Origin of the sequence: Sphingobacterium athyrii (assembly GCF_003071065.1) — a bacterium.
Lineage (GTDB): Bacteria > Bacteroidota > Bacteroidia > Sphingobacteriales > Sphingobacteriaceae > Sphingobacterium > Sphingobacterium athyrii.
Map to the genome: position 1 here is coordinate 173,015 of NZ_QCXX01000003.1, position 57,671 is coordinate 230,685.

The 57,671-nt window shown below is 40.7% G+C and carries 43 protein-coding genes and 1 pseudogene (2 of these 44 running past the window's edge); 24 read left to right on the forward strand and 20 right to left on the reverse strand.

What is annotated here, in order from left to right; genetic code table 11:
* The 6 genes from DCO56_RS11285 to DCO56_RS29745 form a co-directional block, all read left to right on the forward strand.
* A protein-coding gene (locus DCO56_RS11285; RefSeq protein WP_245935825.1) for a glycoside hydrolase family 43 protein crosses the window boundary here: on the forward strand, nt 1–668 show its end. 925 nt of this gene lie to the left of the window's left edge; only the last 668 of its 1,593 coding nucleotides appear in the window; its start codon lies beyond the left edge, outside the window; its stop codon occupies nt 666–668.
* A gap of 6 nt (nt 669–674) precedes the next feature.
* Nucleotides 675–2,051 carry a glycoside hydrolase family 43 protein gene (locus DCO56_RS11290; protein WP_245935826.1) on the forward strand — a complete coding sequence of 459 codons (1,377 nt, stop codon included), beginning with the start codon at nt 675–677 and terminating at the stop codon, nt 2,049–2,051.
* A 15-nt stretch (nt 2,052–2,066) separates the two neighbouring features.
* Entirely contained in the window at nt 2,067–2,249 is a 183-nt protein-coding gene (locus tag DCO56_RS29255; protein ID WP_181390563.1) for a hypothetical protein, read from the forward strand.
* Between the two features lie 204 nt (nt 2,250–2,453).
* Nucleotides 2,454–4,517, forward strand: coding sequence for a hypothetical protein (locus tag DCO56_RS11295; protein WP_219929371.1), 2,064 nt, complete (start codon nt 2,454–2,456; stop codon nt 4,515–4,517).
* A gap of 285 nt (nt 4,518–4,802) precedes the next feature.
* Nucleotides 4,803–6,161 carry an MFS transporter gene (locus DCO56_RS11300; protein ID WP_241254746.1) on the forward strand — a complete coding sequence of 453 codons (1,359 nt, stop codon included), beginning with the start codon at nt 4,803–4,805 and terminating at the stop codon, nt 6,159–6,161.
* Nucleotides 6,162–6,174: 13 nt separating this feature from the next.
* Nucleotides 6,175–8,304 (forward strand): endo-1,4-beta-xylanase, encoded by a 2,130-nt coding sequence (locus tag DCO56_RS29745; protein ID WP_108633889.1) that lies wholly within the window; start codon nt 6,175–6,177, stop codon nt 8,302–8,304.
* 210 nt (nt 8,305–8,514) lie between these two features.
* On the opposite strand, the gene DCO56_RS11310 is transcribed toward DCO56_RS29745, so the two are convergent.
* The 10 genes from DCO56_RS11310 to DCO56_RS11355 form a co-directional block, all read right to left on the reverse strand.
* Nucleotides 8,515–10,287, reverse strand: a complete 1,773-nt coding sequence (locus tag DCO56_RS11310) for a glycoside hydrolase family 2 protein (RefSeq protein WP_206531745.1) — start codon at nt 10,285–10,287, stop codon at nt 8,515–8,517.
* A gap of 84 nt (nt 10,288–10,371) precedes the next feature.
* Nucleotides 10,372–12,009, reverse strand: a complete 1,638-nt coding sequence (locus tag DCO56_RS11315) for an alpha-L-fucosidase (RefSeq protein ID WP_108633890.1) — start codon at nt 12,007–12,009, stop codon at nt 10,372–10,374.
* A gap of 46 nt (nt 12,010–12,055) precedes the next feature.
* The gene (locus DCO56_RS11320) at nt 12,056–14,005 is read right to left on the reverse strand and encodes a glycoside hydrolase family 97 protein (protein WP_108633891.1); all 1,950 of its coding nucleotides are present in this window, start codon (nt 14,003–14,005) and stop codon (nt 12,056–12,058) included.
* A gap of 35 nt (nt 14,006–14,040) precedes the next feature.
* Nucleotides 14,041–16,101: a beta-galactosidase gene (locus DCO56_RS11325; RefSeq protein ID WP_108633892.1), complete on the reverse strand. Its 2,061-nt coding sequence runs from the start codon at nt 16,099–16,101 to the stop codon at nt 14,041–14,043.
* Nucleotides 16,102–16,214: 113 nt separating this feature from the next.
* A complete protein-coding gene (locus DCO56_RS11330; protein ID WP_108633893.1) occupies nt 16,215–17,426 on the reverse strand; it encodes a glycoside hydrolase family 5 protein in 1,212 nt (403 codons plus the stop codon).
* Between the two features lie 60 nt (nt 17,427–17,486).
* Nucleotides 17,487–19,400, reverse strand: a complete 1,914-nt coding sequence (locus DCO56_RS11335) for a sialate O-acetylesterase (RefSeq protein ID WP_108633894.1) — start codon at nt 19,398–19,400, stop codon at nt 17,487–17,489.
* Nucleotides 19,401–19,403: 3 nt separating this feature from the next.
* Entirely contained in the window at nt 19,404–20,996 is a 1,593-nt protein-coding gene (locus DCO56_RS11340; RefSeq protein ID WP_245935827.1) for a glycoside hydrolase family 43 protein, read from the reverse strand.
* Nucleotides 20,997–21,095: 99 nt separating this feature from the next.
* The gene (locus DCO56_RS11345) at nt 21,096–22,550 is read right to left on the reverse strand and encodes a glycan-binding surface protein (RefSeq protein ID WP_108633895.1); all 1,455 of its coding nucleotides are present in this window, start codon (nt 22,548–22,550) and stop codon (nt 21,096–21,098) included.
* A gap of 6 nt (nt 22,551–22,556) precedes the next feature.
* Complete coding sequence (locus tag DCO56_RS11350; protein WP_108633896.1) at nt 22,557–24,149, reverse strand: RagB/SusD family nutrient uptake outer membrane protein; 1,593 nt, start codon at nt 24,147–24,149, stop codon at nt 22,557–22,559.
* 16 nt (nt 24,150–24,165) lie between these two features.
* Nucleotides 24,166–27,351, reverse strand: coding sequence for a SusC/RagA family TonB-linked outer membrane protein (locus tag DCO56_RS11355; protein WP_219929372.1), 3,186 nt, complete (start codon nt 27,349–27,351; stop codon nt 24,166–24,168).
* 114 nt (nt 27,352–27,465) lie between these two features.
* Here DCO56_RS11355 and DCO56_RS29540 point away from each other — a divergent pair, with 114 nt between their 5' ends.
* The 11 genes from DCO56_RS29540 (at nt 27,466) to DCO56_RS30085 (ending at nt 38,238) form a co-directional block, all read left to right on the forward strand.
* Complete coding sequence (locus DCO56_RS29540; protein ID WP_219929373.1) at nt 27,466–27,612, forward strand: hypothetical protein; 147 nt, start codon at nt 27,466–27,468, stop codon at nt 27,610–27,612.
* Between the two features lie 42 nt (nt 27,613–27,654).
* Nucleotides 27,655–31,791 (forward strand): hybrid sensor histidine kinase/response regulator transcription factor, encoded by a 4,137-nt coding sequence (locus tag DCO56_RS11360; RefSeq protein WP_108633897.1) that lies wholly within the window; start codon nt 27,655–27,657, stop codon nt 31,789–31,791.
* 4 nt (nt 31,792–31,795) lie between these two features.
* Nucleotides 31,796–31,996 carry a hypothetical protein gene (locus tag DCO56_RS29055; protein ID WP_146191029.1) on the forward strand — a complete coding sequence of 67 codons (201 nt, stop codon included), beginning with the start codon at nt 31,796–31,798 and terminating at the stop codon, nt 31,994–31,996.
* A gap of 383 nt (nt 31,997–32,379) precedes the next feature.
* Nucleotides 32,380–32,967, forward strand: coding sequence for a Crp/Fnr family transcriptional regulator (locus tag DCO56_RS11365; protein WP_108633898.1), 588 nt, complete (start codon nt 32,380–32,382; stop codon nt 32,965–32,967).
* 69 nt (nt 32,968–33,036) lie between these two features.
* Entirely contained in the window at nt 33,037–33,390 is a 354-nt protein-coding gene (locus DCO56_RS11370; RefSeq protein ID WP_241254744.1) for a DUF4406 domain-containing protein, read from the forward strand.
* A gap of 41 nt (nt 33,391–33,431) precedes the next feature.
* Nucleotides 33,432–34,220, forward strand: coding sequence for a PhzF family phenazine biosynthesis protein (locus DCO56_RS11375; protein WP_108633900.1), 789 nt, complete (start codon nt 33,432–33,434; stop codon nt 34,218–34,220).
* Nucleotides 34,221–34,340: 120 nt separating this feature from the next.
* Nucleotides 34,341–34,745, forward strand: a complete 405-nt coding sequence (locus tag DCO56_RS11380) for an NUDIX hydrolase (RefSeq protein WP_108633901.1) — start codon at nt 34,341–34,343, stop codon at nt 34,743–34,745.
* Between the two features lie 1,019 nt (nt 34,746–35,764).
* Nucleotides 35,765–36,565, forward strand: coding sequence for an SDR family oxidoreductase (locus DCO56_RS11385; RefSeq protein WP_108633902.1), 801 nt, complete (start codon nt 35,765–35,767; stop codon nt 36,563–36,565).
* A 34-nt stretch (nt 36,566–36,599) separates the two neighbouring features.
* Nucleotides 36,600–37,511, forward strand: coding sequence for a helix-turn-helix domain-containing protein (locus DCO56_RS11390; RefSeq protein ID WP_108633903.1), 912 nt, complete (start codon nt 36,600–36,602; stop codon nt 37,509–37,511).
* Nucleotides 37,512–37,718: 207 nt separating this feature from the next.
* Nucleotides 37,719–37,997: a hypothetical protein gene (locus DCO56_RS29060; protein WP_146191030.1), complete on the forward strand. Its 279-nt coding sequence runs from the start codon at nt 37,719–37,721 to the stop codon at nt 37,995–37,997.
* Nucleotides 37,939–38,238 (forward strand): OmpA family protein, encoded by a 300-nt coding sequence (locus DCO56_RS30085; RefSeq protein ID WP_181390526.1) that lies wholly within the window; start codon nt 37,939–37,941, stop codon nt 38,236–38,238. Before DCO56_RS29060 ends, DCO56_RS30085 begins: the two co-directional genes overlap by 59 nt.
* 122 nt (nt 38,239–38,360) lie before the next feature.
* On the opposite strand, the gene DCO56_RS11400 is transcribed toward DCO56_RS30085, so the two are convergent.
* The 6 genes and pseudogenes from DCO56_RS11400 to DCO56_RS11425 all read right to left on the reverse strand — a co-directional run bounded on the left by DCO56_RS11400 (nt 38,361) and on the right by DCO56_RS11425 (nt 45,810).
* Nucleotides 38,361–38,918: a TlpA family protein disulfide reductase gene (locus tag DCO56_RS11400; RefSeq protein WP_108634526.1), complete on the reverse strand. Its 558-nt coding sequence runs from the start codon at nt 38,916–38,918 to the stop codon at nt 38,361–38,363.
* 38 nt (nt 38,919–38,956) lie between these two features.
* On the reverse strand, nt 38,957–40,078 hold the full coding sequence (locus tag DCO56_RS11405; RefSeq protein ID WP_108633905.1) for an efflux RND transporter periplasmic adaptor subunit: 1,122 nt from the start codon (nt 40,076–40,078) through the stop codon (nt 38,957–38,959).
* A 1-nt stretch (nt 40,079) separates the two neighbouring features.
* Nucleotides 40,080–43,253: pseudogene (locus DCO56_RS11410) on the reverse strand (efflux RND transporter permease subunit).
* Between the two features lie 12 nt (nt 43,254–43,265).
* On the reverse strand, nt 43,266–44,648 hold the full coding sequence (locus tag DCO56_RS11415) for a TolC family protein (RefSeq protein ID WP_108633906.1): 1,383 nt from the start codon (nt 44,646–44,648) through the stop codon (nt 43,266–43,268).
* A 111-nt stretch (nt 44,649–44,759) separates the two neighbouring features.
* Complete coding sequence (locus tag DCO56_RS11420) at nt 44,760–45,134, reverse strand: hypothetical protein (RefSeq protein WP_146191031.1); 375 nt, start codon at nt 45,132–45,134, stop codon at nt 44,760–44,762.
* A 337-nt stretch (nt 45,135–45,471) separates the two neighbouring features.
* Nucleotides 45,472–45,810 (reverse strand): winged helix-turn-helix transcriptional regulator, encoded by a 339-nt coding sequence (locus DCO56_RS11425; protein ID WP_108633908.1) that lies wholly within the window; start codon nt 45,808–45,810, stop codon nt 45,472–45,474.
* Nucleotides 45,811–45,912: 102 nt separating this feature from the next.
* Here DCO56_RS11425 and DCO56_RS11430 point away from each other — a divergent pair, with 102 nt between their 5' ends.
* Complete coding sequence (locus DCO56_RS11430) at nt 45,913–46,659, forward strand: SDR family oxidoreductase (protein WP_108633909.1); 747 nt, start codon at nt 45,913–45,915, stop codon at nt 46,657–46,659.
* A gap of 188 nt (nt 46,660–46,847) precedes the next feature.
* On the opposite strand, the gene DCO56_RS29270 is transcribed toward DCO56_RS11430, so the two are convergent.
* Nucleotides 46,848–46,988: a hypothetical protein gene (locus DCO56_RS29270; protein ID WP_181390564.1), complete on the reverse strand. Its 141-nt coding sequence runs from the start codon at nt 46,986–46,988 to the stop codon at nt 46,848–46,850.
* 89 nt (nt 46,989–47,077) lie between these two features.
* Here DCO56_RS29270 and DCO56_RS11435 point away from each other — a divergent pair, with 89 nt between their 5' ends.
* Nucleotides 47,078–47,425, forward strand: a complete 348-nt coding sequence (locus DCO56_RS11435; RefSeq protein ID WP_108633910.1) for a winged helix-turn-helix transcriptional regulator — start codon at nt 47,078–47,080, stop codon at nt 47,423–47,425.
* 111 nt (nt 47,426–47,536) lie between these two features.
* Here DCO56_RS11435 and DCO56_RS11440 read toward each other — a convergent pair whose 3' ends face one another.
* Both DCO56_RS11440 and DCO56_RS11445 read right to left on the reverse strand, forming a co-directional pair.
* A complete protein-coding gene (locus tag DCO56_RS11440; RefSeq protein WP_108633911.1) occupies nt 47,537–48,361 on the reverse strand; it encodes an AraC family transcriptional regulator in 825 nt (274 codons plus the stop codon).
* 5 nt (nt 48,362–48,366) lie between these two features.
* Complete coding sequence (locus tag DCO56_RS11445; RefSeq protein WP_108634527.1) at nt 48,367–49,782, reverse strand: aldehyde dehydrogenase family protein; 1,416 nt, start codon at nt 49,780–49,782, stop codon at nt 48,367–48,369.
* Nucleotides 49,783–50,379: 597 nt separating this feature from the next.
* Between DCO56_RS11445 and DCO56_RS11455 the strand changes: the two genes are divergently transcribed.
* Both DCO56_RS11455 and DCO56_RS11465 read left to right on the forward strand, forming a co-directional pair.
* Nucleotides 50,380–50,688, forward strand: coding sequence for a hypothetical protein (locus tag DCO56_RS11455; RefSeq protein ID WP_108633913.1), 309 nt, complete (start codon nt 50,380–50,382; stop codon nt 50,686–50,688).
* A gap of 550 nt (nt 50,689–51,238) precedes the next feature.
* Nucleotides 51,239–52,105 (forward strand): hypothetical protein, encoded by an 867-nt coding sequence (locus DCO56_RS11465; RefSeq protein ID WP_146191032.1) that lies wholly within the window; start codon nt 51,239–51,241, stop codon nt 52,103–52,105.
* A 281-nt stretch (nt 52,106–52,386) separates the two neighbouring features.
* Here DCO56_RS11465 and DCO56_RS11470 read toward each other — a convergent pair whose 3' ends face one another.
* Nucleotides 52,387–53,403 (reverse strand): helix-turn-helix domain-containing protein, encoded by a 1,017-nt coding sequence (locus DCO56_RS11470; RefSeq protein WP_108633916.1) that lies wholly within the window; start codon nt 53,401–53,403, stop codon nt 52,387–52,389.
* Between the two features lie 175 nt (nt 53,404–53,578).
* On the opposite strand from DCO56_RS11470, the gene DCO56_RS11475 reads away from it, so the two are divergent.
* The 3 genes in view from DCO56_RS11475 to DCO56_RS11485 are tightly spaced (at most 34 nt apart) and all read left to right on the forward strand, a layout consistent with a single transcriptional unit that may run on beyond the window.
* Nucleotides 53,579–56,008: a TonB-dependent receptor gene (locus tag DCO56_RS11475; protein ID WP_108633917.1), complete on the forward strand. Its 2,430-nt coding sequence runs from the start codon at nt 53,579–53,581 to the stop codon at nt 56,006–56,008.
* 14 nt (nt 56,009–56,022) lie between these two features.
* Nucleotides 56,023–57,282, forward strand: a complete 1,260-nt coding sequence (locus tag DCO56_RS11480) for a hypothetical protein (RefSeq protein WP_108633918.1) — start codon at nt 56,023–56,025, stop codon at nt 57,280–57,282.
* Between the two features lie 34 nt (nt 57,283–57,316).
* Nucleotides 57,317–57,671, forward strand: the beginning of a protein-coding gene (locus DCO56_RS11485; RefSeq protein ID WP_108633919.1) for a PepSY-associated TM helix domain-containing protein. It continues 833 nt past the right edge of the window; only the first 355 of its 1,188 coding nucleotides appear in the window; its start codon is at nt 57,317–57,319; the stop codon falls past the right edge of the window.

Genomic DNA, 57,671 nt, shown 5'->3' on the forward strand with positions numbered 1-57,671 from the left:
GTGTTCAGGGGAAAGTACCAGTTGAATTAAACCTTTCAGCTAATCAGTCTCTTATACCGGGTATTGTCAATTCAGATGATTTTAACAGAAAAAAAGGCCAGTCAGACTTGCCTTTGGTATGGCAATGGAATCATAATCCGGATCCTAAACTATGGTCGGTAACTGAGCGCAAGGGCTTCTTGCGATTGAAGACCGGGGAACTTACTGATGATTTTTTACGAGCCAAAAACACGTTGACGCAACGAACTATTGGACCTTTATGCAGTGGTTCCATTGCTATGGATATATCACAGATGAAAGATGGTGATTTCGCTGGCTTGTCCCTGTTGCAGAAGAACTATGGTCTTCTAGGGGTCCTTATGGAGGGAAACAACAAATCACTGGTAATGGTCAATGCTACGACAGGAATTCCGGAAGAAGTAGCCAAGATCAGCTTGCAGGAGCAACGTATATTTCTGAAAGCGAGCTGTGATTTTACCAATAAAAGAGACATTGCCGAGTTCTTTTACAGTACGGATGGACAGCATTGGACGGCCATAGGCAGTCCATTGAAAATGAGCTATACGATACCTCATTTTATGGGGTATAGGTTTGGAATTTTTAACTATGCCAGTAAGGCAGCTGGTGGCTATGTTGATATTGATTATTTTCAAATTACGCCAAATTAAAACGATATGAAACGACTTTTTTTTATGCGGGTAATTTTCGGGTTTTCCATCATGCTTTTCGTAACAATTAATGTATTAATGGCTCAGAATCCGATTGTACAAACCGCATATACGGCAGATCCAGCACCTATGGTGTATAATAATCGCCTATATCTCTATACAACACATGATGAAGATGAATCCACCTGGTTTAATATGAACAATTGGCGTGTATATTCTACCAATGATATGGTCAACTGGACCGATCATGGTGCGATCTTGTCCTATACCGATTTTGAGTGGGCCAAAGGTGACGCTTGGGCAGCGCAATGTGTAGAGAAAAATGGTAAGTTTTATTTATATGTTCCCGTGATCTCCAAATTGAATAATCGAGGAGCAATTGGGGTGGCAGTTGCGGACAGTCCATTGGGACCATTTCATGATCCTTTGGGAAAACCGCTTGTGCAAAGTGAATGGGGGGATATTGATCCGACTGTATTTGTTGATGACGACGGACAGGTACATATGTATTGGGGTAATCCACAATTGAAATATGTAAAACTCAATGCAGATATGATCTCCTATCAGGGTGATATTGTGGAAGTTCCCATGACGGCAGCATCATTCGGTAGAAGAGAGGGGGATCCCAAACGCCCCTCCAATTACGAGGAAGGACCCTGGTTGTACAAAAGAAATAGTCTATATTACCTTTTTTGGCCGGGAGGACCTTTACCTGAATTTATTGGCTATTCGACCAGTAAAAAAGCGGAGGGTCCATGGAAATATGGTGGAGTGGTGATGCCTGCGGAAGGGAGGGCTTTTACCAATCACCCAGGTGTGATCGATTTTAAAGGAAAGAGTTACTTCTTCTATCACAATGGCGCCTTACCGGGAGGGGGAGGTTTCACGCGCTCAGTCGCTGTTCAGGAATTGAAGTTTAATCCTGATGGTAGCATCCTGCCCATGAAAATGACTGCTGGGATTGCCGAAGCTCTTACCCATGTGGACCCTTATAGCCTAATACAGGCCGAAACAATTTCCTGGTCTGAACATGTTAAATCGTTCCAAAATAATAAAGTGGGCGTTTTTATTAAAGCGCTTAAAAACGGTGCTTATACTTGTATAAAAAACGTTGATTTTGGCGACAAGGGGGCAACGACTTTCTTCGCACGGGTAGGCACAACACACAATGGCGGTGTCAGTATGGAGGTGAGGTCAAACGCGGTGGATGGTCCTATCCTAACGACGATACAAGTTCCAATAACGGGTGGAGACGACAGATGGACTACGATAGACACTCCGCTTTCCGACAAGGTGTCAGGTGTCCATGACTTGTACTTTGTCTTTAAAGGTAAGGCTCCATCCAATATTCTTTTTTTCGATTGTTGGAAGTTTGGAAAATAAAGGAAAAAGTATAGTATGGCGCTGTTCATTGTTTTGTTACTGTTATTGCTGCCAAGTTTTGGTAAAACACGTGGCCCCTACGATATGGAGATCAACGAACTGGTCATAAGGGATATTATGCTACCAGTTGTCAAGGACGGACGGCATGCCAAGTTGTATCCAAATATTAAACATCCCCAAGCAGTGCGCTATGCTTAGGGCAATTATCCTGTAGACGCAAATCTGATCAATAAAGAGGGACTATTGGCAACACCTTTCCGTACCGATAATTGGTAGGATAAATCTAATTTAATCAGATAAGTCAATTCGAAAGAGTAACGAACAATTTATAATTCAGTAATTTAAATAACTAATTTATTCAATTTTATGAAGGGACTAAATATTGTCTTAAAAAAAAGGGCAATGGTATTTGTATTATCCATCGCAGGAATTTTGTCGACGACAATGGTGGTAGGGCAACAACAAAATGTCGTGAAGGATTTAAGTAAAGGTTTTGTACATCAATCTATCGGTAATCCCTACTTGCCACTTTGGGAGCATCTTCCTGATGGCGAACCCCGAGTTTTTGAAGATCCGGATCGGCCTGGAAAATATCGTGCTTATATCATTGGTTCACACGATCTGCGTTTTACAAGTTATTGCGGACCCGACATTCGGATGTGGTCGGCACCTATTGAGGATTTGACGAGCTGGCGTGATGAGGGGGCGATTTTTACCTATCCGATGGATGGCAAATGGGACGTCATGTATGCGCCGGATCTTGTTGAGGTCAAACGAAAAGATGGAAAGAAAGAATATTATTTGTTTCCACATAGTCGGGGCGAACATCGTGAAGCCATGGTCGTTAAAGGAGAAAGACCCAATGGTCCATTTAAACCGGTAAATCTGACTGCGGACGGTAGGCGTACCTTGCCGGGAAGTATCTTGGGATTTGATCCCGCAGTATACATTGAGTATGTTACCGATCCGAACGATCCCGATTTCGAAATTGGCTTCCGAGCTTATGGTTTTTGGGGATTTCAACGATCCATGGCAGCGCAGCTGGATCAGAAAACAATGTATTCGCTGCGACCGGGAACTGAGATTATTAATTATCTATTGCCGGCAAGTGCGCGATATGGTGAGTTACGTGATCCCAAAGGAACTTCTTATCCCAATATTTTTTCCGGAGAAGATTTGGGTACTTTTAATTTCTTTGAAGCCTCATCGATTCGTAAGGTCGGAAATAAATTTGTCACAGTATACAGTGGCTATTCTGGGCCAGAATATGGTGTCGGTAGTTCCAACTCGACTTTACGCTATGCCGTCGCGGATTCACCACTAGGGCCCTGGAAGAGCGGTGGCGTATTGGTTGACTCCCGAGCTCCAGTATTGAATCGAGATGGCTCGGGGATTGAAACCAGTAATGCAGGTCACAATACGCATGGCAGTATTGAATTAATCAATGGACAATGGTATGTCTTTTATCATAGACCGCCGCGGGGATTTGGTTTTGCCAGACAGGCTGTGGTAGAGCCTATTAAAGTGCAATGGGATGAAAAGTCTGTAAAAGAAGGTGGAATGGTTTCCATTCGCGCCTTTGACCCTTACCATGCAAACCTGACCATTAAGGATAAGCAGGGAAAGGAATATAAAGGCGCGGAGGTTACATCCGAAGGCTTCCATTTTTATGGGTTAGATCCTTACAGGTACTATTCTGCCGGATATGCCTGTTATCTTTCAGATATCAGCCTACAGCGGGATTCATGGGATGTCTGGGACAATCATATGCCGGTTACTAATATGAAAAATGGAAATATTGTCGGTTTTAAATATTTTGGCTTCGGTGGTCTTGATCAGGATAAGTTTGGATTGAAAGCTTTTAGTGGTACGAAAGTAGGAAATCGCACCGCTTTCGATCTGTTTATCGCTCCAAAAACACGAAGTGCGTTTAAAGTGAATGTGTGGTTGGATGGTCCTTGGGAGAATGATGTCTGGAAGGGGAAAAAGATTGCCCAAATAGCCATTTCGGCTAATTCCAAACCTGAGGTAACACAAGTAACAGTTGATGTTTCAAAATACGTTGATCACCTGGAGGGCAAGCATGCGCTATATCTGGTGGCCGAAGGAGAGGAAGGAAAACCACTCTTTGATTTTATCGGACTGGGGTTTAGTTCGAAAGATAAGAAAATTGTACGTCCAATATCGCCAACGGTCGATATTATTGTAAATGGCAAAAAACTTGAATTGCCTTCTATACCAATTCGGTCTACGGATGAGAATGGCATCATTGGTTACAATACTTACGAGGTCGCATCTCCTATTGAAGTTAAAGGTAAAAATATCCCTATTGTAAAAGCATCATCAGTTAATCCTGAAGTGAAAATTACGGTCAGACAGGCGAATTCATTGGCAGATCACGCCCAAGTTGACTGTGTTTACAAAGGACAGATGAAAAGCTATCTGATAAAATATGTTACAGAATAAATAGATCAATGGTAATTTGTCGAACTTGAAGTTCAGTGTAAGGAGAGGGGATCTAGATTCCCTCTTTTTTTGTGCCCATAAAACGCTTGGGTAGCTCTTGTCTTTGGTAATTTCTTGTATAATATGTTTTTTAAACATTTTTATTGGTATATAAAACATTTGTATCGGGTGCTGACAACATAGTACTTGTAGTTTTACCCTGACAATTAAACTAATCGAATAACCAATTATATGGATCAATGCATCACAGAGGTAAAGCCCATAAAAGGCTTTTACAAGCTTTCAATGAAACAAAGGATGGGATTTGGTGCTGGTGACCTTGCTCAGAACCTTATCTATCAGACTGTTTCCATGTATCTATTGATTTTCTATACCAATGTGTATGGAATTTCAGCCGCTTCGGCGGGAATTATGTTTCTCATTGTTCGTATAGTCGACGTCATATGGGATCCCGTTGTCGGTGCATTTGTCGATAAGAACAGCCCTCGTATGGGAAAGTATCGGTCATACTTGCTTTTGGGCGGAATTCCGCTTACAGGTTTTGCAATCCTTTGTTTTTGGAATGGGTTTTCGGGATCACTGACATATGCCTATATCACCTATATAGGATTATCCATGTTATATACATTGGTTAATGTCCCTTATGGAGCTTTGAATGCTTCCTTAACCCGAGATACGGATGAGGTAACAAAGTTGACATCTACCCGTATGTTTATGGCCAATATAGGTGGGCTGGCTGTGGGATATGGTGTACCGCTTGTGGTGAAATATTTCTCACCCGATGGAAAGATCAATTCGAAGGATTCGGCTGAGGCATGGTTTGTGACAATGCTGATCTATGCTTTGGTCGGCTTAGTGCTTTTATTCTTTTGTTTTTCGCAAACAAAAGAACGCGTTATTATGGATGAAAAAGATACCGAAAATGTCAAGGTGTCTGATCTTTGGCAGGAATTTAAGCATAACCGACCATTGCGGATACTGGCATTTTTCTTCATTACTGCTTTTTCGATGATGGCGATCGGAAACTCGGCAGGGTCCTACTATATGATCTATAACGTAAATGCACCTGATATGCTTCCTTATTTCATGGCTTTGGGATCAATACCGGCATTTATTTTTATGCCGCTTATACCAGCTATTAAACGTGCGATCGGAAAGAAGCAAATGTTTTATGTTTTTTTGGGAATTGCAATCCTGGGCATGATCATGTTATACGTTATTTCAACGAACGAAGCTCTTAAAGGAAATACCTGGCTGGTGTTGAGTGCGCAATTTATCAAGTCTACGGGTGTTATTGTTGCGACGGGATACATGTGGGCGCTTGTTCCTGAGGTAATATCCTATGGTGAATATAAAACCGGCAAACGCATATCCGGGATTGTCAATGCATTGACAGGGATTTTTTACAAAGCCGGTATGGCACTGGGTGGGATCGTTCCGGGATTGGTACTAGCTTATGTGGCATTTGATAAAGATAATGTAGCGACACAATCGGACATGGCAGAAAAGGGAATTCTATGGCTCGTAGCTGTTATTCCTGCAATACTTTTATTGTTGGCGATGTATGTGATTTCCAAGTATGAGTTGGATGATGCCACTATAGATAAGATCAACAGGGAAATAGAATCCAGAGTTAATTACTAATCAAAAATAAATCATGAATTTGCTAAAAACTATCGTTTTGGCCGTAGTAGTCCTATTGGGCTTTAACCCTATCTCGGCAGCTATGCGAGGGATGAATCGAGAGCCTGATTCACTGACGTTGAAAGAGGCTTTTAAAGATAAATTTTTTATAGGCACAGCCCTTAACCTTGATCAGATATGGGAGCGAGATATTAAAGCTGTAGCTGTCGTCAAAAAACAATTCAATTCCATTGTTGCCGAGAACTGCATGAAAAGTATGTTTTTGCAGCCTCAGGAAGGGCAGTTTTACTTTAAAGACGCAGATCGTTTTGTCGCATTTGGAGAACAGAACAAAATGCAGGTTATTGGTCATACATTAATCTGGCATTCGCAGACACCAGCTTGGTTTTTTGTTGATAAAAAAGGAAAAGATGTACCTCGGGAGGTATTGATTGAACGCATGCGTAAGCACATCCAAACTGTCGTTTCCCGCTATAAAGGTCGCGTTTTTGGCTGGGATGTTGTGAATGAAGCTATATTGGATAATGGCGAATGGCGTAAAAGCAAATTTTATCAGATTATTGGGCCAGAATTTATACAATTGGCTTTTCAATTTGCCCATGAGGCGGACCCCAACGCTGAATTGTATTATAATGACTATTCAACGGCCATTCCCGAAAAGCGAAAAGGAATTATGGCTATGGTACAACAGGTGAAGGCAGCCGGCGGACATATAAGTGGGGTTGGTATGCAGGAGCATAATGCGTTGGACAATCCGTCGCTGGAAGAAGTTGAAAAGACCATTTTGGGGTTTGCAGACCTTGGTGTAAAAGTTATGGTAACCGAGATGGATATTTCGGTGCTTCCACATGTCCGACCCAACATGGGCGCGGAAATTGGAGAACGCTATGCCTACAGTAAAGAAACGAACCCCTATGAAAAAGGTTTGCCTCCGGGCAAGATGGCGGAACTTGGCAAAAGATATGTTGCCTTTTTTAACCTATATCTCAAGCATCAAGATAAAATATCCCGTGTGACGTTGTGGGGCGTTGGTGATGGCGATTCGTGGAAGAATGGCTGGCCTATTCCGGGACGTACAGATTACCCGCTCTTGTTTGATCGTCATTATCAGCCCAAACCATTTGTAAAAGATATTATAGCATTGACTCAAAAAAAAAAAGTAATAAAGAAAATGAACAAAAGTAAATATTTATATCCAAGGGACTACATGGCTGATCCATCGGCCCATGTTTTTGAAAATAAAATCTATATTTATCCATCTCATGACCGGGAGAGTGGCATTCCTGAAAATGACAATGGCGATCATTTCGACATGCAAGATTACCATGTGTTTTCACTGGAAGATGTGCAGGACGAAGTCTTTGACCACGGGAAAGTATTGGATGTAAAAGATATTCCTTGGTCCGGCCGGCAACTTTGGGATTCGGATGTTACTGAGAAAGATAGCAAGTACTATATGTATTTTTCCATGAAAGACAAAAACGACATTTTTAGACTTGGTGTCGCATTAGCGGACAAACCCTACGGTCCATTTATACCGCAGGACGATCCGATCAAGGGAAGTTACAGCATCGATCCCTGTGCGTTTAAAGATGAGGATGGATCCTATTATCTCTATTTCGGTGGCATCTGGGGTGGGCAGCTTCAATTTTATCGAAATAATAAAATTGTTGTACCAAATGAATTGCCTAAGGCAGATGAACCGGCATTAACGCCAAAGGTCGTTAAGATATCTACAGATATGCTTGAATTTTCCGAGCAACCGCGAGATCTTGTCATCTTGGATAAAAATGGTATGGCCTTAAGACAAGGGGATACCGAAAAACGATTTTTTGAGGCGTCCTGGATGCATAAATATAAGGACAAGTATTATTTTTCTTATTCCACGGGTGATAGCCATTTAATTTGTTACGCAATAGGAGATAATCCTTATGGACCATTCACCTATCAGGGTGTTATTCTATCACCAGTTGTAGGCTGGACGACGCACCACAGTATTTTGGAGTTCAAGGGCAAATGGTACCTTTTTTATCATGATTCCGTTCCGTCGGGTGGAAAAACTTGGCTAAGAAGTATGAAAGTTGTTGAAATTGAATATGATGAAGATGGACATATCAAACCTATACATGGTTTATCTTCCTAAATAATCTTGACGGTACCATAGAACGTGGTTATGCCGGTTATTCGCTGTGGAACTAGGGAAAACAGTCGAAACAGCTTTCTCCCCGCTATGAGCAAAATGCACGCGCTAATGTATCCATAGGAATAAATGCCACTGTATTGAACGTCGGTGGAAGTAACAACAGATCTTCCCAATGAATCGGGAAGATCTGTTGTTTATGCTCCGCTTTAACTAATTGAAATTGTTGATGAATTGATCTGCTACAATGTGCCAAGCCTTCTTTTTTTCTCCCCGATCAGATAATAATCCTTTTCTGTTCCATCCCTTTTGATAAATGGGATGGGCTCTCCCCGGAGAACGAAAATCTACTAGGAGCCATGGTGTTGCTCCACGTAGGAACGGTATGTTCTTGAACATTTTAAATTGGCGCATATAAATATCCGCCAGGTAATCTTCGCTCCAGCTGCTTGCCCGATTTGGGTCGATATTGTTTCCGAAAACTGCTTCACCACCAAATTCCGAAAAGATTAGCGGTTTATTGAATTTGGATATCCATTCGACTTCTTTATCTGTTTCGGGCCATGGTTTATACCAGCCGAGGTATTGATTGATCGCCATGATATCCATCAAACTATTGAGTTTATCTTCAATATAGGCCTTGTTGCCCTCAAAGCGCATATTATTAAACGCTGAGGTCACGAGACGGGTATTGTCCAACGATTTTGTCAGGTAATACAATGCTGTGAGCGAACTGTCTCTTGACGGCGAAGAGTAGGTTTCATTCGAGAGGCTCCATATGATGGTTGCCGCCCGGTTTTTATCCCGGGCAATCATCTCTTTGAGCATCAAGTTCATTTTTTCTTTCATGCCCGTATTTGCAAAGTCTATTCCCTGGTAAATGGGCAATTCTTCCCAAACCATCAAGCCCATTTTCTCCGCTATTTTTACCATCTTTTCATGATGCGGATAGTGTACCAGGCGCACATAATTACAACCCAGATCCTTGGCCCAGTTCAAAAGCATTTGATAATCGCTTTCACTATAGGCACGGGAGCGACGCTGCGGAACTTCTTCATGAATATTAATCCCTTTTAGAAAGATTGATTTGCCATTCAATAAAATATTTGTTCCATCAACTTTGATTGTTCGAAACCCAATTTGTTCCTTTATATGATCCGTTTCGGCAGAAACACGCACTTCATATAACTTTGGATTTTCCGGTGTCCACAAAGTCTTCTTCCGAAAAGGAAATTTGAGTATAGCTTTTCCCTCTTTATCTGTTCTGGATTTAAACCTGACATGCAATTCCGGAATGTTTATTTCTATATCTTGTTCTTTTGAAGGGCCATCAAGGGAGACGTATCCGTCAATGATATTTTCATCATGCTGTGCCAGTTGAATAAAGTAATCCTTTATATAGGTTTTTGGAGTTTCTATGAGGTCGACATCACGCGTTATCCCGCCATAATTGAACCAGTCGAAGCCAAGTCCGGGTATCCCATCCTTCATGCGCTGATTATTTACTTTCACGATAAGGCTATTTTCTCCGCCTTTTAGCAGGTCTGTTACTTCAAATTGGAAAGGTGTAAAACCACCTTCATGTTCACCGATTTTGCTGCCATTCAAATAAACTTCAGCCTTATAGTTTACTGCTGCGAAATGGAGAAAAAATCGGCGATCTTCAGTTTTTTGTACGTTAAATGTGCGCTTGTACCAGATGCTACTTTCATAATAGTTGAGCTCAAGAAGTTGGGAGTTGAAATCTCCGGGCACATGGAACTGAGGACCGCCTTCAAATGCGGATTCGACAAAGTCGGAGTTTTTTAAAGGCTTTCGATCTTTATAATAGGCAGCCCAATCTCCAGACCCGGCATCGAAGGGATCTATAATCACATTCCATAAACCATTTAAACTGCTGCTTTGCCGCCCTTCGATATGGATCATTGCGGATTGAGCAAACGATAGGAGCGGAAATAACTGTAATAATGCTAATATAATTTTCATGTTGCACATAGTTTTAATTTTCTAATTTCTCCGCGATGTCCGAAGAAAGCCTTGCTGTATTATTTTCTAGTCCGAAGAAACGGTTTAATTAATCTTCAAAACCAGCGAAATTTGGTTTGGCTTCTCCACTGGTAAATTAACGGAAAGCGCCTCTTCATTTTGATGGAATATCAGTTTTCTCTTATGCCCCAATAGCGATACGGTTTTAACGCGCACTGAAGGAACTGTTTTATTTTTCTTTCCTAAAGACTTTATCAAAATTCTTCCATCGGTTGGCCAAGCCATGATATGAGCATAAATGGCGCCTCCTTTCTGCACAAAACGGATATCTTCTGCGGTATAGGCATTGTCCTTGTCTTCATTGAACCCAGCCGCATTCAAAGGGCTTTTTTCCGTTGTACTGGGACCCTCACCATATATTTCCCAGGGACGGGTATCAAAGATTCCTTCTTTATTGATCTGCATCCAGTCGCCTATTTCATGCAGAATTTTCTCTTCTTTTTCGTCTATGCTACCATCTCCCTTGATCGGAACGTTAAGCAGCAGGTTACCATTTTTACTGACAATATCAATAAGCATATGGACGACCTTTTTACTGGACTTGTACGTGTCGTTTTCGTAGTCAGTTTTATTATAGTGCCAGCTGCCCAGACAGGTACATGTCTGCCAGGCTTTTTCTTGAACTTGATCGGGCACGCCACGCTCGACATCCCATACCAAACACTCTTTTTGTTGTTCGGATAAAATTTTTCCGAACAGCACTGCATCGACCTTTCCCTTGTTTTTCTTGGCGTTACTATTATAAAAATGGGCAGCAATATCGAGTCCAACATTACTGATAGGCCATAAGGGGAGAGTCGTATCATCAAAATAGAGCAGGTCAGGTTGATAGGTGTCGACCATGTCGACTGTCCGTTGATAGAAATTATCGATATACTCCTGCGTCGGTATGGAGGCTCCATTATGCCAATCCCATTGCGCCCATAATGATTTCACATCCTCGCTTCCCTTGCTAAGGGGGTGATTTTGACGGTAGAGCTCTTGGGGGTCATAGCCTTCCCACCATTTACCTTTTCCATCTTCTTTTGTTATGTTGCCATCATAGGGAACGCCTTTGAGCGAACCTGATTGGTCCGCTCGTTGAGCTGTTTCATACCATGTCCATGCATGGGAGGAATGGATGCTTACACCGAAGGGAAGGTTATTTTTTTTTGCGGCCTTTGACCATGCGGCGAGGATATCACGTTTGGGTCCCATATTGACCGAATTCCATTTTTGATATTTGCTATCCCACAGATCGAAGTTGTCGTGATGGTTTCCCATCGCAAAGAAATATTGTGCCCCGACCTTTTTGTACAATGCGACAAGTCTTTCAGGATCCCATTTTTCGGCTTTCCAGGTATTGATAACATCTTTAAATCCAGCCATAGAAGGATGACCATAATTTTTTAGATGCGAATTATATTGCCAGCTGCCTTCATCATACATGCCACGGGCATACCAATCGCCCTGTTCGGGCTGACATTGAGGTCCCCAGTGTGCCCAGATTCCGAACTTGGCATTGCGAAACCATTCAGGCGCTTCATATTGCGCCAGGGATTCCCAGGTAGACTGAAATTTATCCGAAGAGGAGGCTGTTTCTCTTTTTTGTTGGGCGGATGCATTTAAAGCCGTTCCGAGGACTGTAAAAAGTAATAGTATTTTAAAAATATTCTTATTCATCGTATGCTGTGTTTTTATGTTGAATAATATGTTTAATCTGTTGATGCTACTGTGGTTTAATAACCGCGGCATAGCCGCCACCGTTGACCATTGGTATTTTTATTGACTTTCCAGCCTCAAATACCAGTGTTTTTTTATCGATTTTTGTAGGTGTTGTTGCCGCATCCTTTGCATCCTGCCAATATTCCAGCACATATTTGCCTGTAGGCAGAAAATTGGTCGGTATCGCAATGGTGCGGGCCATGTTGTTGGTCATGGCACCGATAAACCAGTTTGTTCCCGAACGTTTGGCCATCACAATAAATTCACCGGGGTAACCGTCTATGAAACGTGTATCATCCCATACTGTGGGTACGATCTGCAAAAAATCACTTCCAGGTTGGCCTAATACATGCTTTGGGTGGTCACAGAACACAGTCAGGGGACTTTCATATAGTACAAATTTGGCGAGTTCGGCACAGCGGGTATTCATCATCATGGTCGGTGATTGCTTCTTAAACCGGGCTGGGCTCACATTGAGAAAACCACCTGGCGTATAATCCATAGGCCCTGCTAGCATGCGCGTAAAAGGTAAAGTAACGTTATGCGTCGGGATGATGCGGTCAGAAAATTTGGCGTACTCTTCACCCAGTACACCTTCACGCGTGATCATATTGGGGTAGGTACGTTCGATGCCATCAGGTTTGTAGGCACCATGGAAGTTGACCATCAGTCGGTGATCGGCTGCTTTTTTGATCACTTTATGGTACCAGTTTACCATCTCCTGATCGTCGCGGTCCATAAAGTCTATTTTTACGCCAGCGATCCCCCAGCGCTCATACAGGGCAAAGGCTTCTTCGAAAGCATTGTTGCGGTTGGCATCGGTGCTGTACAGCCAAAGCCAAATCCGTACATTTTTCTTTTGGGCATAGTCAAGTATTTCGGGCATATTGATTTGGGGGGCGGGTTTGGTAATATCGGCCTGAGCTTGGTTAAACGGTCCATACCACTGCCAGTCGATTAGCATATAAGGCCATCCCTGAGCAGCGGCGAAGTCAATATATTCTTTGGCAACAGCAGTCTCCATTTTTACTTCGCCGCTCCACCAGTGGTCCCATGCGCAAAGTCCCGGTTTTATCCATGTGGGGTCTTCGATTGCGCAAGGTGGGTTGAGCGATTGAACAATTTCGGATTCGATAAATCGTCCGGGGTTATCGCCTATCGTCACCACACGCCAAGGAGTCTTTATTTTGTCTGCAAAACGCGCTTTGATACCGTCTTCTTTTTCACCCGGCAAAGGGGAAAGTTTGGTTGTGAGCAGTGCCTGCCCCTTAGTATCAGTGGAACTGCTTCCGATATAAAATCCGGGATAATTGTCTAAGTTCGCTTCGGTGATGGCCAGATAGTTTTCCTTGTCTACTTCGATCAATAAAGGAAGTCCGGTCAAGGTCTGATCGCTGAATCCGGCCAAGGGAACTTTATTGAATTCGCTTTCTTGGCTAGAGGTGTAACGAGGCTTATATGTTGCTGCCCAAGCGTGAGCCTGACCGGCGACTGAAAACCCGGTCATCTCGCGGCTGATGGCTCTGTTGCCTATTTTCGGACTGCTATACAATTGATAGCGAAAGGCTATCCCATTGTTATAGGCCCGAAAGAAGAGGTCCATCCGCCGTTTCTCACCTTTCTTTTCAATCAGGGCAAGATGAGTTTCGTTCCACTGCATGTCGATACGGGCGTGTTTATTCTTCACGACCGGTGTCCAAGAATCGCGTTGACTGCTGGTTTGAGGAGTGCTTAGCAAGGTAAAGCCTTTATGCATGGCAGGTTCATCTTGTAGTTCAAAGCCCATTGGCGAAGGGTGTATGACTTGTTTGTCCCTGTAGGATACAGAGTAGGAGAGGCCATCGGATAGGTCAATGTCCAAACAAATTTTTCCATCGGGCGATTTTAATGTGTAAGTCTGCGCCGAAAGGCTAGATGATATTGCGAGAAATAGAATGATAATAAATGCTCTCATGATAATTAGTGAATATGTTGATAGGGGTATGTGAATTATTTTTCTTCCATGATGTACACGTCCCAAGGGTCCAATACGATCTGTTGACCTGCTCGCACCACATTGCCCGAAATAAGTTCTCTCGCTGGAGCACCTGTATATGTAATCTGTTTTGGTTCGGCACTATAATTAAATAGGTAACGTACCGCCATGCCCCATTTATTCGTTCCCGAACGTTGAATGATTGGGAAAGTATAGCTGTCGACTGCGGTAACCTTAGCTGCCCTAGCAGTTTCTCGGATGATCGCATTGAGTAATTCCTGTGAAGGGTAGGTTCCGATATAGGTTAGCTTTCCTTTGCCGTATGTATTTTCTGTGATCACGGGCCACTTTCCAAAGAAGGGGTTTTCGGCATAGGCTAAGGGTTTGGCTGTCTCGGTTACCAAAAATTCGTACCAGTCGCCTATTTGGTTCTTGTTGGTCAATTGAAAGGGATTATCTTTCAGCTGCATATCGCCGATTGTGGAAAACTCTTGATAGTAGAATCCACAGGCTTTCCGCAATGGTCCAGGCGCAGCCGTGGCCCTAACGGCCGAGTGCTCGTTGCAATAACCGCTTTTGTGCATCATGACGACATGGCCGCCATCTTTTACAAATTTATCAATCGCCTGAAGCAGTCCATCCGTAGCGACATAAAGTGGAGGGATAACCAACATGGCATAGCCGCTAAAATCGGAAATTTTATCGCATGGGATAATATCGGCTTCGATATTTTGAAAATAGAGCGATTTGTGGACCATGTCGATGGGGTAATTGTTTTTATAGGTATACGGCATAAAGTTCAGTGCGTGGTACGAATCGTGGCTATACAAGATTGCTACTTTATTTTTCTTTTTCAAGTTGATAATATGATCCCCGATTCTTGCGAGCTCTTCTGCTGTAGTTTTAAACTCATGGTATATTCGATTCGGCTGCAGATCGTGTCCCAATACACCGCGCCAATAGGTTTCCTGACCATAATGTAGGGTAGACCAATGCCAATATTCCACCATATTGGCACCTGAAGCATAATGTGCGTACACGTTTTGCCGTAACTGTCTGTCGTAGGGAGGATATTGTGTCCGGGCATTCCAACCTATGCCCTGGGCGTTGGTTTCCATTACGATGTAGTTATTTTTGCCGACAGTACGCACAAAATCACCCGCGTAAGCTATGCGCTGTCCATCTTGTTTATCCTGTACGTCATGGTAAATATTGATGGCTGGATATTGCATCTGACGAAAACTTTCCACCTGATCTATATTATGAAAATCAGGCATGAAGCAATGGGTTACAAATTGGTCCTTGCGTCTATATTCATTGACAATGTCGCATTGCCAGTTGAGAAAGTCAGCGACCTGTTTGCGATTGTACCGTTCCCATTCGTTTTTATAGGAGGGATTGGTGACACCATCGCGGGTATAGAATTCTTCCCAAGTACGAATATTCATTCCCCAATAGTTCATACCCCAAGCTTTGTTGAGTGAATCGAGGTTGTTGTTAAAGCGATCCTTAATGTAATTGCGGAATCCGATAAAATAATCAGGATTGTTTACGCCACGTGCTTCTGTTTCATTGTCTACCTGATAGCCAATGACCCCGGGGTGTTTTGCATATCTTTCCATTAGCTTACGGATGATACGCTCACTGTAATATTTAAAAGTGGGATTGGTAAAATCTATATTCTGCCTGATCCCATAATACGCTTTATTGCCGCCCTGATATTCTGCCAATACCTCGGGATGTGTGTGGGCAAGCCATGCGGGAATGGAATAAGTAGGTGTTCCAAGTATCATTTTTATACCTGCCTGGTGCATTTTGTTGATAATCCGGTCCATCCATTCAAATTCAAATACGCCTTCCCGTGGTTCAAATAGACCCCAGGCAGATTCGCCTATACGGATGACGTTGAGCCCTGCATTTTTCATTAGACGGATATCTTCCTCAAGGCGCTCGCCCGGCATGTACTCGTGATAATAGGCTGCACCGTAAAGGGGGCGATCAAACTTGTGTTGTGCCTCCAAGGACAGGACTGCGAAGAACATCAAACAGAGGAAAAAAATGTTTTTTGGTGTCATTGGTTTTGGTATATCGTTAAGTTAAAGGTTAGAGACGTACATTGTACGTCTCTATGGGTCATTTATTCAAAAGGTTCTTTTACACTGCTTCCCTAAGTTGTGTATGGCAAACTTTACTTTTGACTGCGTGGATATTTAGCCGGTATTGCCATCATTTGCTCCAAAAAGACGGGGTCTTTAAATTGACTGGTCGTTCGGTCGTATTGCCCAGCTCCCTGAACATCCCAGAGCATCGGACACATGCCACGTGAATAAATGGCTTCGGTTACCGAAACATTAAATAACCTGACCACATCCTGCGTTCTATTCTTGGAAGAACAGGCATATTCGCCAATAACGACAGGTATCCCTTTGTCAACACAATTTTTCTTCAGCAGATCCATATTGTCGTTGAGCTCTTTAAATTCTTGTGCTGTACCCCAGGACGGAACGCCAACACCCCATCCGGCATCTTCACCGTTGCCCAATATGGCAAATAGTGGCGGCGTATAATAATGGACGGTCAATGCAAGATGTTTTGCCGGATCAGCCGGAATTTTGGTCAGCGGGTCAAAGGCGTACTCCAGACCAGTATTGTAGATTTCGACCAAAAGATGGCGTTTTGCATTGTTGCCGCCTGATCTCCTGACGATGTCGACAAAAAGCTGATTCAGCTCATTGACATAACCGAATGCTTTTGCTTTTTCGGTCTGTCCGCCGTTCCAGGGCGTCCATATCTCGTCGTAACCGATTTCATTCATGGGTTCGAATAGCAAGTGATCACCATATTTCTCAAAACGGTTACAGAGCTGCTCCCAGATGGAAGTGAACTTTTTCTTCGCTTCATTGTCTGTGGGAACTTTCTTCACCCATTCATTCTCATGGTGTACGTTTATAATGGCAACCATACCACAATCAAGTGTCCAATTTAAGATCGATTCGACTCTATTGAGCAGATCCGGATGGATCCTGTAATTTTCCTCGTTTATCATCATATTACTCCAGGTGACCGGAATGCGCAGTGAAGAATAACCGGCTTTGGCATACCCCTCAATCATTTCTTTTGTAATGATCGGGCTGCCCCATGCTGTTTCGTAATTAGCGATGCTGCTTGGGTTGATCCAGTCGCCCGTGGCGTCTAATGCATTGCCGAGGTTGATCCCTAAACCCATTTCGTCAACCAGCTGGTTGGTGCTGAAGTTGTCCCGTATCAAGAATTTGCTATAGGTAGGTTGTGGCTCTTCATTCGCCTCCGGCGTACTGAGCTCCATGTTAGCTTTAATCTCCTTACTGCTGCATGCTGGTAGCATCAACAGCATGATGATATAACTCAATAATGTTTTCATCGTTCTAATTTTTATCGTTTTTTTTTATTAAATCATGTAAATTATCGTTGTAGCTTTCGATTACTCATTGCTAAAAGGTACGGCAGGTAAGCCTTCTTTATTGAATAAATTGACATCGGGATTATTGCTCCACGCATAACGGACAAATACAGGGTTGATAATCTGATCTGCTTGAACAATAATTTTATTACCTTCAATATGAGCCCGGGCCCAAACAAATTTTTTATCTGCTCCAGCTAGGGCGAATCCTTCGACATAACCATATTTGTTGTTAACCACGAGTCCTCCTCCGGTAGCATCAAAAGAAATAATGAGTTTATTGTCCGCCTTTACCAGCGATTTGAACGTTGGCCCAGAATAAACGCGTTCTTTTTGACCGTAATCTTTGGACAGTGCAATTAAAGCAAGCCGCCGGCCCACTTCTTGTTTGTTACGTGGGTGGATATCATCTGCTTCACCAATGTCCGTGATCACAGCCTGCCCCGTATGTGCAAGACGGAGGGTCCGGGTCTGTGCATCTCTCAATTTTGCCCAGTCGCTGTCTTCCGGTGATTTTTCCTTGGCCATATAATTGGCCAACTGGACCCAGTAAAATGGAAATTCTTGATTCCAATGCGATCGCCAATCTTGTATTAGATTGGGGAAGAGGGTGCGGTAATCGTAAGCCTGGCCGGCATTATGTTCGCCTTGGTACCAGATGACACCCCGAATGGTATAGGGGATCATGGGATTGATCATGGCGTTAAAGAGCAAGGACGGAAACATATTTGGCGAAACTTCTTTATAGCCGTGTTGCTTGGTTGTGACGGCCTCTTTATAATTCCATTCGCCATCAAGGGGGAATTTCTCACCTTCAATTTCGAGATATAGCTGTGCAGGGTTCCCGTAAAATCCGCCGCCGCCTCCAGTATCCATAATTTTTACGGTAATTATATTTTCACCATCTTTTAAAACAGTTTTTGGGATATTGTAGCTCCTAGAAAAGGTATATCCTTTTGTTTCGCCCACTTTTACGCCGTTGATCCAACAGATATCATCGTCATCAATCGTCCCAAGATGGATAGACGCTGATTTGCTGGCACTACCCTTTGGAAGATGGATACTGCGTTTGAACCATACAATACCATCAATATTATCCAATTTGGGTTCCCATAATTGTGGGACATTCATTTTTCCCCATGTTGATAAGTCCGAATTTTTTTCGTACCATTTCTGGGCTATCCCCGGATCGTTCGCTAAAGCTTGTTGATAGGCCTGTTTCTTCAATTCGTTTTCGCTCATAAAACCCTTTAGATCGCCTGTGAGGGCTTGTTTGTAGGGTTTGTTGAAATGTGCGGGCAGTTTATTAAAGCTGTTTCCACTGGTCCAGGTTTCGACACCGGTACCACCCCAGGAAGAATTGATTATTCCGACAGGTATACCTAATTCCTGATAGAGCTTAAGGGCAAAGAAGTATCCTACAGCTGAAAAATCGCCCACGGTGGCAGGTGAGCATATTTCCCATTTCCCGTTAAGATCTTGTTTGGGCACATCACTCATATTCTTTTCTACATTGAATGACCGAATGTTCGGATAATTTGCCCGGCTGATTTCGCTGGCGGCATCATTGGAGTTTTTTACGATCCATTCCATGTTAGATTGACCGGAAGCAAGCCATACCTCACCGACCAAGATATTTTTTAAAAGGATCTGTTCCTTCCGGCCTTTTATTTCCAAACGATAGGGTCCTCCGTGTGAAGTAGGGGCTAAGGTGAGGTTCCATTGACCATTTTTATCTGCCTTTGCCTTGAGGTTTTGCTGCATAAACTGGACATGGACCGTTTCATTTTTTTCGGCCCATCCCCATAGTTTTATGGGACTGTCCCGCTGTAGGATCATGTTGTCACCAAATATAGCGGGAAGCCTAAGCTCGGCTTTTAATAGAAACGCATGTAAGAAAAAAGCAATGAAAATTGGGAGATGTTTTAGATTCATATTTTATTGTGTTTTATAGTTGAACCAGTCAAAAAATACTTTTGCATTACTCGGAACACCATTGGAGGTGCTGTAAAGCCCTATCATTACGCCAGTAAAACCGCCAGCAACTTCGGTTGCCAGATAGCGTGTGTCCAGTTTCCCGATTTCGCTGTAATTTTCACTGTCGGGATTTGCTACCGAAAAGATATACTGTTGTGGAGTTCCTTCTATTTTTAATTTTTGTTGATTGCCCTGCACTATTTTTTCGGCAGCGATGTAGCTCAGTGATCCTACTTTTACGCGTAATTGAATGATATTCTTTCCTTTTTGTTTTTTGATCAATAGATCATAATGATGGTTGTTGTTTTGGATTAATGTTATTCCAGCTTCTTCATTGTCCTTTGAAGATTCAAGTTGCAGGAATGTGCTAGCCGTAAAATTGTGTTCCGTTTGTCTTCTTAGGATAGCTGAGATCGGTTTGGCATCGTTCAGCGTATTTGGAGTAGCCTTTATCCTGAGCCACCCCTTTTTTTCGGATAGGGAATAATTGTCCCGTACCGGATTTCTTAAATATTGCCATTCAAGGCCAAGTTGTTCTGTATCAAAATCGCTTAGGGTAGCGGGTTTGCTGAATGGCTTGAGCGGCAAAGTAGCTGTTTTCATATCCAGGCTGATTGTTCCATTGCCATTGACCTGTGGCCATCCGCCCTGAGGCCAGTCCACAGGTGCAAGAAATGTTTCGCGACCTAGAATATGGTAATAGCTGTAGGGTTGTGTAACTCTGAAACCAAGGCAAACCAACCACCAGCTACCATCTTTGGCTTGTACTAAATCTGCATGTCCCACACCTTGGATAGGATTTGCCTGACCAATTCTATTGGCATGGGTCAGTATGGGATTGAGTGGGCTAGATTCGTATGGACCTAAGATATTTTTGCTTCTGCCAATTGTGGCACTATGCATGTATTCTGTACCACCTTCGCCCAAAAGCAGGTAATAGAATCCATCTTTTTTATAAATATGCGGCGCTTCTGGATATCGGCCACCGATACCGCCCCAGACCAAGTGCTCTGAGCCAATAACCTTTCCGGTTTTGATATCAATCTCCGTCACCCGAATCCCTTCATTTCCCTGCGTGACAAAATATGTTTTACCGTCCTCGTCCCAAAATATATCGGGATCGATACTCTCGATGGCCACATGGATTGGATCACTCCAAGGGCCAGTGGGATCAGTCGCCGTACAATAGAAATTGCCACCTGATGATACATTGGTACAGATGACATAGAACAGGCCATCGTGATAGCGGATTGAAGGAGCAAATAAGCCGCCTGAAGCAGCAGCCTTTTCCAGCGGTAGCTGGGCATCCCGGGTGAGACAGTGACCTATCTGCTCCCAGTTGACAAGATCCTTACTGTGATAAATCGGGAGGCCCGGAAAATATTCAAAGGACGAAGTAACTAGGTAATAGTCATCGTTTACACGACAGATACTTGGATCCGGATTGAACCCCCTGATAATCGGATTTGAAAAGCCAGTTTGTGCAATGACATAATGAAAGGCAATGGAAAATAGGCAGGAGATCATGACGTAAATTGACTTTTTAAATTTCATGTGTGTGTTTGTGAAAGATGATTGGTTACTAAAGGCCGGCATTGACGATCGCTCGTGTATCCGGCCTAGTGTTAAAGTGCTTATTTGTTGTATACGGGTTTAGTTTTTGCTTGTGTCTATAATTCTAAAATTGTCGAAATAGATGTCCACCTTGACATTGGCATTGTCTGCTTTATTTTTCGTAAAAATGCCAAGTTCTGAGCTGGCTATGGCAGCAAAACGTCCGTAGTCGGCAACTGTCGTAAACCTATTGAAGAGGATGTCACAGGTCATCCATTTTCCAAGATTTGTTTTGTTGCTGTTTCGATCGCGTGGCACATAATCTGACACCATTTTATCCCCGTTGCCTTTGAGCTGTAGGTCAAATGTCGCCGTCGCCAGAGGCTCATTAACGAAGCATTCAAAGCGCAGTACAAGATTGCCAATAGGCGTATTGGCAGGTATTGTATTTATGTTAGGATAGCTGCCTTTGTTGGACAGGTTGCCCCACCAATATTGCCATGCGCCCGGTGATCCGAAGATGCGGTAAGCGGTTCCCGTTGTGAAGTAAGGTGGCTTGGTGCCGTCTGCCATTACGGGCATATTGTTGTCTCCCCATTCATAATGGCCTATTTCGTCCCAATTCAGGACAAGATTTTCAATAGGATAAAATAGCTTGGTAGAATTAGATTGCCCGCCAGCCGCATGGACCGTAATTGTACCGGATTTGGTAGGGGTTTTAGGAAGTCGATAATAGATGGTATCTTGACTTTTGGCCACCATAAGATCTTTACCTGGAACATCAAATTCTCCATTGATATTTAGTTTGGTCACATTGATGAAGTTGGCGCCGGTAATAAACGCCTGATCGCCAATAATAGGCATATCGCTGCTCCATGATTTTATTATTGGCGGCGAAACATGTGTTGTGAAGGCTATGCTGACCGAATCTGTTATGCAGTAGACTGCCAGACGACCATCTTGAACACCTGATGGGATCTTTAAATCGATTTTATCATAGTCCTTATCGACTTCATATTCGATAGCTGATACGCTACCGCCTGTTGCGGTTTCGAATGCTATTTTTTTTACTTCATAAAAATTTAAACCGTATATACTGAGCTTTTCGCCAGCTTTGGCTGGATAATTTAATTCGATACGGCTGATCTGGGGTGCGGGAGAGTAGATATGGAAATTGAATCTCGCTTCACCGTGGCTCGTTTCTATCCGAATCTCATTTGGGAGATCTGGATTGGTGCCAGTCAGTAGCAAGTTGGCAGGAATGGAAATAATGGCGCTTGTTGACGTGCAGTAATTTGCATTAAATCCGATCTGTTGGTCATTAATATAAATTTTTTGTATACCATCTAGATTTTTTCCGATAACAGCAACCATTGTGCCCGGAAATGCACCTACAAAGGTACTATCTGCTTTTTCAGGATCTGTCAATCGCACGTGGGTTATCACTGGAGTCATTGTTAGATCATTGTTGCGGCTACAGGATGGCATAGACAGCATAATAATTGCTATGAACACAAATAATAAAAAGCGATTGTTATCGTATATTGCTTTCATAATTCTTTACTGATTATTAAATGGATAAGCCTGTGGCTCTTCTTTTAGTCTTGGATTTTGGATAAGATCATTTTCAGGATAAGGAAAGAAGATGTTGTTTGCTGTCACGACGACGGGTACTGCAGGTGCTGTGGGGTCTTCAAAAATAAGATTCCCGTCTTCATCCTTGGTAATGGAGGCTGTCGACCAGCCCCGTTGCTGATCATTAAAATATTTCAGCATTTTTTCGGGTTTGTAGCAATACCAGCTGACCATATCATACCAATTGGTATACTCCATCGCAAATTCGATGCGTCGTTCTTTGATGATGTCATCCAATGTAATGGAGGTTTTTCTCCCGATTTTGGCCCGATCCCTTACTTTGTTAAAGTAGCTTAATGCTTCACCACCGCTGAGTGTAGTATTATTTCCCAGACTAGCTTCAGCATAGGTTAAGTATACATCTGCCAAGCGTAAAATGTAGGTATTGAGTGGCGAACTCATCGACTGTACAAAGCCATCATTATCGTCATTTGGTCCGCCGATTACCCCTTTTTTTATGGATGCTCCTGCATTAGGATAAGAATAACCACCTTTATCAATGGCGATATAGGGATAGAGGGAGTGCTGGGTAAAATAGGTGGCATTTCTTCGGAGCGTATCCGCGCGTTCGTATTGTTTGAGCATGTCGATCGTTCCGTTCAGTCCGCCGCCCCAAACATTGACACCACCCGTCACATCGGATGAAAATGCCAGATCAGCTAAGAGCGTATTGCAGACGCCCCAGTCGCCAAGTGGTACCCATTGCATGGCGATAAGCGATTCAGGATTATTATTATGTTTGTATTTGAACAGATCTTCATATTTTGGATACAGCTCCAGTCCGCTATTTACACAGACATCCTGTGCGTATTCTTTTGCTTTGGCCAAATCGGCTTCATTTCGAGTGCCACCGGTTTTCCAGCCCGCGCGGGAGAGGTATACCTTGGCGAGCATACCTTTGGCGCCCCAGCTTGTTGCGCGCCCTTTATCCGCTTTATCTGGAAGGTTTTGAACGGCAAAGCTGAGATCATCGATGATAAACCGAAAAATATCTTCTTCCCGATGCCTTGGCTGCATAGGGTCTTTGATCACGGCATCATTGTTTTCGATCAATATAACAGGCCCCCAAGTTCGCAAAAGATAAAAATATGCTATACCACGCATAAGTCGTGCTTCTGCGATAGCTACGTTTTTTTGTATTTCAGTGACATTGATTGCCTTGTTTTTAACAGCGTCGATAATGGCATTCGACATCGTTACGACACCATAGAATGATTTCCAGGAATCCGAAAGCCCATCGTCAAGTGATGTCACCGTGAATAAGGTATAGGAGGGATTCATATAAGGATTATAGCCATCATTTGCCCTTAAGCTTCCAATGGCGACAGCAGGTCGCTTATTATAGTCAAACCATGCCCTGTTGTAGAGTGGGGCTGTGGCTGCTTTCAATGCCTCGGCGGATGTATAGAAGGTTGCGTCCACATAAGCACCTTCAGGCTCCCGTTCAAGAAAGCTTTTGTTGCAGGAATGTAGAACAACGGTAGCCATCAATGAGGCTATCAAGAATAGCTTTTTCATAATTCAGTATTTAATATTAAAACATGAAGTTTAAACCGAAGGTATAGATACGCTGTGAAGGATATCTCGCATAATCTATTCCTTTCAATAAAACATTTTGGTTGTAGGAACCTATTTCCGGATCATAGCCCGAATACTTTGTCCAAGTGAAAAGATTTTGAATATTGACGTATAACCTGAGGTTTTCAATTTGATATTTTTTCAAAAGCTTTTGTGGGAAAGTATAGCCCAGTGAAATATTTTTCAAGCGCAAATAGGAGCCATCTTCGATAAATCTCTTGCTCATACGGCTATTATCATTCGCATCACTGATGGTAATACGCTGAATGCTCGCGTTGGGATTGGAAACCCGTACATTGGCAATATCCTGGTCGGAACCGCTAGGATCAATCGTTTCGATATGGGCAATTCCCGTTGTTTCTTTGAGCATACCCGAATTGTTCATTGGGTTTGTAAAGTCTTTACGCAGTTGATTATAGATCTTATTGCCGTATACAGCGTTTAGAAAGATGTTCAGGTCAAATCCTTTGTAGGCTAGGTAATTGTTCAGTCCGAAGATAAACTTCGGATCCGGATTGCCTATAAAATCGCGGTCTTGCTCATCGATTTTACCATCTTTGTTTTTGTCTTCGAAGATAAAATCGCCAACCCAAATCTCGTTGATACCTATATTTTTGTCTTTGGGAAGAGCCACAGGTATTTTTTTGCCATCTTGATCTAACACCGGGTTATTGTGACTATCCTTGCGGTAAAAATCACTTTCGTTTTGGAACATGCCAATCACATTATAACCATAGAATTGGCCAACAGGATTTCCAACCTTAGTCATTGTAAAGGTTTCGGCTCCTATTTTTCCTTGAATCGCAGCAGCGTCGGTATATAGGTGCGTTACACGGTTTCTGTTCATGGAAAATGTCAATCCCGATTTCCAGAATAACCCATTTTTATTGATATTGACGGTATTTAAGCTGATTTCAACCCCTTTATTGGTCATCGAACCAGCATTAACCCAGGGGGCGGAAATAAGGCCGCTGATATAGTCTGGCAATACAGCCTGCATCAATAGATTGTCGATTTTCTTTAAATAAACCTCGGTCGTCAGTTCAATCCTGTTTTTAAATAGGCTGAGGTCCACACCTAGATTATAGGCGTTGGTCTTTTCCCATTTCAGGTCAGGATTGGGAAAATTGGAAGGATAGAATCCCGTGCCCCAGATGGATGCAGCTGAGGCCATTGTCACGCCATAGGCATATGAGCTTGCCGCCTGATTACCGACAAGTCCCCAACCTAACCGTAGTTTTAGATTATCGATTGTGGAATTTTCCTTTAAGAAAGATTCATTTTTAATCTTCCAAGCTGCCGCAAGAGAGGGAAATGTTCCCCAGCGGTTGTTGATGCCAAATTTATCCGATCCGTCTCTGCGAAAAGTAGCAGTCAGGAGATACCTATCGTCAAATCCATAATTGAAACGTCCGAAATAAGATTCAATGGCGCCCGAACTTCTTGAACTGCTATTTTTGGCTGTCTTTGAATCGCCGGCATCCAGTTCATGGACAGAATTTAAAAAATAATTAGTTCGGCTTCCAGACAATGACTCCCATCTATTTTCCTGTGCCTCATGCCCGACCATAATCGAGAGATTGTGTTTTTCGGAAAAATATTTATTATAGGTCAGATAAGTCTTAAAGTTTGTAAAAGAGCCATTACTTGCGAATCTTGCCCCTGCAGATTGTTGTTTGAAATTGCCATAATCATACGATGGCGTGAATTGGTAGGAATTGGAATAATTATAGTTTCCATTGCCTTCGATCCGAAGTACAAGATCTTTGATGGGAGAGATATCCGTATAGGCGTTGACACTGATTTGTGAACCTTTCGCATAGTTTTCCCGGGTAAGCGCTTCTTCCAAAGGGTTAGCGAAATAGGTACCATACATATTTTCCTGTTGTGTCCCCCAAGTGCCATCTGGATTTTTTGCGGGAACCTCCGGCAATTGTCGAATGGCGAGTGAAATGATTCCACCATTGTCTATGGTGTTCCTGTTTTTTGTTTTCGCCGTATAGGCATTGATGCCAACTGTCAGCCATTTGTTGATTTTCGAATCGAAGTTCATCCGTAAGGAATAGCGCTCAAAACTGGATCCTTGTGCGATGCCCTGTTGATCCAGGTATCCGCCGGTGATCGCAAATCTATTTTGCTCGGTTCCGCCGGAAATGTTCAATTGATGGTTGTGCATCAATGAAGTCCGAAAGATTTCCTTTTGCCAATTCGTTCCTTCACCTAACAAGGATGGATCTTTAAATTCCTCCCGATCGCCAAAACCGATAACTTTGCTGCGCAGATTTTGATACACCGCATATTCGCGTAGGTTGAGGACGTCCAATATATTGGGCAGCTGTTGAAGACCCACATATCCTTCATAGCCCAATTTGGTTTTTCCGGCTAAGCCGCGTTTCGTTGTAATCAGCACAACACCATTTGCTGCTCGGGTACCGTAGATGGCGGCAGCTGAAGCATCTTTCAATATTTCCATGGATTCTATATCTGATGGATTTATGGAGGAGAGCGCACTGGAATTATCTCTGGTATTGCCATCTATGGGAATTCCATCTATAACATATAAGGGCTCATTACCGCTGAACGAATTTGTACCACGGATGCTGACCGATATTCCGCCCCCCGGTGCTCCAGAATTCTGCGTCACAGAAACACCTGCAGCACGTCCCTGTAATGCTTGATCAAGTGAAGTACTGACCGATTTGCTTATATCGTCTGCCGTTACAGAGACGACAGATCCGGTTAGGTCACTTCGCCTCATTTTTCCATATCCCACGACAACGACTTCATCCATTTCGTGTATATTTTCCGTTAGCTGAATATTTTGCTGATTGTCCATTACTTTTATTTCTTGAGTATGGAATCCCAAGTGATTGAAAATGAGTACACTTCCTTTTTCTACTGAAATGGTATACCTGCCGTTTTCATCGGAAGAAGTTACCCAACTTGTTCCCTTTAGCTTAACTGAAACATTTGTTAATGGTACTCCGGTGGCCTTATTCGTAATCAATCCAGAGACATTGATTTTTGTTCCCTGAGCCTGTAAGGAGTTGATAAATAGGAAAAATAAGGCCATTGACATGAGATACTCCCAATGTCGTAATTTGGGCCAAAAAAACTTTTGAGATCCGTTTTTTGATTTCATGGTTAATTTAAGTTTATAATTTGATATTGGTTATTTTCCCGAGAAAGGGATGATTAAAATTAGGAATAGCAAATTGTATTAATAGGGTTCAAATGTTGCAGATAAGAGGGTAAAATGTTTATAAAACTAGGTGTATTAGCGATTGTCGAGAAGGTGCGTCCGGTAATCCCGATGAATCTTTTTCAGGAAAGTAGGTTTGGTAAGGTGTCCAAATGTTTCAGGTTAGGGTATAAAATGATTACTTATGCTGTAAAGGTTTGATAAAATCTGTATTTTAACGCTTAGTTCTTGAGACGATAACCAATGAAACATCTATTCTTTCTGATTTTACTTTTTTTTACCATATCCAGCTTTGGGCAAGCTTATAAATTTGCGCAATTAAATACGCGTAATGGAATTGTTGGAAATGAGGTGGTTGCTATCCATAAAGATAGTAGAGGTTTTGTATGGTTTGCAACCAATACTGGTCTAAATAGATACGACGGTGAGCGAATCAAAGTATTCAATCGGAGCAGCGATGCACTGGCGGATACCCATTATGATGCAATGAAAAAAATTGTTGAAGATGAAAAAGGGAATCTCTGGATGCAGGGCAATAAGTATGTGATGTTTGACTGGCGTAAGGAGGTTTTTGTCAACAATACGGATTCGATTCTTGAACAGATGGGTCTTCCTGCAAATCCCGTTTCGATTCAGATAGATCAACTTAAAAATTTCATTGTTGCCTATGCGGATAAAGGGGTATATAAATTTGAACCAAAAACGAAGAAACTTGTTGCCTATAAACCGTTAAACGATCCAACGACCATCTTATCTACTGAGATCGTCGAGATCGCGGTAAAAGGTCTATTCGTGTGGATACTCCATAAAGATGGGCTACTGGAGCGTTTAAATTGCAGCACCGGAAAAGTCGATTTACGTAAAAATCAGCTGACGCGTACACCGATAAACTCTTTGATTCCCAAACGCATTTTTATCGATTCAGACAATATGGTCTGGATATATCCCGGGCTGAATAATAAGGGGGCAGTTTGCTATAATGAGACAAACGATCAATGGCAGCAGCTCGATATCGACAGTAAACCGGCACTTTCCAATTCATTTGTCCGCGGAATCATATCGGATCATCAGGGATTATTATGGATTGCAACTGATCATGGGGGAATCAATCTATTTGATAAAAAAAAGAATACAGTCAAGGTCATTCAGCACGAAGAATACAACAGCAGTTCACTTGGTCAGAATTCCATCGTCAGCCTGTATTGTGACCCCGAGGGAATCGTTTGGGCGGGTACTTATAAAAACGGGGTTTCTTATTATCATCCGGATATGTTCAAGTTTCCAAGTACGGCAATAGGAAATGGATCCAGTCGTGGAAATACTATTTTTGATTGTAGCAGCATCATCAAAGACAAAGATGATAATCTGTGGTTAGGTACCAATGGTAAAGGGCTTATCAAGTTAAATGAACAAAGTGGAGAAAGCCATTTTTTTAGGAATAAACGTGGCGACGATAGCAGTCTATCTTCGGATATTGTAACTGCTCTTTTTGAAGATCATACAAAAAGAATATGGGTGGGAACATTTATGGGCGGCTTGAATGTGTATGATGGCCAGAGATTTACGCAGTATAAAGTGGAGGGGAAAAATAGAAAAGGCCTTTCTAACCTGAGTATTTATGGTTTAACGGAAGATTCGGGTCATCATCTATGGATTGCGACGCTAGGAGGAGGGATTGACCGATTAGATCCCAGCCGCAGTATATTTAGTAATTTTAATAGAGAAAATAGCAAGTTACGTTCTGATTTCATGTTGTCAGCCGCTCAGGGTGCGGATGGCATGATTAGCTTCAGTTCGGATATCGGCGTGTATAAAATTGGCTCTGATCAGACCATATTACCCTATTTCTCAAATCCTGATTTTCAGGATAAGGCATCAGCCGTGCCTGTGTACCAGCTTATGAAGGATTCTAAAGGACGTATTTGGCTGGCAACAAAAAGGGGAATAAAGATCTTCGATGGTAATCGAGGCGGCTGTACTATACTGACACTGGCAGACGGTTTATCCAGTGATGACGTACGCTCATTGGCCGAGGATCAAGATGGATATATTTGGGCGGGTACAAGCTATGGACTCAACCGCATACAATACATGTCGAGTGAAGGGGGCAAACATAAGAGCATTGTTTTGGCCTTTGATCTGAGCGATGGGCTGACAGGTATGGTTTTTAATCCCAATGCGGTATACACGGATAAAACAGGTAAAATATATATGGGTACCACGGAAGGCTATGTGGGCTTTTATCCAAGAAAGATTCCTGTCAATAAAAGTGTTCCCCGTGCACGCTTCACTGAGTTGTTATTGTCTAATGAACTCATAAATCCCGGTGATAAAAGAAATGATCACTTGGTGCTTCCCCGTTCCATTGTAGACCTCGACCAGATCGTCCTCAAATATAATGAAACAAATTTTACCATTCGTTTTTCGGCATTCAACTTTATACATCCTGAGAAAAATAGATATAGGTATAAATTGGAAGGTATTGATAAAGAATGGATAGAGACATCCCGTAGTACCGGATTTGCATCCTATTCTAATCTTAATCCAGGCCATTATGTGCTTAAGGTCTATGCAGGCAACGAGGACAATGTTTGGTCACCGACGGCCATAGTGATGCATATTATAGTCAAACCGCCTTTTTGGTTTTCCTGGTGGGCGATCGTTTTTTATATCATGGCTTTTATCGGGCTTGTCCGCTTTTTTATTCGGTATCGTTTAAAGCGAAAACAGGATCAACTGGACCAAAATGCACGTATGTTGGAAGCGGATAAACTGCATGAAATTGACCAGTTAAAATTGAAGTTTTTTACTAATATCAGCCACGAATTTAAGACACCCTTGTCACTGATCATCAGCCCGCTCGAGATGTTGCTGAAAGATTCCACTTATCCCGAACAACGCACAGTATTGGGGGTGATGTATAAAAATGCACAAAAACTGCTGACAATGGTCAATGATATATTGGATTTTAGAAAACTCGATCAGGACAAAGCGAGGCTAAATATATCGTCGGGCAATATCGTCGAATTTGTAAGAGAAATCTGCACATCATTTCTATCTATAGCTGCTGAAAAATCTATCAAATTGACATTCACGGCCAATTATCAATATGTTGATATGCGATTTGATAAGGATAAAATGTATATGGTGTTGTCAAATCTAATATCCAATGCTTTTAAGTACACAAAGAACAAGGGACATGTGGATGTCCAGATTGATATATCCGAGATGGTTGTCGATCATCAGATTGACAAACAGTTGATTATCCGTATTTGTGATACTGGTATAGGGATTGCAAAAGAAGATTTGGATCTTATTTTTGACCGTTTTTATCGAATCGAGTCCAATGAGACGCATGGTATAGCGGGGACCGGTGTTGGACTTCATATTGTCAGTGAATTTGTGAAACTGCATTCTGGCACCATCGAAGTTGAAAGCGAACTGGGTAAAGGGACAACCTTTACAGTCTATCTGCCTATGCCAAATGAATCTTATAGCGTAAACAAGCAAGACGTAATCTATTCTGGTGCTGAAGTAGAACAATATGATCAGGAGATCGCCGAAAAAGAGAAGGAAACGTTTATGGACGCAGGCTCTGGCATCTACACGCTGCTGATTATTGATGATAACGAAGATTTTCGTTTGTTTTTAAAGGACCTGTTTAATCGCGATTACAGGATTCTGTCTGCAAAGGATGGACAAGAGGGATATAATCTTGCTGTTGAACATATTCCGGATATTGTTCTTTGTGACGTGATGATGCCAAATGTGGACGGATATGAGTTTTGTCGAACGATTAAGCAGGATATAAGGACTTCGCATATCCCAGTTGTGCTTCTCACTGCAAAGTGTTCGGATGAAAATCAATACCAAGGTATGGAAGCAGGTGCTGACGCCTATATTTCGAAACCTTTTAATATCGATATTCTTCGTGTCACCCTCGCTAACATTGCTAAAATGCAAAAGCAGCTTCAGCAGAAGTTTAGATCGAAAATTGATATTTCGACAACGAAGCCCGAGATCGTTTCAATGGATCAGAAGTTTATACAAAAAGCTGTTTCCATTGTGGAGGCCAATATTGCAAGAACAGATTTCTTGGTTGAAGATCTATGCCAGGAAATGGCGATGAGCAGAGTGAATTTCTATAAAAAGATCCTCGCTTTGACGGATAAAACACCATCGGAATTTATTCGTTTTATTAGGCTAAAAAGAGCGGCGGAATTGCTCGAAAAAAGTCAGATGTACGTGAATGAAGTTGCATTTCTAGTCGGATTTAATGAAACCAAATATTTTAGAAAATATTTCAAGGAAGAATTTGGAATGACGCCGAACGAGTATAAGAAAGTCATAGCAAATAATATACAGGAGTCTGGAAATTGATTTCATGAGCTCGAGGAAGGAGGCCATTTTGTCGCAAAAGACAGACAGACACCACCGACCATTCAGCAATAACAAAAGATGCAGTATTTCGGATCCGGCGATATTATCGCCCTATGATATGGAGCGTTGGTCTGACCATCCGTGGAGATGCGATCACTGGCTGTGCAAACTCAGTGATCTTTATCTCTTCGACCGATGGCGTTAAAGTAACGAAGCGTCGAATCGAGATGTGTAGCAATCGTTCCTGTAGGAGGAATTTGAGTCCTAGCGTTTATCAATGAGACAGAAAATAGAATAGTTTAGATAGGAGCGGTTTACTCCGAATGGATAGGCATCCAAATTAATGTGACATTCATGATGGCAATTAGAAAAATTTGATAAGAAATCTGCTACAAAAGTTTCAAAATTAGCTTCCATTTTATAGTCGCTTTGGCGTTGTTGTTTAATAGATTACGAAATCTACTGTCTTTTTTCGGTATTGTTTTTTCTATAGAATAGTTTAGGCTAAAATAGTTTTCTATTTCCTATTTTAAAGTTTATTACAGTAATTTTAAATACGAAATCGCAAAAAAAATCAGATAAAAGAGTATGAATCATCAAATAATCCAAGAAAACATCAGTAAACATATAACTTTAAATGAGGCGGAATTCTTGGTGTTTTTATCTCGGTTAAAAAAAATACAAATACCCCGAAAAAGTATAATATTGAGTCAAGGACAATTGTGTGAAAATATCTATTTTGTTGAGTCAGGAGCATTACGTGCTTTCTTTCTGGATGAATCCGGTAAAGAAGCCACTATTATGTTTGCTATTAATGACTGGTGGGTAACTGACATGTACTGTTTTATTAATCAAAAACTGGCCATGTTAACTATTGAGGCTATAGAAGATAGTGTAATTTACCAATTAAAAAAGAGTGATTTAGATTATTTGTATATAGCCATACCGCAATTTGAGAAATTTTTTAGGATTCTGATGCAAAACGCATACATAAGAGAACAGCTGCGTGTAATTCAAAACCTTTCGTTATCAGCGGAGGCGCGCTATGAAATATTTGTTGGCAAATATCCGGAGGTCGCAAAAAACGTAAAGCAAAAGCAAATAGCTTCCTATTTGGGAATTACCCCCGAATTTTTGAGTATGATTAAGCATAAAAAGGGAAAAGGCTTAAAGTAGTTTATTTTTTTTTCAACGAAATGGTCGTTAATTTGTGTCTGTAGACTAATAAATAAAACGATGCTTATAATGATTTCAGGTCCATATCGAGGTGGGACCAATGATGACCCAACATTAATAAAGAATAATCTAGATAAATTGGAGGAGTTCGCTTTGGACATTTTTAATAAAGGACATGTTCCTATAGTCGGCGAATGGCTTGCACTTCCGTTAATTAAGTTAGCAGGATCGCAAAAGATTGGAGATGAACAATGGGATAGAATTCAGTATCCTGTTGCCCATCGGATCCTAGAAAAATGTGATGCCGTTTTGCGGATCGAAGGTGAATCAAAAGGTGCAGACCAAGACGTTAGGCTGGCGAAGGAAAGGGGGCTTAAAATCTACTATCATATTAATGAAATTCCTACTTCTGAGCAGGCTTAAGCTTACATTATATATTAAAAAACTAAATAGATAGATAATCAATGAAATTAGAATTATTTCAGATAGATTCTTTTACAGAAGAAATTTTCCACGGAAACCCAGCCTGTGTTGTTCCATTAAAAAGGTGGTTGCCTGATGAGTTACTTTTAAAAATAGCCAAAGAAAATGCTGTGGCTGAAACTGCGTTCTTTATTGACAACGGTAGTACCATCCATTTGAGATGGTTTACACCTGAGATTGAAATGGATCTATGTGGACATGCTACCCTCGCCGCAGCACACTGCCTAATTTCACATTTAAATTATAATAAAAGCCGAATTATATTTGAAACGCAAGTCGGAGAATTAAACGTTGATATAAAAGATGGCATTTATTATATGGATTTCCCATCAAGAATGCCGGAACCCTCAACTCTTCCGGATATTATAATCAAGTCGCTTAATATACAGCCTATGGAAATCTTTAAGTCAAGAGATTATGTTCTATTATATAAATCTGAGGAAGATATAAAAAATATAAAAATTGAAAGATCCGTTTTTGACCTTATCAACCTGGATCCGGGAGGAGTGGTTGTGACAGCGACAGGTACCGATAGTGATTTTGTTTCAAGATATTTTACTCCACAATCAACAATTCTTGAAGATCCGGTAACAGGATCAGCATATTGCTCACTTATTCCGCTTTGGTCATCAAGATTAGGAAAAAATAAGCTTTTCTCCCGCCAGCTTTCAGAAAGAGGAGGCCAGCTCTACTGTGAGGACAAAAACGAAAGAGTAATTGTGGCTGGCAAAGCCAGAACTTATTCAATGGGACACATTTGGATAGAATAGAAGAATGATATCCATGGTTAATAACTTAGCAAACTATTAGGAAGTTTAGGAGTGCATAATCTCTAATTCTGAAATTGACTTAAAACGTTACGTAAAGGGTAATTTTACAAAAAAATAAGAATGGATAATAAGATAATAGATAAAGTTGCTTTAATCAATATTTTAGATAAAAAAGTATTGGTGGCACTTTCCAAATTTAAATTAAAACTTTATTTGCCAGGTGGTAAAAGAGAGTCCGATGAATCCGATATTGAATGTTTGAAGAGAGAAATAAAGGAAGAATTGAATGTAGAGATTAAAGAAGACTCGGTCCGTTATTTTGGTACATTTGAAGCTCCTGCCGACGGAAAGGATGCTGGGATCATGGTTAGGATGAAATGTTATTTTGCTGATTACTCAGGTGTGCCGGAAGCTGCAAACGAAATCCACTCATTTGAATGGATAAATTATACTGAAAAGCATAAAGCTTCTGCCGTAGTAAACTTGATATTGGATAAACTGAAAGAGCAGGATCTGATTGATTAGTTTAAAATCTGTACTGCTTTGCATAGTAATAAAAAAATGTTTTAATTTATTGGGCAAGTGAATATTTAACTATTTATGCCCGTGAAGGCGACTGCTTTTCAATAGATTTCGCATGCTCCTGTAACGACACTTCTTATTTGTATCTTGATATTAAGTTTGAACAACCAACAAATACCAAAAATCAATGCAAAACATCATTGGTATGCTATTATTGTACGGATCGCAGCGATAGTATTGATCGTTAACAAAACAAAGGGCTAAATCCAGACAATGCATAACATCACTCATCCACTGAAATATATCTAAAGATGTAAGAAATAAAGAGGCACAGAAATATACCGTCGATACGCATATATCTCAAATATATCACATAAGTATCTCTATGTTGTTATTTATGGATAAACAGTGCTTAATTTGATTCGTGCCTACTGTATTATGAATATTGTCCGCTTAAATCAAGTTCCTAGTTGCTAAGGAGTGGTAAGTACCGATCAGACCATTTTTTCCAGCGGAGGCTACACGAACTGATAAATTTGATGCCATAGGTAACCTAGTTACATTTAGAGTTGCACATTCTGCATGATGTGGGTCCAATGCAAAAGCTTACCGATTGGGTTTTTAAATTTTGAGGTGGTCCATGACTAATTCTTTTTTTGATTATCCGCCGAACATTTGCGTAGTTCAGGATAGTATATTTGGTTTAGCCCGACATGAACAAACGTGTTCTGTTGGGCTCTTTTTTTTCTAAAAGTAGAGGTTCCGGTTAGATTAAGGGCTAAAATATAGTGCCTTGATAGGATTATTTGGTTGGTTGTTTTGATTTATTTGGGATAAGATTTTTTAAGAGTTATTCCAATGGCCGGTAAATCAAAACCAAGCTTGATTACTGTAAACATGAAAATTAAAGTGTCAGCAAACTACTTATAGGTCCATTTTGGATACAACTGTCCCCAATTTGGACACGTTGAAGTTTTTATTTCCAACGACATTTGTATTATTAAAATATCAACAAGGAAACAATGTCAAAAACAATTTTTATTACAGGAGCTTCAACAGGTTTAGGGAAAGCTACTGCCAAATTATTTCAAGGCAAAGGGTGGAACGTAATAGCAACAATGCGGACCCCTGAAAAGGAAACAGAACTTAGTCAATTAGAAAACGTAACTATTTTACCGCTTGATGTTACTAATCCTGATCAAATCAACGAAACTGTAGCTAAAGCTATCGAACTGTACAATATCGACGTGGTGTTCAACAATGCAGGATATGGACAAAGTGCTGCATTGGAAGGCGTTTCAGATGAGCAGATCGTAAAGATCTTTGATACTAACGTCTTGGGGACAGTACGTGTTACGAAAGCGTTCATTCCCCATTTCAGAGAAAAGAGAAGTGGCTTGTTTATTACCACCACATCTCTAGCCGGAGTGGTCGGTTTTCCTCTGGTGTCTGTCTATAATGGGACTAAATTTGCCTTGGAAGGTTGGAGTGAAGGACTGTCTTATGAATTGTCTATGTTCAATATTGGTGTAAAAACAGTAGCTCCAGGTGCAATTGCCACAAAATTTAACGATAATATAGACAATGTCATCCACCCGGCATATCAGAACTTGGAGAAAAAGATAACTGATGTATTTAGCGGAATGGCAAGTGCTGCTTCAACTGCCGAACAGATTGCTGCAGTAGTTTATCAGGCAGCTACTGATGGCAAGGATAAGGTACATTATGTGGCAGGTGCAGATGTAACTGCAACAGTTGCAAGACGTGATGAAATTGGTTCAGAAGAATTCAGAAAAGAGCTTAGCAAACAGATTTTGGGATAATCTATTTTTGTATATTAGTGTTATATTTTTTGTTATGTATCATATCAATTCTATATCAGAATATCTCAAGCTATTGTCTTTGCCAGAACCATTGCATCCACTTGTAAGCGTCGCTGATGTCTCCAAAACACGGCTTGTTGAAAGTGATGTATGGAAAAAATTTTCCTTAAACTTTTACTGTATTTCGTTAAAAAAAGATATCGCTAAAAAGCTGAAATACGGACAGCGATATTATGATTTTAACAAAGGTACGATGACCTTTCTCGCACCGAATCAGGTCCAGTCGCTTGAATTTGATGAGGTTAAAATGATCAATGAAAATTGTGGTACAGGATATTCTCTGCTGTTCTACTCTGATTTTTTGCAAAAACACCCATTGGCTAATATCATAAAAAACTATGATTTCTTCTCCTATGCAGTAAATGAGGCTCTCCATCTTTCTGAGCGGGAAGAAAAGAATATCATTGAGATTTTTCAAAAGATTGCCACAGAATACCAACATATCGACCAGCATACACAAGATATTATTCTTTCACAAATTGATTTGCTTCTGAATTATTGTAAGCGGTTTTACGACAGACAATTCATTACAAGAAAGGCTGTGAACAACGATTTGTTATCGCAAATGGAACAGATATTAAATGATTACTTTGACAGTCAGGAAGGTTTGCGGAACGGACTTTTAACAGTAGATTCGGTTGCCAGCAAACTCAATCTTTCACCTCATTATTTGAGTGATATGCTTCGCTCTCTTACAGGACAAAATGCACAACATCATATTCACGAAAAGTTGATTGAAAAAGCAAAGCAATATTTGATTTCAAGTAACTTATCTGTCTCTGAGATTGCTTTTCAGTTAGGTTTTGAATACCCGCAATCTTTCAATAAGCTATTTAAAAAGAAAACAGCGATGTCCCCTTTAGAATTTCGTCACACATTTAATTAGTGTTTGGCCGAAGCAAAACCTGAATACAATTTATTGTTGCCACACTTATTTTAAGGGACACACCTCACTGAACTACGGAAAAATTGAAGTTAGCTTATTCATAAGGGGCCCCGGTAAATAGTATTGTAAGCCAGTTAAAGTCTCAGAATTTTCGAAACTGGATTGCCTGGTATATGTTATTATATTTGTCTATATAGTAAAAAAGATATGAAGTTGACAGAGAAGTTAAAAACATATTTGCAAGATAAGGTAGATGAAGTTTTGCCTAAATATCAGGAAGAATATAGAAGTGTTTTGCAGGCTTTAGGGTTCAATTCAGCAATAAACGGAAGCTTTGTTGAATTCATGAGCGTATATAGTGATGAACATTATGGTAAATTAGGACTGATTCATGATATAATGTATGATGATCTGTCAGATATTGAAAATGGAGTGTCAAAACAACTTTGGAATAATAACGTTCCTAAAAAGTACATCTCTTTATAATCTTAATAATAAGAGCCTTAAACTATCCATTGACGGCCATATTGACAATGAAGGACCTACGGCACACAACATGCAGCTTTCACAACAGAGAGCCGAAGCAGTATTAAAAAGTTTATTGGCAAAAAATATTGCTAAAGATCGTTTGAAATCTCAGGGTTTCGCAGCTGAAAAACCTTTGGCTGACAATAATACCGAAAAGAACAAAGCAAAAAATCGCCGAGTTGAATTGATTAAAATGTAAGTACAGATCAAGTCATGTCTAGAATTGTGATAATTTTCGAAGACTCGCATAGCGCGAGACTAATGTAGGCCAAATACAAAATAGAGAAGCCATTTGGCTCCTCTATTTTGTAATAAATCTGATTATTCGCCGATTAAATCATCTAACAAAACTTTGATATCAGGAGCAGCGTAATCTCGCCCTCCTTCTATCCGCTCCTTAATTTTTCCATCCTTACCCAAAATTACGGTTGTAGGAATGGAGTTCCCTAAAAATGTTGGTGGTATAGGTGTTTCTGGCATATAAACAGTCAGGTCATATTTATTGTCTTTCATGAAAGAGACTGATTTTTCCAGGTCAGCATCTACATCGACCATGAGGAAAACAATATTTTTATTTCTTTCGTACTGTTTCTTTAAATCATTGATCGATGGCAATTCTTTGATACAAGGAGGACACCAGGTGGCCCAGAAATTAATGAAGACGACTTTTCCTTTCAGATCCATCGTCGAGATAGACTCTCCATCTTCGTTTTTAAAAGATACAGGATCTGTGTTTTCATTTGTGGTTGTGATCATTTCTTTTTCCGAAATATTCGTATTTTCATTTTTTGTACTTTTTGAATTTCCGTAGGCTGTCAGTGCAAATAAACAGGTCGCAACGACAATCATCGTTAAACTATCTTTTTGATGTACTTTCATTTTTTTATTCATTTTATTTTTTAGCATTTCTATAAAAATTAAATGTTGTTAGCTGTATTTACTTTGCCTTCTTTGGTTTCTTCCGAAGGATTGAGTAAAACCATATCTTCTTGTTTCAGCTGACCGAATACTTCTGTTAAGCTATTTAAACGAATTCCTTCTTTGACAGCGACTTTCTTTATTTTACCCTGGTTTAGTATGAACAAGAATGTTCCAGATTGTGAATTGATAACACTTTTCTCTGGTACCCAAAAGGTAGGGTTTGTCCTTTTCAAGCGAAGTTTTACCTGTGCATAGTCGCCGCCCTGTAATCTATTTTGACTATTGGGTACGTCAAACTCTATTTTAAGCGAACGATCCCGTTGATCCAATAATGATGCAGATCGGGAAAGTTTTGTGCTAAATGTTTCTCCGGGTCTGGAGCTTACAGTAAAAGTCGCAGGCATATCCTGATGTATGGATGCCGCATGTTTTTCAGGGAGTGAGAGTGTTAGCCTAAGACGGTTACTCTGTGCGATCATGAATAGTGGAACATTGGTAGTGCTGCCTACCAATGCACCAACAGAAACGTTTCTGTCCGTAATGACACCATCAAAAGGAGCTCTGATATTTAGGTACTGCCGTAATTGTGATGTGCCAGCAGTGCCAGCTTTCGATGCATTATAAGCGGCTAATGAGCTTTCCATTGCGTTTTTGCTTCTCTCAAGCTCAATGTCGGCAACCGCTCCTTCAGTACGGAAAGCTTCCTTGAGCCGATCAAAAGATTGCTTGGCAAAAAGATAGTCACTGTATAACCTCTGTTCCGAAGAACGATCAGCATTTAAGCGTTGATCCATTTCCGGCGCTTCTAATACCGCGAGTAGCTGTCCTTTCTTTACAAATGAACCTCGGTCTACGAACAATCTTTGCACAAAACCGGTGACTTTGGCATAGAGCGCTACTTGTTCATAAGGACGCAGTTCTGCAGGAACAGAGATCTGATATTCAGGATTATCAATTTTTATCGCAACAGTTTTCGGTAAAGCCTGATCATATTGTATGCTATTTTTAGCATTAGCTGGAGTTTGTTCCCCTTGCCCGCAGTAGGAAAAGAGCACGATTGTTACTAACGATAGTGATAGTTTTATTGTAAGCGAGTTATTTACTTTTTTATTTTTCATTTTAATTAGAGGAGTTTATAGGACTATAATGTTGACTTTCCTCATCATCGGGATCGAGTGATGGACTGTGTATTTTTGTACGCGAAAGAAGTGAGGAGAAAAAATGCGGAATAAGTAGCAAAATGGTTGCCGTAGAGGCTATCAGCCCTCCGATAACGGCTCTCCCGAGGGGTGCAACCTGCTCTGCACCATCTCCAAGACCAATAGCCATTGGTAGCATTCCTGCAAGCATGGCGGCAGCAGTCATCAGGACAGGTCTCAATCTTGAGGAAGCTGCGAGCCTCGCGGCATTTGCCGGCTTGAGGAGGAGCCCTTTACGGTAAAATTCAGCCTGATTTACAAGTAAAACGGCATTGGATACCGATACGCCAATGGACATAATTACCCCCATATACGACTGCAGGTTCAATGTACTATTGGTCATATAAAGAACGATAAGACTTCCGGCGATTACAGCAGGCAATACTGATAAGATAATAAGCGGCACTTTGAACGATTGATAGTAAGCTGAAAGCATCAAAAAAATAACTACGATGGCTACTGCCAGTCCTATTAGAAGACTTCCCCGTGTTTCACTCAGTAGCTGCAGTGTTCCTTCAGTCCATATACTAATCCCACGTGGTGGAGTTCCAGCATCTGTAATGGCTTTGCTGACGGCTTTGGATGCAGTTCCTAGATCTTTACCGTACAAATTAGCTACAACGGTAACATAGCGGTTTGGGCCTTTACGATTGACCTGTGCAGGCACTGTAACTCTTTTTAAGGTTGCAACATCTTCAAGGATCGGTCTTGTATTTCCTTTTTTTAACGGTAAGGATCTTAAAAATTCTTCTGACGATACGACTGCTTCAGGAATTTGCACTTGAGTCTGGAAGACGAGACCAGATTTGGGATCTACCCAAAGATTTTTGTCCGTAAAGCGAGTTGAGGAAGTCGCCACAACAAGACTTCGTGTAATGTCCTGCATAGTTAAACCAAACTGTCCTGCAAGGTCACGATTCACTTCGATTTCCAAAGTTGGGTAAGCTGTTGGTTCGGTAATACGTACATCACGTAGATAGGGGATCTGCTTGAGATTATCTTCAATCTTTGAAGCAAATTGAAAAGCACCTTTAAGCTGTGGAGCGCCTACTTTTACCTCTATTGGTGTCATGGCTCCCTGTCCCATGATTTTCTCAGTCAGCTCCATAGGTTCAAAGTTAAAAGCTACCTCTGGATGTTTTGTCTGGATTCTCTTCCTGATTTTTTCCTTCAACAGTTCGATTGATCCTCCGTATAGTTTCTGATCTATGGAAATCTGTAAAACAGCTTCATGTGAAGAATTGGTAAACAGAAAAATCGGATTGATGGGAGAACCGGCAGGTTGGGGGCCTACAAACGCAGAGGATATGGTAATACCGTTTTCTGGTATTTCTTTACCTATTTCTGCCGTTATCTGTTTGACGATTTTTTCAGTCTTTTCTAAACGGCTACCTTGCGGCGCCTGGATTCGAATCTGGAAATCTCCACTGTTGGAAACAGGCATCACGTCCGTTCCCACCACTTGTAGAAGGATAACAATAATAGCCCCACAAAGGAGCATATACATTGAAAATAGGAAAAGGGAGGGTGGAGCCCATTTGCGCATTCTGTAGGAATAATTGACCCTGAATTTTTCAAAGAAGGCTCTTTTTTTCGGTGTAATGGCCTCTACATTGTGTTTAGTCTTCATCATCCAATTGGCTAAAATAGGCACTAAGGTCTGCGAAGCAATAAATGAAGCAATCATGGCAAAAGCTACCGCCATTGATAATGGCATAAACATGTCTTTGGGTATACCTGTCATGATAAATGCAGGTGTCAGTACGGCAAGGATACACAGTAAGATAAGAAGCTTGGGAATTGATATTTCTAATAAGGCATCCAAGATTGCGCGCGGTTTGTGCTTTCCCATTTCCATGTGTTGATGAATATTCTCTATGGTTATTGTTGCTTCATCAACTAAGATTCCGATGGATAGAGCTAGCCCGCTAAGTGTCATGATGTTAATGGTCTGTCCAAAAAGATACAGTACCATTACGGCAGCGAGAATGGCAATTGGTATAGTCAGCACAACAATGCTTGCTCCACGAGTATCACCTAAAAATAGAAGGATCATCAGTCCTGTAAACACTGCCCCCAATATACCCTCATGGATCAGGTTGGAAAGTGACCGCTTAATGTATTTTGACTGGTCAAATTCATAGTTGATCTTGACATCTTCAGGAAGCAGGTTTTTAAGTTTAGGTAATGATTCTTTCAGGTTTTTAACAGCTTCAAGTGTAGAAGCATCCGCCTTTTTGATAATAGGAAGTTAAACTGACCTTTTTCCATTGACCAGCGCATAGCCTGTTGTTTGATCAGCAGCATCCTCTACTGTCGCAATGTCCCGAATATATAGTGTTCTGCTATCTGTAGAACGGATTGGGGTATTTAGAAATTCTTCCGGCCCCCTGGCGATTGAATTTATCGGAGCCATGAGATTTTCATCGCCGATACGAATATTTCCGGCAGGCGAGGGCAGGCTGTTCTTTGTGATTGCCGCTGTAATGTCCTCTGGACTCAAACCATTTGCCTGCATAAGCTCTGGATTGACATTCACGACAATCGACCTTGCGTTTCCGCCGAACGGCGCTGGCGCAGTGATGCCAGGTATTTCCACAAACACTGGTCTGATTTTGGTGAGGACAAGGGTTTGGATTTCGTTAATTGATCTTTGATCACTCTCAAAGACCAATTGTCCCACGGGTAGGGAACTACCGTCAAACCTGACCACAATTGGCGGTACTGCTCCGGGGGGGAGAAAACCCATTGCTCTGGAAACGGAGGCCGAAACTTCCCCAGCTGCCTGAGACATGTTGGTACCCGGATAGAAAGTCAGTTTCATCATGGTTAACCCTTGAATGCTCTTAAAATCTATATTTTTGACACCACTGACAAACAACAATACCTTTTGAAATTCGTTGGCCATAAACCCGTCCATATAGGACGGCGATAAGCCTCCATAGGGCATGGCGATGTACATTGCCGGAAGTTCAACCTGCGGAAATATATCCACATTTATTTTTTTTATGGTACTATACGAGAAGAAAACAATAGCAAGCACGGCCACCATGACCGAAATCGGCTTTCTCAACGCAAATCTGATGATATTCATTCTTTTAAAGGATTATAAATTATTGAATAGATATTCAAAATCTGTTGTCAATGCAGATTCATAGGCGATCAACAGCCAATACTGTTTAGCAGCTTCAATATGATTGTTTTCGGCGCTTTCAAGTAACTGCCTGATCTGAAGTAATTCACTCAATGCGATTAAACCGCTCCTATATCTGGCAAGATACATTTCATAAGCATCCTCTGCTTGTTCCATGGCTGTGGAAGTCTTTTCAAGCTGTTTGTATTGCTGTGAAATCTTCGTATAAACTGCGCTAAGGTCAGACTGCATGGACAACTCATACTGTTGGTGCTGATAAAGAGTGCTTTGAGCATCTTGCAGATAGGCATGGCTTTTAAGGCTATTGGTTTTGAGATTGGTAACATTCCATACCGCACCGATACCGATGAGATAATTTCCGGTGGTATTAGAAAATCCATCTTTCCAGCGGGCAGATACTTGTCCAGACGGATTGATTCCGCTACCTCGGACAGCATACCCACCTAGTATACGTATGGAAGGGAGCGAAGCCTTTTTCTGTATTTCGCTATTATAGGAATAGTAAGCCGCCTCATTTTTTAGACCTGCTAAGAGCGGATGACTATCAGCAATTGCGTTGGTCGTGTTTCTGCCCAAATTTCTTGGTCGGTTAAAGTGCGAAAGAGATAAGGAATAATCAAGATCTGCATCGCCACTTAACTCCGTCAGCTTGATCAATGATGCATTTTTGAGCCCTACAAAACGTTCGTTATCACCAAGGGACTGGTTATACGATGAAAGTGCCAACAAGCTGTCAGCTGCCGGGCGGATACCAGCTTTGGAAAGACCCGTTGTCAATTGTCGAATTTCATTGAGCCGCCTAACATTTTTACTGTTCCAGTTGAGTTTTGCCTGATCATACAATAAAATAACATAACGTTCAGCGAGTGTTTTTTTTAGTGTCAAAATGTATGCTTCCTGCTCATTGATACGTCTTTCGGTAACTGTTTTTGCAGCTTCATATTCTTTCATCAGTTTTCCAAAAGAAAAAATTTCCCATTCAACTGTCGCTGAGCCAAATGAATTGGCAGCAACGGCAGAACCAGACGTTCCAGTAGTATTTCCTGAAACATTGAAAAATCCAGGTTGTGGAAAAAAGGCACCTGCGGCACCTTCAAATGTTCCGAAAGTATTTTGCGCCTGTGCTTTTATTTGTGGAAGACGGTTTGTTTTTACAGCTTGCGCATTGTACACTGCGGCTTCGATAGCAGAGCTTTTTACTTTAAGCCCTGAATAAGTGCTTTCTACCTTTGGCCAAAGGCTGCCCAAAGTTTGGGGTCTCGGCTGTCCATAACTGGAAAATGCAAGACCAATGGCTGCAACGGTAAATAGCGCAACCAGATGATAATTAATCATGCTAATATAATTGTTGGATTTTGACCGAATGAATCGATCAATCTGAAAAAAATAATAAACGCAATCAGCCCATTGGAAAATCCAATAGGTACTTAAGATTTGTTACGAATTTTAAATGATCAGTTTGCGGTCGCGCAGAAAGATTGGAAGGGGGGCAATAATTTTAATCCTCCTGTACCGAGGACAAATTTCATCTCTTGATCCAAAGGTGCAAAAGATGAATAAGATAAAGGCTGTTAGAATGGCTACAGGAAGCATATTATCGCTGTGTAGACCGGATTTTTCCAAGGTTATAGCATCGGTCAAGATCGAGCTTGAGCAGCTTTCATGATTTGCTCCGATAAAAGAACCTTTTGCACCCGCAACCTGTTCAACTTTTTGAGGAAGGCCCATAAGCGTCTTAATCCCCATTTTGATGGGAAAGGATGACAGAAACAATAGAATAACCGCCCCCAAAGTAAGTAAGTTCCTTACGATGAAATTCATGCTATTTTTTCTTTTTTGATCCATAAGTTACGAACTTATACATCTTCATGGAACAAAACAAACTGACTATTCATTAATTCTGTAACAATACTGCCATTAAAAATGGTGTCGATAGAAGTACAGGTTGAATATGTTTGTCAATATCAATAACAATGCGGTCACCGTTTTTTAATAAACCAATTATCTCCATAATGGTCTGAGTACTCCATTACCCTTAATATATGCTTGGAAAAATTCTAAATTTGAAAAATAAAAAGCACTGCGGCTCAGTTAACCAAAAGTAGGCTCATGATTCAGCTTTTTCCTGCTGCACAATTGTAACACAAATAAAATGATACTAAATCTTATCCTCCACAATCATTCTTCGATGCTCTCTACCCCAGTTAATCATTTCCGAAATAATATTCCCGAAAGTCCTGCAATATTCAGTGGGTTCATATTCAATCAAAACAGGAGTTTCGGGATAAACAGTTCGTTTAACCAACTTATTTAATTCCATATCTTTCAGTTCTTTTGAAAGCATTCTAGTGGTAATTCCGGGGATACTTCTTTCAATTTCGCGAAAACGTCGGTTGCCGTTGCAAAGCGAATTAATGACAGGGATTCTCCACTTACCTCCAATGAAATAAAGGGTGTCCTGCAAGGCTCTAAGTTCTTCTGTCTGATCTCTTTCCATGGTTGTAAAATTAAATGATATAATTGATGATACTGATATACTAGGTTATACTGATAACAAAAGTATATCATTACCATATAACTTTGTAAAAAAATCAAAGAAATGAATAAGTTGAATAACAAATTAGCCATCGTAACAGGTGGAAACAGCGGAATAGGATATGCAACCGCCAAAGAGTTAATCGCAGAAGGAGCAAAAGTAATTATCACCGGCAGGCGAAAAGAAGCCATTGAAAAGGCTGCGCAAGAGTTAGGTGCCATTTCTTTTGTGGCGGATCAGGGGAAATTGGATGACATTGACAATTTCAAAACTGAAGTTGAAAAGCAATTTGGAAAAGTTGACATCTTGTTTATTAATGCAGGAATCACCGGAACTTTAGGTTCGATCGAAAATATGAGCGCCGAAAATTTTGACAATGTAATGAGTATTAATTTCAGAGGAGCTTATTTTACTTTAAGCAAATTTATTCCCCTATTGAACGACGGTGGTTCGGTGGTGTTCCTTTCATCCAACGTTGCAACAACCTTTAAACCAAACAGCTCTATTTACCAAGCAAGCAAAGCTGCATTGAATTCCATTGCAAAAACCGCTGCTGCAGAATTAGCTCCAAGAAAAATCAGGGTAAATTTGGTAAGTCCGGGGCCTACAAAGACGGAAATTATGACCAAAGCGGGATTGGACGAAAAAACATTGGAAAGTCTTGATGAATGGTTAATCAGCGGAATCCCTTTACAAAAAATGGGAACTGTGGAAGATGTTGCCAAAGCTGTTATTTACTTGTCAGATAACAATGTGGCAAGCTTCATGACCGGAACGGAAATCCTTATGGACGGCGGAATGGTTTTATAATTCGAGCTTTATTTTTTGGATGCGATTGCTGGAAGTTTAAAAACTTCTAGCCGTCGTATATTCTTAAAATACTGTATTTACCTATATATACGATAGGATTTTGTGACCATTCTGGAGAAAAGAAGAAAAATATGAAACTGAAAAAGCTCACTAATACTTCCAGCTCATTTCAATATATCTGCTTTTAGTCACTTATATGATTTAATAAAGTCTTTGACTACAGATTGTATATAAAATTCCATTGCTTCCGGTGGCAACTTATGATGCGGATTATCGGATACCAAAATTCTTCCATTAGCCGAAATGTTTGCGATTATTGTTACTTTCATAATGATTTTTTTAAAATTTCTGTTCAACAAAACTATTGGATATTCAATATATATTTACTATTCATTACCTTTAGGAAAGTAACTATCCTATGAGCGGTAAAAAACGTGATATTGATAAAGAAGCCATATTAGCATTAAAAGATGGCATTGAATTGCTCAGTGGTAAATGGAAATTTTGTATCCTGCACAATTTGCAGAAACACGGCACAATGCGGTTTAAAGATCTGCAAGAAATGGCTCAGGGAATATCCCCAAAAGTTCTATCCAAAGAACTTCAGGAATTAGAAGACAATTTGCTGATTAGCAGAACCGTTAATGACACCAAGCCGGTGACCGTCTCTTATGCGCTTACCGCTTATGCTATAGAAACGGAGGAAGTGGTCAATGCTTTAATTAAATTTGGTCTAAAGCATAGAGATAAAATAAAAGCAAAATGAGGTTTCTATTTTAAACCTCCAATTAGCCATGACTTTGCCTAATCCTGAAATAGATCCAGATACCAAGACACATTTGCCTTTATTTGTATGTCCATTTTAATTGATTTTATGCTAGGAATGTTTTTTATTTGGTGCATATCCAAATGCCTTTTTGTAAGCAAAGGAAAAATGGGAGAGATCCTCGAACCCCAGATCCAAGTACACATCGGATGGTTTTTCTTTTCGTTGTTCGATCATGAAACGGGCGGCATCCAGGCGCCTCTGCAATAGCCATCTGCCTGGGCTGGTATGAAACTGCTTCTCAAAATCGCGTTTAAAACCCGAAAGGCTGCGGCCGGTAAGAAAAGCAAAGCGGTCTATAGATACATTATACCTGTAATGGCTGTTCATAAAAGCTTCAATGTCTATCTTACCCGGCTCATTAAAATCAAACAATATATTTTTAAATGCAGGATTATGTTGAATAAGCAGCAAAACAAGTTCTCTGATCTTTAGTGTAACAATGCGTTCATCTGTTTGCTGCTGCAGATAGGGAGCCAAGGAATCTATATAACCTTTCAGCAGCGCACTAGACTGTATCAGCAGTGTTGCATTCGGATTAAATACGCCATCGGCTTTCAATCCGTACTGTTCGCTCATTTCCTTTAAGGTATACTGATCGATATGCACCGCTATGGACCTGAAACGTCCGTCACTGGTACTTTTTACATATTTGGTCAGCTGGTTGCGTCGGAAGAACCGGAAGTCTCCTTCCCGATAAGCATACTTCTGATCGGCAAGCCAGAGATCCTGTTTCCCCTGGAGGATATAACTGAAGACATGATCTGCTAAAAAAGCTTCTCCTTCGATCGTATTGCCAGAATAGGTATTCAACACTATTCTAGGTCCTGTAGCGGCATCTTTTGCTTTTTCGGAGATATCATTTTTGCATTCCATAGTGATTAGCTTATAATTACTTTTGGCTCTAATTGTTCTTCGAGGCCATATATGCCGCCCTCTCTTCCTAAGCCGGATTGTTTAAATCCGCCGAAGGGTGCCAGCGCGTCATGATAGATCGTATTGATTGCAACCCTGCCTGCATTGATCTGTGCAGCTACTTTCTGCGCCCGCTCCATGTCTGAACTACTTACATAGGCATGCAGTCCGTATATGGTATCGTTGGCAATGGCAATGGCATCTTCTTCTGTTTTGTAGGTAATAACAGATAATACCGGTCCGAAAATTTCTTCTTGAGCAATAGTCATCTCATTACTTACACCTGTAAATATAGTGGGTTTGACATAAAATCCCTCCTGTAATCCGTCCGGCTTGCCCAGTCCACCTGCTAAAAGTTCGGCACCCTCTTTCATGCCTAGCCCGATGTAATGTTGTACACGGTCAAATTGTTTCTGACTGGCCATAGGACCTATGACCGTACGTTCATCCGATGGATCACCAACAGTTTGTGTGGTCATCGTTTTAAGCAAGATGTCTTTCACCTCTGGCAGTACAGCTTCCGGCACTAGCAGTCGGGTGCCTGCAATACAGGCCTGACCACTATTCATAAAGGCCGCATTTACAGCCATGGGTATCGCAGTATTGAGATCAGCATCATCGAGAATGATATTGGGTGATTTACCGCTAAGTTCCAGCGTGACGCGCTTCATTGTGTCCGCTGCATTACGTGCAATTATCTTACCTACGACAGTAGAACCGGTAAACAGAATTTTGGACACAGCTGGATGGGTAGACAATACTGTACCCAAAATATCTCCGCGACCATGCACCATATTAATTACGCCGGCAGGAAGGGCTGCACGCTCGAAGCACTCAGCTAGCACTTGGGATTGTATCGCACTCATTTCACTGGGCTTGATCACTACTGTGCAACCAGCTGCGACCGCAGCCGCCAGCTTCACACTTATGGATCCGGAATTGGCATTCCAAGCAGTCATGATTCCAGTTACTCCGATCGGCACCATAGCAATTGTGGACTGACCGATACGGCGATCGAAGGAAAAATCTTTAAGGATGTGTTTAAAATAAAGGAAGGTTTCTGCTGCATACTGATTTGACCACCGTGACCTTTGTACTGTTGCACCGTATTCTATTGTAGTCGCTTCCTGAAGGTCGTCTAGACGCTCCATCAGCGCATCGTGTAATTGCTGCAGATAATCCATACGCTGCTCCCTGCTTGTTTGTGAAAAGGATGGTAAAGCTGCTGAGGCGGCAATTATTGCCGCATTCATATCTTGCTCATTGCCTAATACAACTTTGCCGATAAGGCTTCCATCCGACGGATTTATTATATCCATCTTTTCTGTACCTGTCGAGAGACGAAATTGTCCATTGACATAATGCTGATTGATTATTTTCATTTTATTATTTTTAAAACTTAGCTCAAGAGCATCGTTATTTACTAACACAAAATTACTTCGATGCTTCTTTAGGAGCTTTGTTAAAAAGCCCAGATTTCTTTGTTGAGAAGCCCATCAATCCGCCGGTTAACCATTCATCGAGACCTTCCAATGTTTTTCGTCGAATCCCGCTTTGGTCATAATTTCCGTCTTTGTAAGCACCGTGCTTATTAAATCACTCTGATTTTTTTGCTAATTCAACTACAGCAGTTTTTACAATAGAATTCAATGCTGCTTTGCTTGGTCTAACGATATGTTGAAATCCTTTTTGTAAGGTAAAAACAGTTATAGTTGCATTGGATTCCGGTGAATGTGTTTCTTTCGAGTGCAACTTCATGTAGTCAAAACCATAGTCAATCAGGCCATTAATGGCCCTGTACATAATAGTTATATAATAAAAATGAGATCATTCCATTTCGAAGCGTTGGATTTCAATTGTTTTTGATCAGGTGAAAATATGAATCAAAATAACAATCTCTATTAAATATAGAAGTAATTATCAAAACTCATCTTAGCTATTGTGAGCTTGTGGTAGTGTCACAATAACTTTACCATGGAATGGAACGAATACCTCCGGGAGTTTGCGAGAAATGCCCTTTTTCCTATGGAAATCCTATCGATTTTGGGGAAAAGATTGCTAACGATTCCGAAATGGACGGTTTTTTAGTATTTGCTCCCTCCATTTTCAGAGACAAAAGTAACTATGAAAATATTGATATTGGTGCTGGGTATAATATTTATATTAAAGGTATTTACCCAATTTATGCAGCTGAAATTGATGTTATCTCCAAATTGGGGTTAGAAAAGTTTTGGAAACATCCTGCATTTGACCTTTATAATATTCATAGAGAGCGAATTTCTTTATAAAGTGTATCATTAGATAATGGCAAAAATGGATTCCCATAATATATTCATCTTATAGCTGCACCAGCATCTATTAAAACAATATATCAATTCAGCTTTTAACGAGCTCTAAAAAAAGTGGAATAGTAGTTGTTGGATGAATAACCAACAAAATGAAATCCCAAATCTATCCGTTTTAAAATCACTGGAAGTTTTGATACTGGCAAACTTCAAAATGACTGAAAATATTACTTTTGTAAAAGTCACACCCATGAAGCTTTTAGAGGCCAAACAGTTCTGGTTACGAAGGACTATCCACGGTCGCGAGATTGGATAGTAAAGCTTTAGCAACCTTTATTCACAGATAACCGGAAAATGATAGCGGATAATAAATACAGTTTAACGAATTATAAAACGGTCTTTCATACCAAAAAGACCGGCCGTATATTTATACAGATAGGATGAATCAAATTATAGGCCGTACAAGAAGTGAGCGGTGCTATTGTAATAATGGTTAATTGAACGCTGGTGTAGCTTTAGTGAGTATACATATTGGGGGCATAAAAAATACTATATGAGAAAAAAAATAACGGTCTTTACAACAATGTTCTTACTGTGCACTTTTGCTTTTGGACAAAACACTCCGAACACTAAGCCTCAGATAAAAACAGAAGAAATAACCTACCATGGAATAGATGGACGACCTATTAACAGATTAGACAAGAAAGGTCTGGATGAATATAAAGAATACAATGTAGATGGTACCATTTCGAAAATATATATCGAAGAATTTGATAAAACTAAGGGTAAAACTAGCCGAAATTTGAATGAAACATATGTCTATGAAAAAGGCAAACTCTACAAAATAGAACGAATTGGTTCCGTTACAGGTGATAAATATGAGGAGATTTTGTTTTCTTACAATGAACAAATGCAATTGACCAGGAAAATTGAAAACCAGTATAAAGACAATCGGTTAGATCTGAACCAATTGAGTGCGTATACGGATTATTTTTATAATGGAAATGGCGAAACAGAAAAACGTTATGAATATGACGGAACAAAAAGGGAGTTTTTGTTAGCTTCTATTCTTACTAAAATATTTGATTCCAATAAAAATATGATTCAAGAAAAGACTGAAAATTTCGATGGCAATATATCAGGGATAGTTAATATAAAGTATGATAATTTAAATAAGCCCATAGCGTTGGAATCCTCTTATTTTAAAGAAACAACAAGTTATAAATACAATTCACACGGTGATTTAGAAGAAGAAAAAACCAAATCCGAAAAAAGTCCCACAATTGAAATATCACACTATTCATATGTATACGATGATTACGGGAATTGGATTGAACAAAAACAAATAATTGAAAGAAATCCTATAGACGAATTTGAAGGAGGACTTTTAATAAAAAGAAAAATCGAATATTATGAATAAAATTGTCGAAAATTGATTAAAATCTTCGTGATTAGTAGTTGGACACATGAAACCCAATTATTGATTGTCCCTTATATTTATTTTGCTGATATTTTAGTTTCTAGGTTTATTGCTATGTAATTCGCTGATAGACAATTGTTAAAAATTATGAAAAAGATCAAAAAAACACCGTGATAGGAACGTAGATCCACCTGTTATGTTATCATTCCTGCTAATTCTGATTTTGCTGATACAATTACTTCTTTAGATTCAAGAATAAAAAAACATTAAATTATCTCCAATCATTCAATCTTATTTTTCAAAAACCGCCCTGGAGAAACACCAAACTCTTTTTTGAAAGCGGCAGAAAAATGATTACTGCGCAGGTAGCCCACGCGCCGTGCTATTTCTGAGATGTTCCAGTGGTTAGCATAAGATTCGGTGAGTAAATGATAGGCCAATTGCATTCTTTTTTGAACGATAAAGTCATGTATAGTATGTCCGAAAAGCTCTTTGAATCCTGCCTGAAGTTTTGTCCGGTTCATCATGGATAAATAAGACAGTTCTTCGATTGTATAATTTTTTGCTAGATTGGATATGAGCATTTCTTTTATAAAATGTAAGTTTTCGATATTTAACTTGGACAGTTTATTGAGCTGATTTATGTTTGCTATAGCATGCACGCCATGGAGCTGATGCGCCAGCAGCTCCATGAGTTTTGCTTCTAAATATAGGCGTTTGATATGGCCAGTGTACGGACATTCGTAGAGCTCACTGATTGTTTTAGAGATCTGTGGCGTAATGATATGAGCTTTACCTCCCAGTAGACTGGGTCTGTGCGCCGCAATGTCATCGACAAAATTCATGGTTAACGAAGAGGCATCGCCAATATGTTCCCTTATCCAACTTTCTGAAAATTCTATTTCGACAGTTGTGGCATTTTTACAGGGTGGATCGATCAGTTTCCCGTCTAAATAGGGGACGTAAAATGTGTTAAACTCGCCCTTTGATGTAAGCACTGCAAACTTTTTATTTTTATGATAATAGTAGGCAGATCCTCCCGAAATTTCAAAATGCATTTGTATATAGGGAGCATCAGATCGTACCCAGATTACCCTTTCTTCTGCCGATGACCGCTTGTAGAAGTTGATATAAACCCCGTCCAGATGTATGCGCTTTCGCTCTTCATAGAGTTCTTTACCGTTTTTGAAATCCAGGGTTTCTATGATATTCTGTTCCTGTGGTATCAGGTAACCCTCAGGTTCCTTTAGTGAAGATATAAGCTGTTTTCTATCGCTATTCAAAAATTCAATATTCATTTGGTCACTTTTTTCTTGCTAATAGGCACGGTCGCAATTCATTCTTTCACCCGGTAGATAGATACGCCTCATTGATCCGGTAATACTGCAAAATCTGTACTTATTACTGCAATTTTCGTAGACAAATATAGATACTTTTGTTTCTAATTTAAACTAATTCTAAATAATAGTTTCAATGAAAAACAATTACCACAAGTACACTATTGTATTTTTTTTGCTTTTTGCCGTTTTGCAGCTGGTTACGGGCCAGACGAAAGTTGAATATTTAAAGGGAACAGTCCATTCTGAAAATGGAACCCCCATTGCAGCGGCGACAGTAGAAGTGGTGAAAATGAACATTCGGGTGATGACGGATGAAAAAGGAAACTTTTCAATTCAGTTGCCTGTAAAAATGGAATACAGTATCCGCGTGAGTTACTTAGGGGAACAGTCACAGATCAAAACGGTGTATGTATTAAAAGATAATGCGAATCGAGTTGATTTTGTGCTCACAAAGGATTCGCGACTGTTGTCTGAAGTGAAGATAGTCGGTCAAAATGATAATCAAAAGGCACGGAATGAGATCGTGAAAGCTGAAATTGTGGATACGAAAGCTGCTCAAGCTCAAGCAGTGACCCTGGTCGAGCTGATGAACAGATCGGCCGGGGTACGTGTACGCCAATCTGGTGGATTGGGAAGTAGTACGAATGTGATGCTCAATGGTTTTCAAGGCAAATCAATTAAAATGTTGAAAGATGGTGTTCCTACTGATTATCTGGGAGCGGGCTATAATATTTCGGCAACACCGGTCAATGTATTGGAAAGAGTGGAGGTCTATAAAGGTGTACTGCCGACAGAAATTGGTGCAGATGCATTAGGTGGTGCCATCAATATGGTATCCAAAACAGAATCCAACCGCTATGTCGCGGTCTCTTACGAAATAGCATCCTTTAATACGCACCGTGCTTCCTTAAATTTGAAACATAAGAAAGAAGGAAGCAACTTATTCTGGGGATTGGATGCATTCTATAACTATTCAGACAATAATTATAAGGTTACAGCTAATATTCCAGATCCTGAAAAATCAACGGTAATCCCAGGCGTAGTCAAACTTTTTCATAATCAATATAGACATGCTTATGTTGAATTGTATGCCGGACTGACTGGTCTGTCATGGGTCGATGAACTGCGGGTAGGGCTCACAGCATTCACGATCCATCGGGATAACCAGTTTGCAGGACTGATGGAAAAACCTTTTGGTGCTTCTGTCGCTATGGAATATACACCAGTAATTCCTACCATACGCTATAAAAAGCAATTTTTAGACCATAAACTTTCTCTAGATCAGTTTTTGGCATATAGCAAGATCAAAGGAAGTCAAACGGATACATTAAGCGGTTTTTACGATTGGTATGGCACCTATCACGCACCTGTTGACGTGAACAGACGTGGCGAATCTGGAAATCCGACGCTATTGACATTTACCACTTCAAATTTTACTTCAAGAACGGGATTGTCTTATCTGCTTTCAGATAAACAGTCTATTGCACTTAATTTCGTTATTAACGATTATAGCCGTACGGGTAAAGATCCTTATGGACCGACTTCTATCGGGGAGCATCCGGTCGATCTGCAAAGCTTGCCAGCTGATTATATGAAGGTAGTGACCAGTCTAGGTTGGAAAGGGCAATTTGCATCAGGTAAAATTGAAAATCTTTTCCAACTTAAATATTACAGCGCAAAAACAAGCGGACAGGAAGTAAATGTCAATACCGGTTATTTAAATCAACAGACTTCAAAAGCCAATACGTCAAAATTCGGTATTTCAGAAGCGTTGAAATACATGTTGTCAAAGCGTACCTATATCCGATTGTCCGGTGAGTTGGCCACCCGCTTACCTGAGCAATCAGAAATCTTGGGCAATGGGTCCTATGTGCTGTCAAACTTTAATATTAAACCTGAAAAGAGCAGCAATGCCAATTTGGGATTACGTACCACTCCTTATGACAAATTAGATATTGAGATCAACAGTTTCTACCGTATTACCAAAGATCTGATCCTTTCAACTCCTGTCAATTTGATTTACGCACAGAGTGTGAATGTCGAATCGGTTAAAGGGATCGGTTTTGAAGCTGATATTAGGTATAGACCTTGGCCATGGCTGGTCTTGAACGGCAATAGCACGTATCAGGATTTTCGTCTTTACCATATCAAAGATCCGCTAATGTCTTATTTGGAAGGCGCACGACTGCGCAATACGCCTTATTTCTTCTCTAACATCGGAGCTTCTCTACAATTTGATGACGTGCTTTCTAAGACTGATAAGATACGGGCGTATTACAACATGAGCTACGTACACCAATACTTTTTAAACTATATCCCCAAGAATACTGAACCTGATGGCTTCTTGGGGCTCTGGGGCAAAGCAAAGGTAGATGCGCCCAATATAATTCCCTCACAGACGGTTCATTCGATCGGATTGTTGTGGCAGCCGAAGTCTACACTTCCCGTTACCGTCAATATCGAATGTAAAAACCTATTTGATGCGGCGGTATACGACAATTTTAAAATACAGAATGCCGGTCGAAGTTTTCACTTGAAATTAAATTACACAGTCAAATATTAATAAATAACATCAAAATGAAAAAGCAAATTTTAAATGTCATGACCATATTGTTAATGACATCTACTGCATTTGTTTCATGCAGTAAGGATGATAAACAAAATGATCATGGAGAGACTCCAGCAAACGGTAAATACATTTTGCTAACTGCAGAGTGGGGTGTGGCAGATGGTGCAGGATACTATGCTGCATATGATAAATTGCCAACGGGATCTGTGGACAATATCGGCGGACTTTCTCTTCAAGCTCGGAACTACGGTGGTTTTAGGACTTACAAGAACTGGATTTTTAACCGCCAGACGCTATCGGGTGAAACTGGCGTGGTGCAATATAGTTTGTCTGCCAATGGAAAATTTGCTCAAAGCGGTTTTATCAAATGTGGTACTTCTGCTCAGCATCTTGTCGTCAATGAGAAAACAGGCTTCTATTATGATGCTGACCGGGGGAAAACCAAAATTCAGAAATTCAATCCAACCACGATGGAACGGACCGGTGAAATTGACCTCTCTTCTGTTATTGAAAAAGGGGCGGGGATAAGTACCAATGTGACAACTGGAGAACAGACGATCATTTCAAAAGAAGGAAAGCTTTATGTGAATATCACTTATGCGAGCGAAAAAGTTAATGGCAGTGCTGATAATTTGCGAAATTACCGCTTAGCAGTGATTGATATTTTAACGGAAAAAATTGAAAAAGTCATTGTTCATCCTAAAGCTAAAAACCATGGACGTGCAAACTCCGAATTTCCGGCTTGGATACATGGCTCGGACGGTGCTCTGTACCTCTTGACCACAGGTTGGGATACCAATGAAGATCGGGTGATGACTCCTCAAAATTCTTTTATTTTTAGAATTAAAGCTGGAGAGACAGATTTTGATAAAAATTGGGAACTGTCTGCTACGGATCTAGGTCTACCTGTTGGTGCTCTTTTATGGAGTTTCCGTGAACTGAACGGAAAATTATATGTCGATGCCTCACAGGACAAAATTATCTTGCCTGCTTTAACGAATCTGAACACCAATATCTACAAGTTTTTTGAAGTTGATATAAAAACTAAAAATGTCAACCCTATTACAAACGTGCCTCTGACTGTATTTGGTCTATCTACGGGTAATGTGGAAGTAGTCGACAACCAAGTTTTCTTACGCGTTGTGGATAGAGCAAAAGGTTTAAATGGTTACTATAAAGTCAATCTTGCAACACATGTTGGCGAGCCAGCTTTCAACATTACCAGAGGTGGAGAAGCAAGTGGGTTTATCAAGTTGACAGGTGAGTAACTTATTTTTCTATAGTTAAGAAGTGAATAATCTAATGAAAGATAAGGGCAAAACTCAGCCGGCTTGGAGGCGCATAAGTAATTGGTTGCATTTATGTTTAGGCCTCAGCTCGGGTATTATTGTTTTTGTGGTCTGCTTGACGGGAACGCTATTTGTATTTCATGAAGAAATCAATGATTATAATAATAGGGAGGTTCGTTTTGTTCAAGTACCGGTATCGGGATCAAAAATCGCGATCGATACGATCTTACAAAATCTTAAGAGAACATATCCTGATATCGTGGCCTCACAGTATACAGAGTATAGCGATAAGAATAAGGCTGTGGTTTTTAGAGCTATGAATATAGGCGTTCCTGCTTATAAAAGCCTTTGTTCTGTATATGCTGATC

Bases quoted from the DNA above. Each gene is read 5' to 3' on its own strand.
- DCO56_RS11290 (WP_245935826.1), top strand. From the start codon at position 675: ATGAAACGACTTTTTTTTATGCGGGTAATTTTCGGGTTTTCCATCATG.
- DCO56_RS29255 (WP_181390563.1), top strand. From the start codon at position 2,067: ATGGCGCTGTTCATTGTTTTGTTACTGTTATTGCTGCCAAGTTTTGGT.
- DCO56_RS11295 (WP_219929371.1), top strand. From the start codon at position 2,454: ATGGTATTTGTATTATCCATCGCAGGAATTTTGTCGACGACAATGGTG.
- DCO56_RS11300 (WP_241254746.1), top strand. From the start codon at position 4,803: ATGAAACAAAGGATGGGATTTGGTGCTGGTGACCTTGCTCAGAACCTT.
- DCO56_RS29745 (WP_108633889.1), top strand. From the start codon at position 6,175: ATGAATTTGCTAAAAACTATCGTTTTGGCCGTAGTAGTCCTATTGGGC.
- DCO56_RS11310 (WP_206531745.1), bottom strand. From the start codon at position 10,287: ATGAAAATTATATTAGCATTATTACAGTTATTTCCGCTCCTATCGTTT.
- DCO56_RS11315 (WP_108633890.1), bottom strand. From the start codon at position 12,009: ATGAATAAGAATATTTTTAAAATACTATTACTTTTTACAGTCCTCGGA.
- DCO56_RS11320 (WP_108633891.1), bottom strand. From the start codon at position 14,005: ATGAGAGCATTTATTATCATTCTATTTCTCGCAATATCATCTAGCCTT.
- DCO56_RS11325 (WP_108633892.1), bottom strand. From the start codon at position 16,101: ATGACACCAAAAAACATTTTTTTCCTCTGTTTGATGTTCTTCGCAGTC.
- DCO56_RS11330 (WP_108633893.1), bottom strand. From the start codon at position 17,426: ATGAAAACATTATTGAGTTATATCATCATGCTGTTGATGCTACCAGCA.
- DCO56_RS11335 (WP_108633894.1), bottom strand. From the start codon at position 19,400: ATGAATCTAAAACATCTCCCAATTTTCATTGCTTTTTTCTTACATGCG.
- DCO56_RS11340 (WP_245935827.1), bottom strand. From the start codon at position 20,996: ATGAAATTTAAAAAGTCAATTTACGTCATGATCTCCTGCCTATTTTCC.
- DCO56_RS11345 (WP_108633895.1), bottom strand. From the start codon at position 22,550: ATGAAAGCAATATACGATAACAATCGCTTTTTATTATTTGTGTTCATA.
- DCO56_RS11350 (WP_108633896.1), bottom strand. From the start codon at position 24,149: ATGAAAAAGCTATTCTTGATAGCCTCATTGATGGCTACCGTTGTTCTA.
- DCO56_RS11355 (WP_219929372.1), bottom strand. From the start codon at position 27,351: ATGAAATCAAAAAACGGATCTCAAAAGTTTTTTTGGCCCAAATTACGA.
- DCO56_RS29540 (WP_219929373.1), top strand. From the start codon at position 27,466: ATGTTTATAAAACTAGGTGTATTAGCGATTGTCGAGAAGGTGCGTCCG.
- DCO56_RS11360 (WP_108633897.1), top strand. From the start codon at position 27,655: ATGAAACATCTATTCTTTCTGATTTTACTTTTTTTTACCATATCCAGC.
- DCO56_RS29055 (WP_146191029.1), top strand. From the start codon at position 31,796: ATGAGCTCGAGGAAGGAGGCCATTTTGTCGCAAAAGACAGACAGACAC.
- DCO56_RS11365 (WP_108633898.1), top strand. From the start codon at position 32,380: ATGAATCATCAAATAATCCAAGAAAACATCAGTAAACATATAACTTTA.
- DCO56_RS11370 (WP_241254744.1), top strand. From the start codon at position 33,037: ATGATTTCAGGTCCATATCGAGGTGGGACCAATGATGACCCAACATTA.
- DCO56_RS11375 (WP_108633900.1), top strand. From the start codon at position 33,432: ATGAAATTAGAATTATTTCAGATAGATTCTTTTACAGAAGAAATTTTC.
- DCO56_RS11380 (WP_108633901.1), top strand. From the start codon at position 34,341: ATGGATAATAAGATAATAGATAAAGTTGCTTTAATCAATATTTTAGAT.
- DCO56_RS11385 (WP_108633902.1), top strand. From the start codon at position 35,765: ATGTCAAAAACAATTTTTATTACAGGAGCTTCAACAGGTTTAGGGAAA.
- DCO56_RS11390 (WP_108633903.1), top strand. From the start codon at position 36,600: ATGTATCATATCAATTCTATATCAGAATATCTCAAGCTATTGTCTTTG.
- DCO56_RS29060 (WP_146191030.1), top strand. From the start codon at position 37,719: ATGAAGTTGACAGAGAAGTTAAAAACATATTTGCAAGATAAGGTAGAT.
- DCO56_RS30085 (WP_181390526.1), top strand. From the start codon at position 37,939: ATGGAGTGTCAAAACAACTTTGGAATAATAACGTTCCTAAAAAGTACA.
- DCO56_RS11400 (WP_108634526.1), bottom strand. From the start codon at position 38,918: ATGAAAGTACATCAAAAAGATAGTTTAACGATGATTGTCGTTGCGACC.
- DCO56_RS11405 (WP_108633905.1), bottom strand. From the start codon at position 40,078: ATGAAAAATAAAAAAGTAAATAACTCGCTTACAATAAAACTATCACTA.
- DCO56_RS11415 (WP_108633906.1), bottom strand. From the start codon at position 44,648: ATGATTAATTATCATCTGGTTGCGCTATTTACCGTTGCAGCCATTGGT.
- DCO56_RS11420 (WP_146191031.1), bottom strand. From the start codon at position 45,134: ATGAATTTCATCGTAAGGAACTTACTTACTTTGGGGGCGGTTATTCTA.
- DCO56_RS11425 (WP_108633908.1), bottom strand. From the start codon at position 45,810: ATGGAAAGAGATCAGACAGAAGAACTTAGAGCCTTGCAGGACACCCTT.
- DCO56_RS11430 (WP_108633909.1), top strand. From the start codon at position 45,913: ATGAATAAGTTGAATAACAAATTAGCCATCGTAACAGGTGGAAACAGC.
- DCO56_RS29270 (WP_181390564.1), bottom strand. From the start codon at position 46,988: ATGAAAGTAACAATAATCGCAAACATTTCGGCTAATGGAAGAATTTTG.
- DCO56_RS11435 (WP_108633910.1), top strand. From the start codon at position 47,078: ATGAGCGGTAAAAAACGTGATATTGATAAAGAAGCCATATTAGCATTA.
- DCO56_RS11440 (WP_108633911.1), bottom strand. From the start codon at position 48,361: ATGGAATGCAAAAATGATATCTCCGAAAAAGCAAAAGATGCCGCTACA.
- DCO56_RS11445 (WP_108634527.1), bottom strand. From the start codon at position 49,782: ATGAAAATAATCAATCAGCATTATGTCAATGGACAATTTCGTCTCTCG.
- DCO56_RS11455 (WP_108633913.1), top strand. From the start codon at position 50,380: ATGGAACGAATACCTCCGGGAGTTTGCGAGAAATGCCCTTTTTCCTAT.
- DCO56_RS11465 (WP_146191032.1), top strand. From the start codon at position 51,239: ATGAGAAAAAAAATAACGGTCTTTACAACAATGTTCTTACTGTGCACT.
- DCO56_RS11470 (WP_108633916.1), bottom strand. From the start codon at position 53,403: ATGAATATTGAATTTTTGAATAGCGATAGAAAACAGCTTATATCTTCA.
- DCO56_RS11475 (WP_108633917.1), top strand. From the start codon at position 53,579: ATGAAAAACAATTACCACAAGTACACTATTGTATTTTTTTTGCTTTTT.
- DCO56_RS11480 (WP_108633918.1), top strand. From the start codon at position 56,023: ATGAAAAAGCAAATTTTAAATGTCATGACCATATTGTTAATGACATCT.